Origin of the sequence: Paenibacillus plantarum (assembly GCF_013141695.1) — a bacterium.
GTDB classification, from domain to species: domain Bacteria; phylum Bacillota; class Bacilli; order Paenibacillales; family NBRC-103111; genus Paenibacillus_E; species Paenibacillus_E plantarum.
Map to the genome: position 1 here is coordinate 1 of NZ_WHNY01000072.1, position 57,671 is coordinate 57,671.

Annotated in this window: 43 protein-coding genes and 2 riboswitches (1 of these 45 running past the window's edge); of the genes, 16 read left to right on the forward strand and 27 right to left on the reverse strand. The window is 45.8% G+C overall.

Translation table 11 applies throughout. The annotated features are described in order from the left end of the window. Nucleotides 1-31: 31 nt before the first annotated feature. Together GC096_RS26625 and GC096_RS26630 are read right to left on the reverse strand one after the other, a co-directional pair. On the reverse strand, nt 32-1,537 hold the full coding sequence (locus tag GC096_RS26625; protein ID WP_171634434.1) for a malate:quinone oxidoreductase: 1,506 nt from the start codon (nt 1,535-1,537) through the stop codon (nt 32-34). Nucleotides 1,538-1,695: 158 nt separating this feature from the next. Then, entirely contained in the window at nt 1,696-1,923 is a 228-nt protein-coding gene (locus GC096_RS26630; protein ID WP_171634435.1) for a hypothetical protein, read from the reverse strand. A 141-nt stretch (nt 1,924-2,064) separates the two neighbouring features. Between GC096_RS26630 and GC096_RS26635 the strand changes: the two genes are divergently transcribed. From GC096_RS26635 to GC096_RS26645, 3 genes are read left to right on the forward strand one after another with little or no spacing between them, the layout of a single operon-like run. Next, the gene (locus GC096_RS26635; protein WP_171634437.1) at nt 2,065-3,405 is read left to right on the forward strand and encodes a spore germination protein; all 1,341 of its coding nucleotides are present in this window, start codon (nt 2,065-2,067) and stop codon (nt 3,403-3,405) included. A gap of 3 nt (nt 3,406-3,408) precedes the next feature. After that, the gene (locus tag GC096_RS26640) at nt 3,409-4,518 is read left to right on the forward strand and encodes a hypothetical protein (RefSeq protein ID WP_171634438.1); all 1,110 of its coding nucleotides are present in this window, start codon (nt 3,409-3,411) and stop codon (nt 4,516-4,518) included. Continuing rightward, nucleotides 4,515-5,600, forward strand: a complete 1,086-nt coding sequence (locus GC096_RS26645) for a Ger(x)C family spore germination protein (protein ID WP_171634440.1) — start codon at nt 4,515-4,517, stop codon at nt 5,598-5,600. The genes GC096_RS26640 and GC096_RS26645 overlap by 4 nt, the downstream gene beginning before the upstream one ends. A gap of 196 nt (nt 5,601-5,796) precedes the next feature. Here the strand turns inward: GC096_RS26645 and GC096_RS26650 are convergent, their stop codons facing one another. The 8 genes from GC096_RS26650 to GC096_RS26685 form a co-directional block, all read right to left on the reverse strand. After that, nucleotides 5,797-6,504, reverse strand: a complete 708-nt coding sequence (locus GC096_RS26650; protein ID WP_171634442.1) for a FadR/GntR family transcriptional regulator — start codon at nt 6,502-6,504, stop codon at nt 5,797-5,799. Nucleotides 6,505-6,517: 13 nt separating this feature from the next. Further along, nucleotides 6,518-7,258 carry a LutC/YkgG family protein gene (locus GC096_RS26655; RefSeq protein ID WP_171634443.1) on the reverse strand — a complete coding sequence of 247 codons (741 nt, stop codon included), beginning with the start codon at nt 7,256-7,258 and terminating at the stop codon, nt 6,518-6,520. After that, nucleotides 7,251-8,765, reverse strand: a complete 1,515-nt coding sequence (locus GC096_RS26660; protein ID WP_171634445.1) for a LutB/LldF family L-lactate oxidation iron-sulfur protein — start codon at nt 8,763-8,765, stop codon at nt 7,251-7,253. The genes GC096_RS26655 and GC096_RS26660 overlap by 8 nt, the downstream gene beginning before the upstream one ends. Then, a complete protein-coding gene (locus GC096_RS26665; RefSeq protein WP_171634447.1) occupies nt 8,762-9,490 on the reverse strand; it encodes a (Fe-S)-binding protein in 729 nt (242 codons plus the stop codon). Before GC096_RS26665 ends, GC096_RS26660 begins: the two co-directional genes overlap by 4 nt. A 107-nt stretch (nt 9,491-9,597) precedes the next feature. Next, nucleotides 9,598-9,780, reverse strand: a complete 183-nt coding sequence (locus GC096_RS26670; protein WP_171634448.1) for a DUF4177 domain-containing protein — start codon at nt 9,778-9,780, stop codon at nt 9,598-9,600. Between the two features lie 303 nt (nt 9,781-10,083). After that, nucleotides 10,084-10,716, reverse strand: a complete 633-nt coding sequence (locus GC096_RS26675; RefSeq protein ID WP_171634450.1) for a response regulator transcription factor — start codon at nt 10,714-10,716, stop codon at nt 10,084-10,086. 3 nt (nt 10,717-10,719) lie between these two features. After that, nucleotides 10,720-11,949, reverse strand: coding sequence for a sensor histidine kinase (locus GC096_RS26680; protein ID WP_216626273.1), 1,230 nt, complete (start codon nt 11,947-11,949; stop codon nt 10,720-10,722). A gap of 216 nt (nt 11,950-12,165) precedes the next feature. Further along, nucleotides 12,166-17,046: an immunoglobulin-like domain-containing protein gene (locus tag GC096_RS26685; protein ID WP_171634453.1), complete on the reverse strand. Its 4,881-nt coding sequence runs from the start codon at nt 17,044-17,046 to the stop codon at nt 12,166-12,168. 779 nt (nt 17,047-17,825) lie between these two features. On the opposite strand from GC096_RS26685, the gene GC096_RS26690 reads away from it, so the two are divergent. Beyond that, complete coding sequence (locus GC096_RS26690; protein ID WP_171634454.1) at nt 17,826-18,725, forward strand: AraC family transcriptional regulator; 900 nt, start codon at nt 17,826-17,828, stop codon at nt 18,723-18,725. On the opposite strand, the gene GC096_RS26695 is transcribed toward GC096_RS26690, so the two are convergent. From GC096_RS26695 to GC096_RS26725, 7 genes are all read right to left on the reverse strand, one after another. Continuing rightward, the gene (locus tag GC096_RS26695; protein WP_171634455.1) at nt 18,709-19,791 is read right to left on the reverse strand and encodes a Gfo/Idh/MocA family protein; all 1,083 of its coding nucleotides are present in this window, start codon (nt 19,789-19,791) and stop codon (nt 18,709-18,711) included. The two genes, GC096_RS26690 and GC096_RS26695, sit on opposite strands and share 17 nt — an antisense overlap. A 21-nt stretch (nt 19,792-19,812) precedes the next feature. Continuing rightward, complete coding sequence (locus GC096_RS26700; RefSeq protein WP_171634457.1) at nt 19,813-20,967, reverse strand: Gfo/Idh/MocA family protein; 1,155 nt, start codon at nt 20,965-20,967, stop codon at nt 19,813-19,815. Between the two features lie 509 nt (nt 20,968-21,476). After that, a complete protein-coding gene (locus GC096_RS38875; RefSeq protein WP_246302983.1) occupies nt 21,477-21,755 on the reverse strand; it encodes a LysR family transcriptional regulator in 279 nt (92 codons plus the stop codon). 39 nt (nt 21,756-21,794) lie between these two features. Next, entirely contained in the window at nt 21,795-22,325 is a 531-nt protein-coding gene (locus tag GC096_RS26710; RefSeq protein ID WP_171634458.1) for an NUDIX domain-containing protein, read from the reverse strand. Nucleotides 22,326-22,432: 107 nt separating this feature from the next. Next, nucleotides 22,433-23,680, reverse strand: a complete 1,248-nt coding sequence (gene glyA, locus GC096_RS26715; RefSeq protein WP_171634460.1) for a serine hydroxymethyltransferase — start codon at nt 23,678-23,680, stop codon at nt 22,433-22,435. Between the two features lie 59 nt (nt 23,681-23,739). After that, complete coding sequence (gene metE / locus GC096_RS26720) at nt 23,740-26,028, reverse strand: 5-methyltetrahydropteroyltriglutamate--homocysteine S-methyltransferase (RefSeq protein WP_171634462.1); 2,289 nt, start codon at nt 26,026-26,028, stop codon at nt 23,740-23,742. A gap of 104 nt (nt 26,029-26,132) precedes the next feature. After that, entirely contained in the window at nt 26,133-27,044 is a 912-nt protein-coding gene (locus GC096_RS26725; RefSeq protein WP_171634463.1) for a LysR family transcriptional regulator, read from the reverse strand. 169 nt (nt 27,045-27,213) lie between these two features. Beyond that, nucleotides 27,214-27,410, forward strand: a riboswitch (cobalamin riboswitch). A 167-nt stretch (nt 27,411-27,577) separates the two neighbouring features. Between GC096_RS26725 and GC096_RS26730 the strand changes: the two genes are divergently transcribed. From GC096_RS26730 to GC096_RS26745, 4 genes are read left to right on the forward strand one after another with little or no spacing between them, the layout of a single operon-like run. Beyond that, nucleotides 27,578-29,221 carry an S-layer homology domain-containing protein gene (locus tag GC096_RS26730; RefSeq protein WP_171634464.1) on the forward strand — a complete coding sequence of 548 codons (1,644 nt, stop codon included), beginning with the start codon at nt 27,578-27,580 and terminating at the stop codon, nt 29,219-29,221. Next, entirely contained in the window at nt 29,221-30,147 is a 927-nt protein-coding gene (locus tag GC096_RS26735) for a DUF4430 domain-containing protein (protein WP_171634465.1), read from the forward strand. Before GC096_RS26730 ends, GC096_RS26735 begins: the two co-directional genes overlap by 1 nt. Continuing rightward, on the forward strand, nt 30,144-31,034 hold the full coding sequence (locus GC096_RS26740; protein ID WP_171634467.1) for an energy-coupling factor transporter transmembrane component T: 891 nt from the start codon (nt 30,144-30,146) through the stop codon (nt 31,032-31,034). Before GC096_RS26735 ends, GC096_RS26740 begins: the two co-directional genes overlap by 4 nt. Next, nucleotides 31,007-33,487 (forward strand): ATP-binding cassette domain-containing protein, encoded by a 2,481-nt coding sequence (locus GC096_RS26745; protein ID WP_171634469.1) that lies wholly within the window; start codon nt 31,007-31,009, stop codon nt 33,485-33,487. The genes GC096_RS26740 and GC096_RS26745 overlap by 28 nt, the downstream gene beginning before the upstream one ends. 55 nt (nt 33,488-33,542) lie before the next feature. Here GC096_RS26745 and GC096_RS26750 read toward each other — a convergent pair whose 3' ends face one another. The 6 genes from GC096_RS26750 to GC096_RS26775 form a co-directional block, all read right to left on the reverse strand. Continuing rightward, nucleotides 33,543-39,683, reverse strand: coding sequence for a DUF4430 domain-containing protein (locus GC096_RS26750; RefSeq protein ID WP_171634471.1), 6,141 nt, complete (start codon nt 39,681-39,683; stop codon nt 33,543-33,545). A 173-nt stretch (nt 39,684-39,856) separates the two neighbouring features. Beyond that, a riboswitch (cobalamin riboswitch) is annotated at nt 39,857-40,055 on the reverse strand. Between the two features lie 125 nt (nt 40,056-40,180). Beyond that, nucleotides 40,181-40,471, reverse strand: a complete 291-nt coding sequence (locus GC096_RS26755) for a hypothetical protein (protein ID WP_056618426.1) — start codon at nt 40,469-40,471, stop codon at nt 40,181-40,183. Between the two features lie 570 nt (nt 40,472-41,041). Next, nucleotides 41,042-41,665 carry an MBL fold metallo-hydrolase gene (locus GC096_RS26760; protein ID WP_171634472.1) on the reverse strand — a complete coding sequence of 208 codons (624 nt, stop codon included), beginning with the start codon at nt 41,663-41,665 and terminating at the stop codon, nt 41,042-41,044. 20 nt (nt 41,666-41,685) lie between these two features. Next, the gene (locus GC096_RS26765; protein WP_171634474.1) at nt 41,686-42,252 is read right to left on the reverse strand and encodes a thioredoxin family protein; all 567 of its coding nucleotides are present in this window, start codon (nt 42,250-42,252) and stop codon (nt 41,686-41,688) included. A gap of 76 nt (nt 42,253-42,328) precedes the next feature. Continuing rightward, entirely contained in the window at nt 42,329-42,928 is a 600-nt protein-coding gene (gene uptA / locus GC096_RS26770; RefSeq protein ID WP_171634475.1) for an undecaprenyl phosphate transporter UptA, read from the reverse strand. Between the two features lie 315 nt (nt 42,929-43,243). Continuing rightward, the gene (locus tag GC096_RS26775) at nt 43,244-44,158 is read right to left on the reverse strand and encodes a LysR family transcriptional regulator (protein WP_171634477.1); all 915 of its coding nucleotides are present in this window, start codon (nt 44,156-44,158) and stop codon (nt 43,244-43,246) included. Between the two features lie 143 nt (nt 44,159-44,301). On the opposite strand from GC096_RS26775, the gene GC096_RS26780 reads away from it, so the two are divergent. From GC096_RS26780 to GC096_RS26805, 6 genes are all read left to right on the forward strand, one after another. Further along, a complete protein-coding gene (locus GC096_RS26780) occupies nt 44,302-44,784 on the forward strand; it encodes an HPP family protein (RefSeq protein WP_171634478.1) in 483 nt (160 codons plus the stop codon). Nucleotides 44,785-44,904: 120 nt separating this feature from the next. Then, nucleotides 44,905-45,351 (forward strand): cupredoxin domain-containing protein, encoded by a 447-nt coding sequence (locus GC096_RS26785; protein ID WP_171634480.1) that lies wholly within the window; start codon nt 44,905-44,907, stop codon nt 45,349-45,351. A 164-nt stretch (nt 45,352-45,515) separates the two neighbouring features. Further along, nucleotides 45,516-46,196, forward strand: a complete 681-nt coding sequence (locus GC096_RS26790; RefSeq protein WP_312886350.1) for a response regulator transcription factor — start codon at nt 45,516-45,518, stop codon at nt 46,194-46,196. Further along, entirely contained in the window at nt 46,193-47,572 is a 1,380-nt protein-coding gene (locus tag GC096_RS26795) for a sensor histidine kinase (protein ID WP_171634483.1), read from the forward strand. The genes GC096_RS26790 and GC096_RS26795 overlap by 4 nt, the downstream gene beginning before the upstream one ends. A 74-nt stretch (nt 47,573-47,646) precedes the next feature. Next, nucleotides 47,647-49,845, forward strand: coding sequence for an MMPL family transporter (locus GC096_RS26800; protein WP_171634485.1), 2,199 nt, complete (start codon nt 47,647-47,649; stop codon nt 49,843-49,845). 167 nt (nt 49,846-50,012) lie between these two features. Next, nucleotides 50,013-50,330 (forward strand): dehydrogenase, encoded by a 318-nt coding sequence (locus GC096_RS26805; protein ID WP_171634486.1) that lies wholly within the window; start codon nt 50,013-50,015, stop codon nt 50,328-50,330. Nucleotides 50,331-50,751: 421 nt separating this feature from the next. Here GC096_RS26805 and GC096_RS26810 read toward each other — a convergent pair whose 3' ends face one another. Next, nucleotides 50,752-52,050: an alpha-glucosidase/alpha-galactosidase gene (locus GC096_RS26810; RefSeq protein WP_171634488.1), complete on the reverse strand. Its 1,299-nt coding sequence runs from the start codon at nt 52,048-52,050 to the stop codon at nt 50,752-50,754. Between the two features lie 147 nt (nt 52,051-52,197). Between GC096_RS26810 and GC096_RS26815 the strand changes: the two genes are divergently transcribed. Continuing rightward, the gene (locus GC096_RS26815; RefSeq protein ID WP_171634489.1) at nt 52,198-53,061 is read left to right on the forward strand and encodes an AraC family transcriptional regulator; all 864 of its coding nucleotides are present in this window, start codon (nt 52,198-52,200) and stop codon (nt 53,059-53,061) included. A gap of 56 nt (nt 53,062-53,117) precedes the next feature. On the opposite strand, the gene GC096_RS26820 is transcribed toward GC096_RS26815, so the two are convergent. From GC096_RS26820 to GC096_RS26830, 3 genes are read right to left on the reverse strand one after another with little or no spacing between them, the layout of a single operon-like run. Then, nucleotides 53,118-54,452: an ABC transporter substrate-binding protein gene (locus GC096_RS26820; RefSeq protein ID WP_171634491.1), complete on the reverse strand. Its 1,335-nt coding sequence runs from the start codon at nt 54,450-54,452 to the stop codon at nt 53,118-53,120. Between the two features lie 25 nt (nt 54,453-54,477). Continuing rightward, nucleotides 54,478-55,308, reverse strand: coding sequence for a carbohydrate ABC transporter permease (locus GC096_RS26825; RefSeq protein WP_171634493.1), 831 nt, complete (start codon nt 55,306-55,308; stop codon nt 54,478-54,480). 15 nt (nt 55,309-55,323) lie between these two features. Then, nucleotides 55,324-56,268: a carbohydrate ABC transporter permease gene (locus GC096_RS26830; protein ID WP_171634495.1), complete on the reverse strand. Its 945-nt coding sequence runs from the start codon at nt 56,266-56,268 to the stop codon at nt 55,324-55,326. 189 nt (nt 56,269-56,457) lie between these two features. Between GC096_RS26830 and GC096_RS26835 the strand changes: the two genes are divergently transcribed. Further along, a protein-coding gene (locus GC096_RS26835; protein ID WP_171634496.1) for a sulfatase-like hydrolase/transferase crosses the window boundary here: on the forward strand, nt 56,458-57,671 show its 5' portion. Its footprint extends 148 nt past the window's final position; the window shows 1,214 of its 1,362 coding nt (coding positions 1-1,214); it begins with the start codon at nt 56,458-56,460; its stop codon lies off the right edge, out of view.

A 57,671-nucleotide genomic window follows, 5' to 3' on the forward strand; every position in this document is an offset into this window, starting at 1 on the left:
TCCGCCGCGAAGCCAAACTCCCCACTATTTATTAATGTGATACCTCTAACGATTTCTTCCCACTTAGACCGAGAATCCGCGAAGTTGACGAATGGATTTCATCAATAAGCTCTGGATGTTTCAGAAGCGACACACCGTAACTCGGAATCATTTCTTTAATTTTCGGTTCCCATTCCTTGATATGTTCTGGGAAACATTTCGATACGAGCTCAAGCATGACCGAAACCGCGGTAGAAGCTCCAGGAGAAGCACCGAGCAAAGCCGCTAATGAGCCGTCAGCTGAACTTATCACTTCCGTACCAAATTGCAGCGTTCCTTTGCCAGCAGCCGTGTCTTTAATAACTTGTACACGTTGACCCGCTACAACTAACTCCCAGTCCTCGATTTTGGCACTTGGGATAAACTCCCGCAGCTCTTCCATGCGCTTTTCTTTCGATAGCATCACTTGCTCGATCAGGTACTTCGTCAACGACATGTTCTTGGCTCCAGCCGACAACATCGTCACGAGATTATTCGGTTTAACGGAAGTTACCAAATCGAACATGGAACCGGTTTTCAGGAACTTTGGCGAGAACCCGGCAAATGGTCCAAATAACAACGATTTCTTGTTATCGATAAAACGTGTATCTAGATGCGGAACTGACATTGGCGGTGCACCAAGCTTCGCTTTACCATATACTTTGGCATGATGCTCCGCGACCACAGCTGGATTATTACATACCATGAATATGCCGCTTACCGGGAATCCTCCGATATTTCTACCTTCTGGAATACCGGATTTTTGCAGCAGATGCAGGCTTCCACCGCCACCGCCGATAAAGACGAATTTAGCTGTTTGGCGCTCAACACTGCCACTATTGATATTACGTATTTTCAATTCCCACGAGCCATCGCTAGTACGTCTCAAATTATCAACGCTGTGTTTGTATTTGATATCAACGTTCTTCTTCTTTAAGTGATCAAATAGTATACGCGTTAAAGCGCCAAAGTTAACGTCCGTACCGGAGTCAATTTTGGTTGCCGCGATCGGTTCATTCGATGGACGATCTTTGATAATCAACGGAATCCATTCCATTAGCTTTTTAGGGTCATCGGAAAATTCCATCCCCTGAAATAAGGAGTTCTTCGACATCGCTTCATACCGTTTCTTCAAAAACGATACATTTTGTTTCCCTAGAACCATACTCATATGAGGCAATGGCATGATAAAGTCCTGCGGATCACGGATTAGCTTACTGTTTACAAGATACGACCAGAACTGCATGGAATGCTGGAACTGTTCATTAATTTGGATAGCTTTACTGATATCTATAGATCCGTCTGGTTTTTCGGAAGTGTAGTTAAGTTCGCACAGTGCCGCATGACCTGTACCTGCATTATTCCATTCGTTAGAACTTTCCTCTCCAGCATTTTCGAGCTTCTCAAAGACTTTAATTTCCCATTCTGGCACTAATTCCTTCAGAAGTGTCCCTAAAGTCGCACTCATGATGCCAGCACCGATTAAGATGACGTCTGTTTTCGTTTGTCTGTTACTCATTTTTACCATCCTTATACCCTGAAATTTGCAGAAAGGATATAGGCGCGCCTGCTTAGCGTTACAGCAAGCCAAGTCACGGCCTAGACACACACCTTTTCTGGATCAATTAATAAGCCAATCGATAAAATATTATTACTATTATATGATAGTTATAAGCACTACGACAAGAAGTGTGTCGAAGAAGTCTTGTCGATTAAGCGAATAACTACTAAGAAAGACCTGCAGCATTCAGCTGTAGGTCCATAGATAAGAAATTTCAACACATATTTACTCCGTCGATGACGAAATCCGTTATTTTTTAAGCTCCGATGGGCCTCGAGCCAAACTTCGCGCAATTCATTATAATCGAAACCGTGCCCTACAGCAATACTTCTCCCCATAGTCATACAATGACTTCCTCCACAATTTCCATTATCTCTATATCCTGCTCCTCCTACCTAGAATCCATCCATCCATTTCTGATTATTCTCCCCCCTTTTAGGGCACGCTAAGCCGCATGGTAATGTAAGGGAATTGGGGGGATTGGCATGATCGAACGCATCCGTGCTGAATTGAATAATCCAGCTGACCTATTCTATGACACCCTAGACAATGGCTATATGCAAATGGAATTGATTTACTTTCCATCTCTCTGTGACCTCGCTCTAATCAAAAATGGACTAACCGTTCCTTACTCTTACTGCTTTAATCCAGAAGAGTTCGACCGCATGCTGAATTCGAATCCTGCCTTCGGCATAGCGGATCACCCTGAGCGCTGGACGTCTTTGCTGCTCAAAGGTACTGTCCTTTTTCAAATTGAAGAGCAGGTCTATCGATTCGACGTGCAACGGAAGTTTCAAGATAAACCTGATACCGTTCAGGTTGAGGTAGCCATTCAGGGGCCGCAGAGTGCGCTTACCGAAGATTTGGATTTAAATATTAGCCTCGTTCGGATGCGTTATAATGCGCCCTCTCTTTGCGTAGAAATGCATACGATTGGGCAAATTTCGAACACGCGGGTCTCCGTTCTTTATGACAAGGATCTTGTCAATGAAGATGTACTTGGACTTTTAAACGAACGGATTTCCACCATACAAATAAAGATGCTCCAAGCTGCCGGCCAGCTCATGCAGACGCTCTCTGGACGGAGACATCGTGTTTTTCCTATCATCCTCCAAACAGAGAGACCTGACCGTATCGCAGCCATGCTCGAACGCGGGAAAATTGCTCTCCTTCAGGATGGAAGCCGCTTCGGGCTCGTTCTTCCTGTGCGGCTCTTTGACTTCCTGCATGCCATGGATGATGACTATGAATCCTATTGGATGAGCAAGTGCCTCGTCCTGCTCCGCTATTTCGCTATGTTTTTAACCATTACACTACCTGCACTTTATATTGCGATTGTTTCCTATAATCCTGAAGTGCTTCGCGTCCAATTAACACTTTCGATCGCAGGAAGCCGTGTCGTCGTCCCCTACCCGTCCTTTATCGAAGTCTTCATCATGCTATTCATGATCGAAGCCTTGAACGAGGCTAGTCTTAGGCTACCGCGCTATGTAGGTTCGACCGCCACAACGGTTGGCGGCCTCATCTTGGGGCAAGCCATCCAACAAGCAGGCTTAGTTAGCAGTATTATGATTATTGTGACTTCTGTTGTCGCAATTTCCAATTTCGTGATACCGAATAACGGTTTCGGCTACTCGGTTCGGTTCGTTAAATACATCTTTGTGATAGCTGCCATTTTCTTCGGATTGCTTGGTGTCGTCGTTCTTGGCTTCATCTTAATTTCCTATTGGTGTAGTCTTAGAAGCTTTGGTCAACCTTATTTGGCCTTATACGTCCCCAAACTCGAAGCGAAAGCACACAACCATTTTAAAAAGGGGGCAAAGTAAGTCATGTCGCGGTATACCTACTATCATGTGCTCTATGTCGGCATGATTAATATCATGATGTTTGTCCCCTCTTTACTGATCCGAGACCGGTTCAATGGCGCCGTATCGGGTATGCTTGTCGCGATGGTCATCGGGTCCATCCTCTCACTTGGCACCATGGCATGCTTCGAGCGCTTTCCAGGACTCGGCTTTCCAGAGATATGTGATCGCTATACACCTCGCTGGTTTACCCAAGCCAACATCCTTTTCGCTGCGCTGTGCCTTTGGTTACCCGCTGGCATTATCGTGATCTATGCGTATTCAGAAACGGTTCGTATGTTCTTTTACCCCGACATTAACCCCTATCTGAATCTGTTTCTCATGGCAACCGCGGCCATATGGGCCTGCACTCGGTCTACACGTACGGTCCAATTCATTCATGAAATCATGGTCATTCTCAGCTCACCGTTGCTTATTTTGTTTATCATGAAAGCTATTTTCAATAAAAATATTAACTGGGATGCTATTCGATATGTGGCAGGCTATGTCAATAAACCGCCTTCTTTCGAGACGGTCGCCGCTGCTACCTTTTTATTCTCTGGCTATCTCAGTCTCCTTATTTTCAATCGGCTGTATCCGGTTGGATTTAAGTTTCGTTTTCGCTGGATTGTACCTTTGTTCGGCATTTTATTCTTATTGATTACTTTTTTTGTTCCTATCGGCTTTCATGGGACGGTTGGGGTTGAAAATTATGTTTATCTATGGAGTATGACGGCGGATTCCATGGTGACGGAATACGGGTTTATTAACCGTGTTTTGTTCGTTTTTCTACTCCTCTTCACTGGGTTATCGCTGTTATTCGTCATGAATACTTGGCACACGACGATTATGCTGCTCCGCTACGCCATCAATGGGGCGATCAAAGTTGAAGAAGACCCTGTGCCTTGGCTGAACGTATGGCTCGGTTTGGGCATCGGCTTTCTTGCCTTCCTTTTCATGAGATATGTCAATTTAGAGAAAAGTCAGGTTCTATCTGAAGCCTGGCTAGTACTTCGATTTTTCCTTGAAATCTATTTCCTTTTCCTGATGATTTATTTCGTTAGGAAGCAAAAAAAGGAACAGGTACAGCTATGAATATGCGACCATTTCTCATGTGTCTATCCCTTCTACTTATCTGTACATCTCTTGGCGGATGCGGTTTTAAGGATATCGACAAGCGCTTCTTTGTCGTCGCCATGGGTGTCGATTGGACGGGCAAGGAGGATAAACCTTATCTCGTCACACTGCGTCTAGCCATCCCCGCTTCGAAGGTCGGTGAGGGCCTGGCAGAAAGCCAGATCGAACATCAAGAGGCCAAAAGCATCGCAGAAGCCGTTAGAAATCTTAAAGCTCATGTCGATAAAGAGCTTGATTTTGGTCATTGCCGTATGTTCCTATTCGGGGAAAGCTTAGCGACGAGGTCCCTTGAAGAGCCATTGAATTGGCTTACGCGAAGACGCGACATTCAACTCATTTCATATACAGCCGTTGCTGAACCTACTGCGAGTAAGCTGCTAGAGTCGAACCCAACTACCGAGAGACTTGCTGGCAACTCCTTTTTTCTTACTTTTGGGAAAGAAGGAACGGTGTCTCCTTATACAGTAACAGAGCTTTTGTTTGACACTTTCCGACGTTTCAAAGAAAAAGGGTTAGATCCCTATTTTCCGATCATTAGCTTTGATGGTGATTCTTATGTCGTTGAGCATCTTGCTTTGCTGAATAAAACCAATCAGCGTATCGTCCTCAACCCACCTGAGACTCAGTTTTATAATATGAGTGCGAATGAGTTCAGCAAGTCAGGAATTTCCATCACATATAATGGACAGCCACTGAGCTTTTATGTAGCGCGTGTCAAGAAGCATATTTCGATTTCCAAGGAAGCTACGCCAGTCGTCAAACTGAAACTCAATCTTACAGGCATGATAGAGCAAGGCACTTTAGGTTTGGACATTCACAAGGTTCAGCCGCAGCTTGAACAGCAGGTCAACCAGTCCGTAGAGGCTCTCCTCTACAAAATCAGGGATGCGAAGGTTGATCCATATGGTTTTGGCCTTCATTATTTGGGGCAGTATTTTGGGAAAGAGAAGGATTGGGAGTATTGGCAGTCTATTTATCCAGAGGTTAAATTCGAAGTCGAAACGCATGTGAAAATCGAGAGTACGGGATTGGTGCATTAAAGAACGGTAGGCCACCTTCGAGCCTGCGTGCCCCCTTGCCTGAAGTTAGTCGGTTTCTTCGACTAATTCCACCTGCAGGGCCTCTACTTCTTCCGAATTAGTCGGTTACTTCGACTTACGCGACTGCGGGGGCTCACATACCAAAAAGAGGCCCTCCCCCTCACCTCATCGAGTTGTGGAAAGCCCCTCTGGCTATTCATATATATTTGATCAAAATGCTTTCAACATGCTCCAGATGAACACGCATCGCTTGAGATGCCAGCACCGGATCTCCGCTGACGATCGCTTCATAAATGACTTTATGCTCCTTCAGAAGCTGGACCGCTACTTCCTGATTCGCATACAATTCTGCGCGTCGGATATCGCGAATCATCATTTCCATCGCGTTGCGGATCGAGTCAAAGGTTTGCTCCATAATGCTATTATGCGTCGCTTGAACGAGCAACTGATGGAATCCGAGATCCGTTCTTTCCCCCTCCGCATCATTACCTACGGAACTCCCCATGTCTTGCATGATGCGCTGCAACTGCGCTAAGTCCTCGGGCGTTCGTTTCCGCGCGGCAATCGATGCGATCGAAATCTCCAGTGATTGCCGCACTTCCATCAGCTCTAGGAGCGTCGTTCTATTCATCCGCAGCGATGTCCACTCGGGCAAAGAAACCTCCGCCGGCGCCTGCCGGATGACCCGGCAAGCACCGCCTTGCCGAATCTCAATGAGGCCCATCGCCTTTAAGGCGCTGAGAGCCTCCCGCATAGTGGAACGGCCAACGCCGAAGCGCTCGGACAGCTCTTTGGTAGAAGGAAGCTTATCGCCCATCTTCAACTGACCCTGAATGATCATCTCTTTGATCTGCTGAGCGATCTCATCATAGTGATTCTGTTTCTGCAGCTTCGTAACTTCCATATGAATACCTCTTCTATCCGATAAGTAGCACGTGCACAATCCCCGGACCGTGAACACCAATCGTCAAGTCGTTCTCAATATCCGCTGAGCGGCTTGGACCTGAGATGAAGTGAACGCCAGCAGGCAGATCTTTCCTTGCTATCTGATCGAGTGGGGCGAGAATCTCGCCTAGTCTCGTTTTCAATCGTTCAATCGGCAGCAAGACGATCAGTGCCGTAGGGAGCAAGCTCACAGAGCGGCCCTTTTCTTTTGATGATAACACAGTTAGCGAGCCTGTGTAAGCCGCTGCATGATCAGCTAGGACAATCCCCAGATCGGCATTCGCTGCACTAGCCTTCCAGTTCGTATCGTCGTCAGTGTTCCAGACCGAAAGGTTCACGCCTGGAAGAGCTTCGTCTAGTTCCAGCGCATGTAATTCCGCTTGATCCTGGTGGATCACTCGTTTGACACTTAACATGCCCACGAGTTCTTGAATACTTGCCTTCGCCTCTTCCATCGAAGGTACTCGGACGACATGCCCGCCTGCTGCATGAAAGTTTGCCGTGAAATTCTCAATGCGTTCTTCTGGAGACCAGTTGAACGCTTTCCAGCTATCCGAAGCCCCTTGGAAAGGATGGGCCGGCTTCTCGGTCACACGTGCGCGCCCCAGCTTCTGGGCGATGCCCTGGATGAAACGTTCCTGCTCACTCAGCGATTGCTGATCAAGCTTCGTTAATTTCTCCTGCCACTCTGGCGTTATGTCGCGTTTAGCCATGATGATGTCCTCCCTTTTTGCCTCGTGCAGCCAATGCTTCTGCCAATTTCGCTTGAATAGCAGGATCAGCCTCTGTTAGACCATGGCGAATTTCTTGCTCGAGTGTTTTCCAGCCATCTCGGAAAGATGCCTTCGGCAGGCTTGGCGTCACGCGGTAGGAGTTCCACCCTTTGAGCGGTCCCACCTTCAGTCGGATGCCGCCGTCGCGAACGACGAGCTTTTGACCAATTCTGCCCAACTTGAGCACGGCGTTCATACGCTTCGAGTTCCCCATCAGCGCAGCAAAACCCTTCATTCCCGCGGCCTCGATTTTATCGCCATGGCCGCTTTCGACCTTCCGGCGTCGCAGCGACACAAGCATGTCATGCAGCGGGATCTTCACTGGGCATGCTTCATAGCAGGCACCGCAAAGACTTGAAGCATTGGCGATGTCGTCCCATTCCGCCACATTTTTCTTGAGCGCCGGCGTAAGCACCGCGCCGATCGGGCCGCTGTACGTGCCGCCGTAGGCATGGCCGCCAATATGGCGGTACACCGGGCAGGCGTTCAGACAAGCGCCGCAGCGGATGCAGTTGAGCAGCTCTTGGAATTCGGGATCGCCGAGTTGCTGCGAGCGCCCATTGTCGACAATGATGATGTGCATCTCTTCCGGACCATCCGCATCTGCGTCTCGTCTTGGACCTGTGATGCCGGACATGTAGACGGTCAGCTTTTGCCCTGTTGCTGAACGTGGGAGCAAGGTCGCCATGACCTCAAGATCCGCCCACGTTGGGATAATACGCTCCATTCCCATGAGCGTGATTTGCGTCTTGGGCACCGTTGTAACCATGCGGGCGTTGCCTTCATTTTCGAACAAGACCATCGATCCGCTCTCCGCAATGGCAAAATTACAGCCCGTCATCCCGATATCCGCTTCTAGGAATTTCTCTCTTAATTTCTTGCGAACGTAGCCTGCCAAAATCGTCGTGTCGGGAGCCAACGTCTCCCCAGCATCTTTGGAGAGCAGGTCGGCGATTTGATATCTATTTTTATGAATCGCTGGAATAATGATATGCGACGGTGTTTCGTCCGCCAGCTGAATGATGTACTCGCCTAAATCCGTCTCAATCGCTTCAACCCCAATGGAGGCCAGCGCCTTGTTCAAATGCAGCTCCTCGGTTACCATCGACTTGGATTTGACGACCGTTTTGGCTTGTTTGGCAGCTGCGATTTCTAAGGAAATTTGAACAGCCTCGACATCCGTATCGGCAAAATGCACATGAACCCCATTCGCTCTCGCATTATTCGCAAACGTCGTTAAGTAATAATCCAAATGCGCGATCGTATGCAATCGAATCTGTCTGCCTCGTTCGCGCCAATCGTCCCAATTGCCGTGATCTGCTGCTGCTTTCAGTTTGCCGCCGCGAAGCCGCTCTGTCGTGAACTTGACCGCTTTGCGCAGAAACTCGTCGTTCAGCGCGAGGTCTGCCCGCTCCTTAACTGTTGACTTACTCGTCGTGTGACTCATGCTCGCTTCACCCCTTCATATAACAGCTCAGCTAGATGCATCACCCTCACCGGCTCATTCCGATAGCGCAAATTGCCCGCAATATTCATCAAACATGCCAAATCCAGACCGACCAGCACCTCAGCCTCGGTTTCCTTCACATGATCGACCTTCTCCTGCACCATCGCACCAGAGATATCGGCCATCTTCACTGCAAAAGTTCCACCGAATCCACAGCAATCTTCTGCAAAAGGAAGCGGCACGAGCTCCAAATCTTTGACGCCTTGGAGTAGTGCAAGCGGCTCTGACTTCACACCGAGCAGCCTGCTTCCGTGACAGGACGGATGGTACGTTACTTTATGTGGAAACACAGCGCCCAAGTCTTCGATGTTTAGGACATTGACGAGGAACTGTGTAAATTCATACGTTTTGTTCTGAAGCTGCATCGCTTTCTCCAACCACTCCGGTTCATCCTTAAATAAATTCGGATAGTGATGAATCATATACGTGCATGAGCCCGATGGCGAAATCACAAAGTCACTATCATCAAATGCGGTAAGAATCGTCTTCGCTGTTGCTCGCGCCTCATCCCAGTAGCCGCTGTTATAGGCAGGCTGGCCGCAGCACGTTTGCACCGTCGGCAATTCTAACAGGACACCATAATGCCCGAGCAGACGTGCAATTGCCTCGCCAACCTTCGGATATAGTGCATCACTTAGACATGTAATAAATAAGGAAACCTTCATAAGGAGAAGCCCCACTTTCTTTCGTTAACTTATCAGGTTGTCAGACAAGTTGAGTGTAGCATAAAACCCCTTGTCTTGAGAAGGGGTTAATTGCGGATAAATGAGTATTATCCAAGTTTCCGCTCAAAAATAATCTCATAGGCCATGGGCTTCCCATGACCGTTATAATTGGTGGGCAGTACCTGCACCAATCTCCATCCCTCTTGGGCGTGCTCATCAATGGTTTCGCGATGCTTCGCCGAACTGAAAAATCCACCTAGTGACGTCTCGACATACTTGTATAAGTACATGGTAATCCCTCCCTCTAGTACTAAGTATACTAGCAGCGTTTGAGTAATTATACTTTGGTCCGGAGGGGGGAGCCTAGTGTACCTTAGCTGGAAATATCATTGGTATGAGGGAACCTGAGTGCGCTAATTTGTTTAAACTGAGGGGTTTGGAGCGCGAAGAGGAACGTCAGTGCACTATTCCCGCTCTACACGCGGTATTTCCTCCCAAAGTAGCAGAATAGCGGATCCTCGTTCCCTTTCGTAGCCAAAGGACTCTAAAATCTTGAAATAGCGCACCCTGGTTCCCCCTTAGCCCTACCACTGTCAACGAAGTATCATTAATTCCTTAGCACGCTGTATCGCCTGTATCCGATTATTGGCATTTAACTTTCTGCACAAATTCTTCATATGTGACTTGACCGTTTCAGCCCCGATGTTCATCTGAGTGCCTATTTCTTTATTTGTCAGTCCATCCGTCACTAATCGAAGAATTCTGGTCTCCTGGTCAGTTAGAACAACGAGTGGTGACCCCTGTACCCTTTTCGGTGCAGTGAGGCTTTCCGATGTTAGTGTGGTGTAAGCATCTGAAGTATTTTTCTGTATTTTTCTAATTTTATCCCATGTTTTGGACAACCGTTCCACCGTTACGGGCTTCATCAAATAATCTAATGCATCCTTCTCAAAGGCTTGAACTGCGTAATGATCATATCCTGTTACGAAGATCACATAGATTGATGCATGGAGGTCAACTACTAATTTAGAAAATCGCATACCATTGATGCCCGGCATATTAATATCGAGAAAAACGATATCTACTGGGTTCTCTTTTACAAATTCATAGGCTTCCAAAGGATTCATAAACGTATGGCAATCGTCAACTTCACCGCTATCCACTACTAACTTTCTCATTCGTTTCAACGATAATTCTTCATCATCCACGATAATAGCGCGCAGCATGATTTAACCTCCAATTAGCTCAAAAGGTTTTACAGGGATGTCGAAGAATACCTTGGTGCCTATACCTTCTGTGCTTTCAATATGAATACGTTGCCCGTAAAGAAGCTCCATGCGCTGACTTAAGTTCTGTAATCCAATCCCTATACCTTGTTTTGTTTCATCAACATGCCATATATGTTCCTGGGTGCTTGTAGACATACCGATCCCGTTGTCTTCTACGGCAAAACGAACGACGTCATCCGTTTCTTTTTTGATCGATATGATCACGGTTCCCCCTCCTAGGGTCGTCATTAAACCATGCCTAATCGCATTTTCCACCAGTGGTTGCAGAATCAGCGGCGGAATACACATAGCTAATTGTCTATCCACGTCATATTCCACAGCTAATCTAGTGCCAAAACGTGCCCTCTCAATATTCAAATAAATTTCGACCAACTCCAACTCATTTTCAATGGTTGTGAAGGTATCCATGTGTTTGAAGTTAAACCTACTTTGCATATATTGTGAAAGATCTAGTGTTAATGCTTCCGCCTTCTGGGGTTCGTCGATGCACAATGCGGCTATTGAATTCAGGGAGTTGTACAAGAAATGGGGGTTTATTTGGGATCGTAAAAAGGAGATTTCTGCGTCTTTCGCGGCTGATTGCAGCTGTTGATTCTTCAAGAGTATTTCCTTAATCGTTTCGTTTAAAGAAGTGAATAACCAGACAGCCAATGTGGCGATACAGACATGGATCAGATTGATAAGAAGAGTTTTGATGAATACGCCTCCAATTATAGATCCAAAAGCTATGCCTACAAGACAATAAAAAATGGAAAGAAGCAGGGCTAGTTTTATTCTTTTATTCTTCCCGCCATGCTGGAAGGACTTCTGAGAGGTGAGAATAACTGGCATGCTAACAACAAGAGTTACAATCGTCGTATATAGTCCTAAATCTGCTCCGAGTAATAATCGATACAAGATAATCGTGGCAGATAAGAAAATGCCTGTTCGCCAACCCCCATACAGGGCTCCTAACAATAACGGAACAATCCGGATATCTAATCGAACATTGGCCGTGATATAAGCAGGAAAAGACATGCATAGAACAATAGCTACTGCCAGTAGTACAGCTTGAATCACCCCAATGTGTTGCTTATTACGCATGGATTTCGTCGCAAAGAACGTTTGGAATGTGAATACTAACGTTGCAATAATAGCTAATTGCAGTAGAAAGTCTTTGACGATGTTCATACTCATTGGATCACCTACTACCTCTTAGGGGTACGCCCCCCTATATTCGACATTATTATATATATTTCGACATCCCCCTCGAAATGCCTTCTCATTTAGATTGGAGAATATATGACATCTCCTAATCGGCAAGAGGCTGCCCTTCTAGTAAATAGTTCTACTAGAAAGGCAACCCCCATTTTCATAATCTTTTGCAACAAGCTCGTGTTACTTGTGCTACGCTGGATTCACGATCTGAATATCTGCTGATGGTGCAGAAATGTTTCCTGCTGCATCCACTGCGTACAGCACATAGGTGCCTGCAGAGCCATTAGACATGTAAAGATAGCCAGTTCTATTCGCTGCAGATACAGCTCCTACTTTGCTTCCAGCGGCTGTCTTAATACTGTTCAGATCCGTTATGGTTTGTGATTTTAATACCATATACAATTCAGCAACCTCATCGCTTGATGCCATGACTTGAATAAAATTAGATAGAACGATGCTATTAGGTCCAACGATTGAAACAGTTGGAGCCGTTCTATCGATACCAAAATGCAGATACTGAACTACATGTAAACTAGGATTAGTAATCAATGTTGTGGTTATCTTCAACGTATAGCTGCCTTCTGCCATGATTGAAGTTCCCTTCGTATAGGCGATTTCACCTTGTCCATTCGTATTTAAGGTTGCTGTGCTGAATGTGTTCGGCGCATCTACCCAAGTAGGATTTATTGCCCCAGCATCTCTATAGGAGGCTCCCTCAATAACACCAGAAACCACTACTGCTAATGGTGTTGTTGGGTCATTGAATAGATTAAAGTTAGAAACCTTGCCTGGTGTATTACGACCGGAGACTTCCCCACTTCCGAGACGGCCATCCGAAGATGATCCCCATGTCCAAACATCACCATTGGACTGTAACGCAACACCTGTGCTTCCTTCTCCACCTGTTATCGCGATCACATTGTTTAAGCTAGTTGTCATTAAGGTAGGTGTATTTCGGTTACCACCATCCGCATTTACACCTAAAGCTGAATTTCCATTGTAACCCCAAGCATACATTCTTCCTTGGCCATCTATGGCAAAAGAGTAGTAATTCCCAGCCCCAATTTGCGTAATGTTAGATAAGCTTGTCACCTCATAAGGCACTAATTGGTTGTTTTGATCGGTTCCATTCCCAATTTGCCCCATCGTATTGAACCCCCACGTATAAACAGCGCCCGTTACACTTAACGCCACGGTATGTTGGTTCCCATTTTTGATATCAACGATAAAAGGTAGTCCTTCAACTTGAACTGGCACAGGTTTATCTACCCTAGTCCCATCACCAAGTTGTCCATTATCGTTAGTTCCCCAAGCCCAGACAGTTCCATCCGCTTTTAAGGCAATTCCTACGTCAGACCATTCACCTCGAACAGCAATTACATGATCTAAGCCCGGAACTTGAGCGGGAGTTCCATATGCAGGAAATTTCCACACAGTACCATCACTTTTCAAAGCAAAAATATTGGTTCCTTCTGCAGAAATAGAAACGACATGGTCAATGCCAGCAATTATTTTAGGACTAGTTAAATCATAGTAGCCCCATTTCCAAATATGGCCGTCAGCTGTTACGACCGCCGTGTACCCTTCACCCGCTTGTACGCCAATGATGTTAGCAGGCAGGTTTGGCACTGCAAATATTTGCGTTCGAGGTTTCGTCGTACCGTCTCCAATTTGCCCACCATAGTTACCGCCCCACGTATAGACTTGACCATTTGTCGCTAGCGTGGCGATATGTGCTTGGCTTTCCGAAATTCGATTTGTTGGCAAAATGGCAATGGCTTGGACGAGATAGCTCACTCCCGCCGAGTAGACGCTAGACAAGCCTGATTGATTTGCGGATTTTACTTTTATCGTGTGTGTACCCGCTGTTAATGGATCAATTGCAAGCGTAAGCGTCGCTTGTGCAGCCTGACCGGAGCCAATCACAGTCGTGCCATCTGTATCGTAGACAGTGATTTGATTACCCACCACTACATTTGCAATCGTGATCATCGGCATGTAATTAGATAGACTGCCATCTAGTGTTATCGTAGGAATAGGAACAATAATCGCACTTTGATAGGCACTGGTTGCTAAGGCTAGTGCTGAAATGGCGTTATCTACATCTTCCTGTGTTGCGTTGGTTGCTGCTTGTATGGCTGATGCTGCTGTGATAGCAAGATTATAGGCATTGTGAGCTTCTTGCGAAACTTCCCCTACTTGACTGCCAATTGAATGATTACTAAGCAATGTAGTTGCCCCAGCAATAGCTGCAATTAAATCTGTTTTATCAGTTGGCGGCACTTCATTCTCATAATTTACATCTTCAATCATAGACTCAATCTTCTCGGCTGTATCTAGTTCACCTGTCGCCGCTGCGAGAATAGCATTACGATAAAAAGCTGAATTGGCATTAATAGCAGTATCTCTACCGGTTGCCGTATTTAAAACCTCAACCAAATTAATATCTTCCCCATGATAAGCTTCAATCGTTGCAATAGCCGCCGCTTGTGCCACTACATCAGCAGCTAGCCTATTAACTTGAACAGAGTAAATATCATAATAAGATCTATCTGCATAATGCACGTAGACTTGTACTTCATTGGATCCTACTAGTAACTGCTTCGTGTCATTGTCATAGTTCAAATGGATAGACGCACCAGGGTTCATTGGTGTGGCTGTAATTGTTGTGCTTGTTACGTTAAACGGTACAGTTGCCTTATACTGTGTAATATCTGGCGAAAAGGCTTCGATAAAGGTTACATCGCTTAAATGTAACGCAAGTAATCGTCCATCTTTCTCTGTCGTATCCTTTAGTACAGTTAGTGCAAACTCTTTGGTCTGCGGAGTACCGCCGGACTTGGTGATGGTCGCGGTCAAATGAATCACACTGTTACCATCTGTAAAAACAGGGCGCGTTACAACGCCAGTATTGGAAAGGACTCCCGTGTTATCTGAGCTCCAGGCAATCGTAGTACCATTTGCTCCCGATGTAGCTAAGGTTAAGTCTGTTATTACCATAGTTAACGATGTGTTGGAATGACGAATTGTATCTGCTGTAAGCAGCGTCAGAGCTGATGAAATAGCTTCATCTGCTGACTGCTCTTGCTTCGTTACTGTGATTTCAAATACTTTCGTTTGAGCGGTTCCACCGGATTTGCTGATCGTCGCCGTCAAATGAACCACAGCATCTACATCTGAAAATGCAGGACGCGTAACAGCGCCTGTATTGGTAAGCACCGCCGTGTTATCGGAACTCCAGGCAATCGTTGTACCATTTGCTCCTGATGTATCTAAGGTTAAGTCTGCTATTACCATAGTTAACGTTGTGTTTATGTTCCGAATTGTATCTGCTGTAAGCTGTGCCTTGGCTGATGCAATAGCGTCATCTGCCGCCTGTTCTTGCTTCAATACCGTGATTTCAAACAGTTTCGTTTGCGCGGTTCCGCCGGATTTGGTCAATGTTGCCGTTAAATGAACAATGGCATCTGCATCTGTAAAAGCAGGGCGCGTAACAGCGCCTGTATTGGTAAGCACCGCCGTGTTATCGGAACTCCAGGCAATCGTTGTACCGTTTGCTCCTGATGTATCTAAGGTTAAGTCTGCTATTACCGCAGTTAGGTCTATGTTTGTATTGCGGATTGTATCTGCTGTAAGCAACGCCTTGGCAGATGTGATGGCTTCATCAGCATCAGGCCCTGGAGTTGGTGTTGGCCCTGGTGTTGACGTTGGGGCTGGTGTGGATGCTGGTTCTGGTGTTGATGTTGGGGCTGGTGTAGATGTTGGGGCTGGTGTGGATGTATCCGTTTTGGTCGGAGGTGTCTCAAAAGTAGAACCACCTATATTCAATGTTGCCAAAACAATCGTACCTTTACCTAACATTTTAATAATTGCATCTAGGACAAGATCATTGATTTTAGCACCCTCACTAAGGTTAAGTTGCATACCCGTTGATGTTGATTTTGCATTCATTTTCTGAATAGAACCTTCGGGCATATCAATTTGCAATTGCTGTGAGCTCACATTTACCGTATTAAAGGAACCAGATAAAGTGACCTTTGAGCCAGCTGGAAGTGATGAGTTAATGTTGACATTGCCAAATCCGCTACCTGTTGCATTCGTTTCTTTCAGAATTGCTGGTGAATTGACACTTACTAAAGCAATTGTTGTTGTTCCTTCAGAGACGATACGAACTGTACCCGTCCCAGACTTCTTATCAATAATAATGTCTACAAGTACCGAGTTATCAAAATGAATACTGTTCTCGCCACCGCCTTGAACGGTTACTTTGCCAGTAACTTTAACATTATCTAGGAATGCATCGCCATTGCCAATGCCTTCTGCCAATAATAAGTCACCATGAATGACCATATTCCGAAGCGTGACACCAGCTACATTCACGACTACATTTTTATTGATCGTTTCTACGCCCGTCTCCGGACCGTAAGTTCCAGCTGCTTGATAAGACACCGTTTGTGCAGCTTTTGCTCGATCTAAGGTAACAACCGCCTCTGCGCGAGTAATAGGAGCGTCTGGTTTAAAAGTATGATCAGCTTCATATCCATTCATGATCTGCGAAGCGACGACTTCATCCACTGCGTTTTTACTCCAGCTAGCGATTTGTCCAGCATCTAGAAAGGCAGCTGCAGGAGCTGTCGCGTCTAACTTCAGTAATCGGCTTACGATTACTGCTACCTCTTGGCGACTAATTGGCTTATTGATACCAACCGTTCCGTCTGCATAGCCACTGATATAGCCGGCTTTAGTCGCTTTGGCTACTTCGGCATGTGCCCAATGATCTGCCGGTACATCGCGGAATGCGATATCCGTCGTTTCTGTATATCCAAATGAACGATTGATCAATGCTATGAATTCAGCTCTTGTAATTTGGTTATCCGGCTTAAAATTGCCGTCATCATACCCTTTAATGAAACCTTTATCGATCCATGCAGAAATGTTATTTGCTGCCCAATGACCCTGAATATCCGAAGTTCCGACTGCAGTCGCTCCGAATGCGACGCCAGTCGCTGAGAATATTAGGCATGCTGTGACTATTATGGATAGCAACTTTTGAACTAATGTATTCTTCATCAAATTTCCCCCTTTAATTTTAAAATAGCTTCTTACTGAGATGTACATGATTTCCTCAACAAAATTCGCACCAAAATAACTATATTCCTAAAATTTCGACAAAAAAATCCCCCATTTGGGGGATAAACATGTCTAAATTACGTCTGAAATGAACATACAGCTTCACGAATGAGCAACACTCTTAAACTGGATAGTGGGAACCTGAGTGTGCTAATTTGTCTATACAAAGGGTTTGGAGCACGAAGAGGAACGTCAGTTCACTATTCCCGCTCTACACGCGGTATTTCCTCCCAAAGTAGCAGAATAGCGCACCATCGTTCCCTTTCGTAGCCAAAGGGCTCTCAAATCCCGAAATAGCGGATCCTCATTCCCTCTCTGGTTATTTAACACCATTAACGACTCGCTCCAGCAGCTCACTCTCCACTGAACGCCAACGAGCATCAAACCTCCAACACAATAGATGTGTCGTTCTTCACTCAATATCTCTGTGAAACTAGTGTATTAACTGGGAATTCAACCGGATACAGAGAACCTGAGTGCGCTAATTTGTTTATTATGAGGGGGTTGGAGCGCGAGGTGCTCAGTCCCCCATACTCCCGCCTGAAACGCGGCATTTCCATACCACGACAAAGAAACGGAACGTCGTTCCGTTTCTTTCTCTGGGCCACACTCCAGCGAGTATCTTAGTCCCAAGAACCTTGCCGATTACGGCGTCATTCCTGTATACTTTGGCTGTATCAAGCGCCTACAATTCTACCCGTTGGAGAGGTGTGACCCTGATGTCCTATGATCAAAATATCCGATTGCATAAAATCCAGCTTTATTTTGCCTATCAGAGAAGTACCATAGGAACCGAACAGTATCAGGGTACGTTTCACGCCCACCAAGGTATTGAAGTCTTGATCATTCACGAGGGTCGTGGCACACTCATTGTTGATCAGAAGAGTTATGAAATCATACCTAATATGGTATGTGTGTTTCAACCTTATCAGCTGCACCATATTCAAATGGATCCGGAGACGCCATTCGTGCGGTCTATTGTTCATTTTGAACCTTCCCTATACGAGCCCTACTTCGAGCCTTGGCCGCGATTGTTGGCTTTTTTCAAACATATGCATACCAGCACGCTGCATGTTCCTTGCCTTTACGACTTAGGTGAGGAGAAGCAGTTTCATCTGCTATTTCAAAGCCTTGCGGAGAAACTGCCGAAACTGAGCAAGCAAGATGAGCTAGAGGAGTACTCCCTCTTTCTCGTCGCTTTTTTCCGCAGCTTCATGCCGCTGTGGGAGCAGCGCGATGGCCAGATTCATTCCGGCCCTACACGCAAATCCCATCAAGCCGAGCGCATCCTCAGTTGGCTGGAGGAACATTACACTGAGCCGCTTCGATTGGAGATGATGTCAGCTGATCTACACCTGTCCCCCTTCCACTTGTCTCATCTGTTTACTGAGTGCACGGGTACCAGCATTTCCGACTACGTGACCGCTCGGCGGTTGCAGCAAGCTGTGAAGCTGCTTACGTCAACAGATCAGGCGGTCGCTCGCATTGGCGAGGCGATTGGTGTGACGAATTGCTCTTATTTTTGCAAAATGTTCAAAAGCCACATCGGCATTACGCCTCACCAATATCGCAAGCAACTACAGAAGCATCACGAGGCAACTTTTACTCGGCAGTCGTAATGATCATCGCATCGCGCTGTGCGATAAGGCACAGCTCTGCTGCTTTAAAGGTATGCTCCTGCGTCATCGCGACTTCCGTACGGTTCAAGCAATCCAAGATCAGTTGACCAAAGTAAGGGTAACCGACTTGGCCACTGACGGCAAAATGCTGCTCCCCATCCTTGTTCACGAGGTACACATGATTACTCGACTGTTCTCTCGCGATATCCACATATTTGCGAAGCTCAATGTACCCATCGCTGCCCAGAATTGTCATGCGGCCATCGCCCCATGTACTTAAACCGTCCGGCGTCATCCAATCTACTCGGAAATACCCCGTTGCCCCATTGTCCCCAACCAACGTAGCATCCCCGAAATCCTCAAAATTCGGATACTGCGGATAGTTATAGTTCGCTACTTTACTGTGAACAACCTTCGCATCTTTTGCCCCTGTAAAATACAGAAACTGCTCAATCTGATGGCTCCCGATATCGCACAGAATCCCGCCGAATTTCTCCTTCTCAAAAAACCAATCCGGTCTGCTCGACAAACTAATGCGATGCGGCCCTAATCCAATGACTTGATGAACGCGACCAATCGCGCCTTGTTCGATTAATTGGCCAGCATAAATTGCGCTTTCTACGTGTAGACGTTCGCTGTAATAGACGGCATATTTCTGTCCTGTTTCCTCCACCTTGGCACGAGCTGCTTCGAGCTGCTCAAGCGTCGTAAACGGTGCTTTATCCGTGAAATAATCTTTCCCACTATCCATCACGCGCAGTCCGAGCGGACCACGATCGCAAGGAATCGCCGCAGCTGCCACAAGCTTTACCTCGGCATCGCCTAGAATCTCCTCCAACGAGCTTGCCGCACGCACACCTGGGTAGGTGCTCAGGAATTTATCTACTTTGGCCGGATCCGGGTCGTATACCCATTTCAATTCCCCGCCTGCTTCCCGCAAACCATTGCACATCCCGTAAATATGCCCATGATCTAGCGCCGCTGCTGCAAAAATAAACTCCCCTGGCTGACAAACCGTGTTAAAACTTCCTTGTGGTGCGTAATTCATGCCGTCGCTTTTTTGCATTATCGTCAGTCTCCTCTGAGGTTATTTAAACGTACTTCCCGTTGTAATCGTCTGTTGCGCGAAATTTTCGATCGACGTGTTCTTCTCGTAAAAATGAGTCGCCTTCGCCATCACACCGCTTCTCGTATAGAACACGTCTTGCGCATCAAGCGGGAATTTCACTAGCTCGCCTGTACTCGCTGATTTGTAAATCCCCGTAATAAGCTCCAACGTTTGACGACCGCTAATTCCATCAATCAGCACGGGTGCACCCGTTTCAATCGCGGTTAATACATTGTCAATTTGGCCGACATGCCCTTCATAGACCACTTCTGGCAGCGCATCGTAAAAAGCTTGCAGCTCCTCCTCCAGCTCCGTGTTCGGCTCTGGAAAGCCATTCGACGTCGAGTTCGACGCTTTCACTTTCCATGGCGCAGACACACGTGCTTTCGCACCTTGGAAAATCAACTGCTGCTCCTCACCGTGATGAACGACCGAGCTCGTGATTTGACCTAAAGATCCGTTCGCGAAGCGAAGCATGCCAATCGAGAGATCCTCAACCTCGGCGTTATCGTGCGACACGTTGCTCATGAATGCTTGTACTTCCGTCGGACTGCCCATCATCCAAAGCAAGGCATCGATATGATGCACCGCGTGGTTCAGCGTCGGGCCTCCGCCTTCCTTCTCCCACGTGCCACGCCACCAGAGATCATAATAGCAATGACCGCGCCACCAGAAGGAATCCACTTGGACGTGGACGACTTTGCCCATAAGGCCGCTTTCCAGGACGGATTTCATTTTCATCATTGGCGTCTTGAAGCGGTTCTGTGCCACAACGGATAGAAGCTTACCCGTGCGCTTGGCAGCCGCATTCATCAAGTCGCATTCCTCGAGCGAGGAAGCCATTGGCTTTTCCACCATCACATGTGAGCCTGCTTCTAGAAACTCAACCGTAAGCGAAGCATGCGTATAAGGGGGGGTACAGATGGACACAAGATCAATGTCCTCCAGCAACAGCTCTTTGTAGTCTTTTACCGCTCTCGCTTCATCCAGCCCAAATTGATCAATGCGCTCCTGCGCTTTATCCTCATAAATATCGCTAATCGCGACAATTGTACACCGCTCTGGAAACTGTAAATAAGCTTCAATATGCGCCTTCGCTATCGCGCCAGCACCGATAATTGCTACCTTCAGCATCTATTTCATCTCCCTGACATTTGTTGCTCCTAGCATATCAAGAATGCGGTTACAATTGTGACGCTATCTTGTGCAAAAATACCGTTACTTTGCGGTTGGTGGTGCTGGATCATGTGGACTAAAGCCCTAATTTCGAGTGATTTGGGAGGTTTGGAGGGGTACGTACACCACAAATTTGATTAACTGGAAAATATACAGCTATTTCCGAGGAATTTCCTCGAATGCTCAATTTAACTGGAGGTTCTCCATCTATTCTGCATTTGATCGGAAAATTCAAAGATTTAACAACAGAAAATCCATCTATTCAACTGACGCATAGGAAAATTACGACATTCACATCCGAACATCTCAATTTTCTGAGGCGGAATTGCTCTTCGAATAATACCGTGATATCACAAACCTGACGTATATACTCATCTTCGTGATAGATCGGCATTAACGCAAAATTCGCTTTCCCCTCCAACAAGCTGCCAAACTAATTACTTACATATACAGACAAAACGGAATTGTTAATCCGCGCTTTTCACTTTTATCGCTGCTTCTTGTACTAGATTCGTCATTTGCTTCGCGTATTCGAGCAATACTTCGCCTTGCTTCGTCAATTGCACTTTCTTACCTGTACGAAGAAAAAGAATCGACTGAAACTGTTCCTCAAGCTGTTGAATATGCGTTGTAATTGTCGGTTGAGAGCAGTATAAACGTTTAGCCGTCTCCGTAAAAGAACGACATTCTGCCAATGTAATAAAGGTTTCTATTTTATCCAATAGTTTCAGACAGATCACTCCCATTATAATAAACCTTTCATGTACTGATAAAGATTATCATTATCAATACATTGTGTCAATCCGTGTTTTATATAAGCGATGATCCTTTATCCATTCGGAAACAATTAAATAAACATTGTCTTTCATCAAAGAACTGAATGTTGGGTCATTCATGATCTCAAACTGCTCCGGAATTGTATCTAACAGCATGACACCGTTCGTTTCAAATCCAACCGGCAACTCCCTCAGAATACTTGCTTTTGAAATATATATATTTTTCACATATACGAGATGATCCTTTTCAAAAATCAAATATTGACCAATCGGTTCAATTGAAGCGATTTCTCCCCCAGTTTCTTCATACATCTCCCTTAACGCAGTTTGTATAATAGACTCGCCTTTCTCCCTAGTTCCTCCAGGTAATTCCCAGCCGCGAGAATGATGTCTAACAAGAACTAACTTCCCTTGATAGAAAGCGAAAATCAGGACACAGTTAGCTTCTTCAATTAAGCAGTCCTTTGATAATATTATTTTTTGATTTGGCAAAGCACCCGGAAACTCATGATTCACAATAATCACCAATCCCTTACTCATGTGATCGTCTTCTCAATCCGCTCATTCCGATAAGTCAACATTATGAGGGAAATAAAAAAAGTATTTGATCCAAAGATCAAATACTTTTCCCAACGAAAGCATTGAATTTAGTAGCTCAAGCCCGGATAAAGCGGGAATTGCGCAGTTAAATCTTTTACCATACCACGTACTTGTTCGTGTACAGCAGCGTCCGTTGGATTTTTCAAAGTCAAAGCAACGATTTTAGCAATAGTTTTCATCGCTGCTTGATCCATGCCACGGGCAGTAACAGAAGGAGTACCGATACGAACCCCACTTGTAATCATCGGTTTAGCAGGATCAAAAGGAATCGCGTTTTTGTTAACCGTTACACCTACTTCATCCAACAAGTGTTCGGCTTCCTTACCGCTAATATTCAGGCTGCGAAGGTCGATAAGCATCAAATGATTATCCGTACCTCCGGAAACAAGATCAACACCTTCTGCCAGAAGCTCTTCGGACAACGTTTTGGCATTTGTAACCACATTTTGAGCATACGTTTTAAAAGCTGGCTCGAGTGCTTCGCCGAATGCAACGGCTTTCGCAGCAATGATATGCATCAATGGACCGCCTTGCGTACCAGGGAACACCGCTTTATCAATCGCTGCCGCCCAAGGCTTGCGGCACAGGATCATGCCGCCGCGGGGACCGCGAAGTGTTTTGTGCGTAGTCGTCGTAACAAAATGCGCGTGTGGAACTGGGCTCGGATGTAAGCCTGCCGCAACAAGTCCGGCGATATGTGCCATGTCCACGAAGAACAACGCGCCCACATCATTCGCGATAGATGCCAAAGCTTCAAAATCGATCGTGCGCGGATATGCGCTGGCACCAGCCACGAGCATGCGTGGCTTATGCTTGAATGCCAGTTTACGAACCTCGTTGTAATCAATATGCGAATCGCTTTCGCTAACGCCGTAAGGAATAAAGTTATATAAGATACCGGATGCATTAACAGGGCTGCCGTGCGTCAAGTGACCGCCATGCGCAAGGTTCATCCCAAGAACCGTGTCCCCAGGCTGAAGCGCAGCCAAGTAAACCGCCATATTCGCTTGTGCGCCGGAATGCGGCTGTACGTTAACGTGCTCAGCACCAAATAACTCTTTGGCACGATCACGCGCAATGTCCTCAACGATATCGACATGCTCGCAACCACCGTAGTAACGTTTACCTGGGTAGCCTTCCGCATATTTATTCGTCAAAACCGTTCCCATCGCTTGCAACACAGCTTCACTTACGAAGTTTTCAGAAGCGATCAGCTCGATTTTGTCGCGTTGACGGCTAAGCTCCAGATTCATCGCTTCAACAATTTTTGGGTCTTGATTACGTAATTGCTCCACTTTTGCTAACTCCTTAGAATCGATTTGTTGGTCTTTCGTTCCAAAACGTTTCAAACGATCTAGATGAGCGCAGCATGCTTATCACGAGCAATTTTCGTCGCATCTACCATGTTGCGTAAGGAAGCAACCGTCTCTTCGAGTCCGCGCGTTTTCAGACCGCAATCCGGATTAATCCAGAATAGCTTAGGATCCAATACACGCAGGGCACGTTCGATCATAGCTGTCATTTCCTCTACACTTGGAACACGTGGACTGTGAATATCGTATACGCCTAATCCAATACCTAGCTTGTAGGTATTCAATTCGAAGCTATGAATTAATTCACCATGGCTACGTGATGTTTCGATTGAAATGACATCGGCATCCATCGCCTCAATCGAATCAATCATGTCATGAAATTCGCAATAGCACATATGCGTATGAATTTGTGTTGTGTCTTGTACGGTGCATGTCGCGATGCGGAACGCTTTCACTGCCCATGCCAGGTAACCGGCTTGTTCCTCTTCCTTCAGCGGCAAACCTTCACGAACAGCAGGCTCGTCAACTTGAATCATGCCAATACCAGCACTCTCAAGTGCCTCTACTTCTTGTCTAAGCGCATAAGCAAGTTGGTAGGCGATATGTTCACGAGGAATATCATCACGGACAAACGACCAGTTCATAATCGTGATCGGTCCAGTCAGCATGCCTTTAACAGGACGGCTTGTGCGTGACTGTGCATACTTCGTTTCTTCGACAGTCATTTCACCAGTGAACGCTACATCCCCGAAAATAACCGGAGGTTTCACACAACGGGAACCGTATGATTGCACCCACCCGTTTTGCGTAAATGCAAAACCTGCAAGTTTTTCACCGAAGAACTCGACCATATCGGTACGTTCAAATTCACCATGCACCAGAACGTCCAATTCGATTTCCTCTTGAAGCTTGATCCAGATATCGATTTGCTGGCGGATAAATGCAGCATATTGCTCATTATTCCACTCGCCTTTACGCCATAATTGACGCGCTTTACGAACTTCTGCAGACTGCGGGAAGCTACCGATAGTCGTTGTAGGGAAAATAGGCAATTGCCATTTCGCTTGTTGTGCAACATGACGCTCAGCAAAAGGACGGGAACGTTCAGGTTGCTGAACACTTAGAGCAGCTACGGACTGCTGAATATCGCTGCGGTTACGCTCATCCGATTGTTGAAGTGCTTGGATAGCGCGATCACTTTGTTCGATTTCTTCAAGTACGCCAGCTTTGCCCGAAGCGATTGCTTTCGTGATAAGAACAACCTCATCCAGCTTTTCTTCTGCATAGGCTAGCGCATTCTTCAGCTCAGAAGAAAGCTTCGTCTCTCTTTCAGTCGTTACTGGAACATGGAGTAAGCTGCTTGACGATTGAATAACAAGATTCTCCGTTGCAACGTGCTTAGTGAGCTCTTCCACCAGTTCGAGCTTCTCCCGAATCGATGCTTTCCAGATACCGCGGCCGTCAATTACGCCAGCGCCCAATACTTTGTCCGCAGGAAAACCAAACGTTTTAATCGATTGCAAATTACCGTTTAGCCCATGAACGAAATCCAGACCAAATCCTTTGACCGGCAACGAGATGATGTCAGCATAGCGATCTACGGATTCAAAATAAGTTTGCAACAAAATGTTTAGGTTTGGTACAGCTGCTGCGAAAGTTTCATATATGTTTTTAAGTCTCTCAACATCTGCATCGCTTAACTTCGTTACGAGAATCGGCTCATCGATTTGTACCCATTGAACGCCTTCTGCTGCAAGCTCCTGAAGGATCTGTACATAAAGCGGGATCAATCGGCTCAACCAAGCGTCAGTTTCTGATTGACTGTAACCTTTGGATAGCTTCAAGAAAGTTAAAGGACCAACGATGACTGGCTTTCCTTCGATTCCGAGCTTTTCCTTCGCTTCCCGGTAAGCTGTTAAAGGCTTGTTCTCCGTAATGACAGGAGAAGCTCCGTTCAGTTCAGGCACAATATAGTGATAGTTGGTGTTGAACCACTTCGTCATTTCACTTGCTGTAGCATCCTTCGTTCCCCGTGCAACTCCGTAATAAACGGACAAGGGCACTGCGCCACCCTCGAAAGCAAAACGTTCCGGAATAATGCCAAACATAGCTGCTGTATCAAGGATATGATCATAGTAGCTGAAATCGTTAACTGGAATAAGATCGATGCCTTTTTCCTTCTGCTTGCGCAAGTGATTTAAACGAATCTCCTGCAGTTGTAATTCAAACTCTGATTCTTCCAGCTTGCCTGCCCAGAAAGCTTCAAGTGCTTTCTTCCATTCTCTGTCAGCACCAATACGCGGATATCCCAATACGCTGCTTCTTACCATTTGACAAAACTCCTCTGCAATCATTTGTTACACCAAAGATATCACAGAGAAACAGTTATAACGTAACTGGAATTATCTATATCTAGATATAGCCAAAAGCTATATTAGAATGCCATGGGGACAATTGCCTGTTGGAGTGCTTCTACGTAAGCTGCACCGAGCTTAGATAGCGGAATATGACTATGGGAAATCCAACCGACATTGATCATTTCGTCACAATCCAAAGGTACGGGAATAATCTCATTTCCATTCAAATCTGAGCTCAACACCCCGGTCGATATGGTATATCCGTTTAAACCAATCAACAAATTAAAGAGTGTGGCCCGGTCATTCACTCGGATGCTTTTCTGATGTGACATCGTACTGAGAATTTCTTCGGCAAAATGAAACGAATTGTACTCTCCTTGATCAAATGACAAATACGGATAGTTTTGCAGCTGGTCAATGGTCACGATGGATTGCTTCGCGAGGGGATTTTTAATACTAATGAAAATATGCGGTTTGGCGATAAATAAACTGTTGAATTGCAGATTCCCGCTTTTAAGCAGCTTGTTTATAACCTTTCCATTAAATTCGTTCAAGTATAAGATGCCAATCTCGCTCCGCAAGTTCTTTACATCTTCAATAATTTCATACGTTTTGGTTTCACGTAGTGCTAGCTCATATTCATCCTGACCATATTCCGAAACCAGACTTACGAAGGCATTTACCGCAAAAGCATAATGCTGAGTCGAAACAGAAAAATGCTGCGATGAAGGTTTCGCATTCAGGTATCGGCTTTCCAATAACTCTGCCTGCTCGACGACCTGCCGCGCATAACTTAGAAATTCAACACCTTCCTTGGAAAGTGATATCCCTTTATTTGATCTTTCGAAGATCGCGATCTGAATTTCTTCTTCCAACTCCCGGATCGCATTTGAAAGGCTTGGTTGGGAAATAAACAGCCTTTTGGCAGCTTCATTAATAGATCCGCGGTTCGCGACCTCGATTACGTATTTTAATTGTTGTAAAGTCATGGACATTCCACCTTCGACTATAATCCGAACCAGCAGCTTACTTAATTTTGAATATTGTAACACATATTGTCTGAATCATCGTATCTTGAATACATCTATGAAGAGCCGCATCACTAAGAACTAAACTTCCATAGACAAACAATAGAACTGACTATATGATTAGACTAATTAAATAATTGATAGTTAAGGTGCATGCTTATTAGGGATAAGTAATGCTTAATTGGGAAGTCTGGTGCAACTCCAGCACGGTCCCGCCACTGTAAATGAAGAGCGACTCTATGAATTGCCACTGGTATTCCTGTACCGGGAAGGTTAGAGAAGCGTTGACGCATGAGTCAGGAGACCAGCCTTAATGTGTATTCACAAACTCTACGGACGATGGAGGGGGTACTTTTTTTGTTGTCTACTACTAATACTGACATCACAGCCCTTGATTCTTTCAAATCAAGGGCTTTTTTTAATGCTCATCAGACCATTTCAAGGAGCAGTCCAATGGACTGCTCCCTATCATTTTATTAACTGAGGAGGACAACATGAAACTGTATAGTAGAATCTTCACATTACTCATTACTTTGTTCCTTTTTGCAAGCAGCGTAAGCATCGTTCACGTATCTGCGATGTCGAATATGGCTGTGGACGATGCTGTAAAGGATACAGCACAGTTTTTACTTGAAACGGTAAAGAAACCAGAAGTCGGCTCTGTCGGCGGTGAATGGGCCATTATTGGACTTGCTCGTTCCAACTATAACGTACCTCAAAGCTACTACGACGATTATTACAAAGGCGTTGAAACCTACGTCAAAGAATTAAAAGGCAATCTTCACGATAAAAAGTACACCGAATACTCGCGTTTGATTTTGGCCTTAACCGCAATTGGCGCAGATCCCACTCATGTTGCAGGCTATAATCTACTTACGCCGCTCGGGGACTTCGATAAAACGATCTGGCAAGGAATCAACGGTCCTATATTTGCATTAATTTCCCTCGACAGTGGCAATTACAAAATCCCGGTAAATCCAACCGCCAAAACGCAGGCTACCCGAGACATGTATGTAGATGCAATCTTATCGAATCAGCTACAGGATGGTGGATTTGCACTTTCGGGCGTGTCGGCAGATCCTGATATTACAGGTATGGCCTTACAGGCTCTAGCCAAATATCAAAATAATACGAAAGTAAAAACAGCCACGGAAAAGGCCATTGACCGTCTTTCCAAATTACAGGACAACGATGGCGGCTACGCAAGTTGGGGTGCGAAAACTTCGGAGAGCACCGTGCAGGTGCTGATGGCGCTATGTGAGCTTGGTATTACGATTGAAGATAGTCGTTTTATTAAGAATGGTCATACCATTGTTGATGATTTACTATCCTTTTATTCAAAAGGACAAGGATTTAAGCACACTTCTGACGGCAGCGGTGTAACGGGGATGTCGACAGAGCAGGCATTTTATGGGCTAGTGAATGTGCAAAGAATCCTCTCGAATAAGAGCAGCTTATATCGAATGAACGATGTCAAACAAGCTACCTCAGCAACGCCTGACAACACTAACGGCTTAATCAACAAACACAAGGATATACAAGTTATGCCTGTTACAGATGCGAATAAGACTTTCTCTGATATCGCTAACCATACCAACAAAGCAGCCATTGAATCCCTTGCATCTAGAGGAATTATTAACGGTATGACTGACACTGCGTTCGCACCTAATCAAACAATGACGCGTGCCGAATTTGCGACCATTGTCACCAAAAGTCTAGGCCTACCTATGCAAAAGCAATCTAACTTCCATGATGTCCCTGCTACAGCCTGGTATGCGGACTATGTAGGCACAGCTTATGCTTATGGCATCGTAAGCGGAACGTCAGAGACCACTTTTACACCGAACAATACGATTACAAGGCAGGAAGCTGCTGTCATGATCGCCAATGCAGCTAAGCTCACTGGCATGGATACAAATTTGAACACAGTGGAAACGAGAGATATGTTAGCTCAATTTGGAGATTACACACAAACGGCTGAGTGGTCGAGGGATGCGCTAGCTTTCAGCTATCGAGAAGGTATTCTATCGCAAGATATGCTGAATATTGAGCCCACAGCAGCTGTAACTCGAGCTGAAATAGCCGAGATGCTCTACCGCTTACTCTCTGCCGCTAAACTTATTAAAGAGGCGAACTAATGCGATTAACGAAAAATAAAATAATTGCTGCGACGATCATATTGATCGTCTTGGTGGCAGCTTTCTTCAGTAGCGGAATGCCGCGGCAGCAGACAACGACATCCTTACCTTCATTATCTGAAGCTATCGAGCTAACGCCACCTACTGTAGAACTGAAAGATACTAATTCTTCTGATATAGCCGTGACGACGTCAAGCACTCCTGCCCTATCTCAACCGTCTTCAACTCCAACTGTGGAAAATACCCCCAAGTCGGAGAAAGACCAAGAATCTCCACCTGTTTCGGCAGTGACGGAAAAACCCATGCCTATTGCGACTCAGGGTGCTACACCGTTGAACAAGGAAACGCCAAAGCCAACTGCACCTGATGGAACCAAACCTACGCCAACCAAAGCGATGGAGCTTGACCCCAAGACAGGTAAAGACCAGTACCTTACCGATCCTGTTCCTGAGGGGAAACCACTCCCTATCGAACCACAGAACACCAAAATTTCTGACAAACAAATGACAGTCACGCTTTCGGTTAGCTGCCTAACGATTCTCAACAATATGAAATTGCTTGATCCTGAAAAGGTTGAGCTTGTGCCGAAAGATGGCATTATTTTCAAATCACAACAGGTTACTTTCTATGAGGGAGAATCCGTATTTAACGTCCTACAAAGAGAGATGAAGAAGAATAAAATTCATATGGAATTTGTGAATACCCCTATTTACAATTCAGCCTATATTGAAGGTATCCATAATCTATATGAATTTGATTGTGGAGAGCTATCCGGTTGGATGTATAAAGTAAACGGGTGGTTCCCTAATTATGGAGCTAGTCGGTATCAACTGAAACAGGGCGATGTCATTGAGTGGGTATACACGTGCGATTTAGGACGTGACGTTGGGGATACATATAATTCAACTGGCGGTGGCAAGCAATGAGGGATTCCTTTTCAAGCTACCACCCCCTGATTAACTTTTTTTATTTCACATTCGTCATCTTGTTCTCCATGATTTTCATGCATCCAGTAAGCCTAGTTATTTCCCTTAGCTTGGCCTTTGCCTATTCCATCTATCTGAACGGAAAGAAAGCAATCAAGTTCAACTTCGTCTATATGCTTCCTTTTCTTATCCTAACTGCGCTTATTAATCCTGCCTTTAATCACGAAGGGGTTACGATATTAACGTACTTGCATAACGGTAATCCGCTAACCCTGGAATCTATTACCTATGGCCTTGCAGCAGCAACCATGTTCATTTCCGTTATCTGTTGGTTTTCTTGCTATAACGCTGTTATGACCTCGGATAAATTTATTTATTTGTTTGGGAGAATAATTCCAGCATTGTCGCTCATTTTTTCGATGGTACTGCGTTTTGTACCCCGCTTTAAGGCTCAACTTACCATCGTTTCCAATGCACAAAAATGTATTGGGCGGGATGTATCCACGGGTAGTCTCATTCGTAGAATCAAGCAAGGTATTCGGATTCTATCTATCATGGTGACCTGGATGCTTGAGAATGCCATTGAAACAGCTGATTCGATGAAAAGCCGAGGGTACGGATTACAGGGAAGAACCGCATTTTCAATATTTACATGGGATAGCCGCGACAAAACTGCACTAATCGCTCTAGTTGTAAGCGGAGGTTATCTCCTGATAGGAGCTGTTACGAAGGCTATGTATTTCCGATACTTCCCTTCCATGCGAGGTGTAGGGCTTTCGATTTACAGTATCAGTGTCTTTACGACTTATGCATTCCTATGCGCAATACCGCTTATTATTAATATTTCGGAGGATATCAAATGGAAGTCTTTACAATCCGACAACTAACATTCTCCTATCCTGGATCCCCTGGGAATGCGTTGCATGACGTCACTTTGACTATAAAACAAGGTGAATTTATTACCATCTGTGGTAAATCAGGTTGCGGCAAATCAACCCTCTTAAGACATTTGAAAACAGATCTTACACCGCACGGAGCACGAAGTGGCGAGATTTTATTTGAAGGGATGCCCCTTGAACATCTAGACAGACGTATACAAGTCGCTCAAATCGGCTATGTGCTACAATCTCCTGACAATCAAATTGTGACAGACAAGGTCTGGCATGAGCTTGCTTTTGGACTTGAAAGTCTTGGATACAGTACACTAGAAATTCGTCGACGAGTTGCGGAAATGGCAAGCTTTTTCGGCATACAGGAATGGTTTCATAAATCGGTTACCGAACTATCAGGCGGTCAGAAACAGCTGCTGAATCTTGCTTCCATTATGACCATGCAGCCGAAAATATTGATATTGGATGAACCTACCAGTCAGCTCGATCCTATTGCTGCAGCAGAATTTCTAGCTGCCATTGGGAAAATCAATCGAGAACTTGGGGTCACGATTCTCATATCCGAGCATCGACTCGAAGAAGTCCTGCCGCTGTCAGATCGCGCAATTGTGATGGATCATGGTGAAATCCTCATATCTGGAACACCGAAGGAAGTCGGCGAACAACTTCGGGATATGCAGCATGACATGTTTTATGCGATGCCATCTCCCATGCGTGTGTATGCAAGAATTGAGAACCAGCTCCCTTGCCCCCTTACAGTCCGTGAGGGAAGAGAATTCTTGCATGTACTTGCTCAGAATCAACCATTCACGAAAGATATACGAACTGCTGACATTCCAGTGCGAAGGGCAGAACCGGCGATTGAGCTAAACGAAGTATGGTTTAAATATGAAAAAAATTCCCCTGATGTGGTCAAAGGCCTGAGCTTACGTGCATGTCCAGGTGAAATTTATGCGATTGTTGGTGGTAATGGAACGGGTAAAACAACCACCCTTTCTCTCATATCCGGACTTCGCAAACATTATCGTGGAACTGTCCTGATGAATGGGAAGCCCATTGACAAGTATTCGGACAGTGAGAAATTCAATGGACTCCTTGGCGTTCTCCCTCAAAATCCACAGGCGCTTTTTGTACAAAAAACAGTTAAAGCTGATCTTCTGGAAATGCTATCCGGCAGCAAGCTGGACATGGCGTATAGGCAACAATGTGTTGATGAAGTTTCGGAATTGTGCATGTTACAAGAACTTCTCGACCGTCATCCTTATGATTTGTCTGGAGGGGAGCAACAACGTGCCGCTCTTGCTAAGATCTTACTTCTTCAGCCTTCCATTCTTCTGTTGGACGAGCCGACGAAAGGTCTAGACGCACATTATAAATTGATATTTGCCGAAATTTTAACCAATTTAAAACAACAAGGAACGACCATTGTTATGGTCAGTCATGATATCGAGTTTTGCGCTAGCTTTGCTGACAGGTGTGCGATGTTCTTTGACGGGGCGATCGTATCCGAGGGCAATCCACAGGAATTCTTTGCTGGAAATAGCTTTTATACGACTTCTGCAAGCCGAATGGCCAGAGATTTGATTCCAAAAGCCATTACAACCAATGACATCATTAAGGCCTTTAATGGCAAGGAAGAAATGCAGAATGTTGACACGAAACCAAAGGTGAACATACCTCCATCATTCCGTAAACATAGCAATAGTTCAACCGTATCAGCCCCCAATGAGCAAACACCAGTCGAACACAGAAGTCTCTCCAAACGCACATTGACTGCCATGCTCATGATTCTTTTATTAATACCGTTAACCATTTGGTTTGGTATTTATTATCTGGACGATAGAAAATACTACTTTATTAGCATGCTTATCATTTTGGAAACCCTGCTGCCGTTCATGATGATTTTCGAGGGGCGAAAACCGCAGGCAAGAGAGCTTGTGGTCATATCCGTGCTATGTGCGATTGGCGTAACTGGCAGAATGGCATTCTTCATGGTTCCTCAATTTAAACCCGTTGTTGCGATTGTTATTCTTTCCGGCATCGCATTAGGGGCTGAAACCGGCTTTCTAGTCGGTGCAGTCACTGGTTTTGTATCGAATTACTTTTTTGGTCAAGGGCCTTGGACACCCTGGCAGATGTTCGCTTTCGGGATCATTGGATTTCTTGCTGGAGCACTGTTCAAAAAAGGCATTTTACGAAGAAACAGAATTGCTCTTTGTCTATTTGGAGGATCGGCAACATTTCTCATTTATGGAATCATCATGAATTTCTCTTCCGTCGTGATGACAGGGTCCAAACCCACAATTGGCGCGCTTATACTTGCATGTATCCGAGGAGTTCCCTTCGATTTGATTCATGCCATAGCAACTGTCATATTCCTGTATTTCCTAGCAAGGCCTATGCTTGAAAAATTAGATCGTATAAAAGAAAAGTATGGGTTAGTTTCGTGAAATAAAAACAGCACCTCCTTGGTTTTATAACCATGGGGGTGCTGTTTTTCACTTCCTACTTCGGATCATTTATAGAATGGTAAGCTCTCATCGCAACAACCGTTGCCATTTCACGAGTTACCTCATCTATCGGGTGGAATCGGTTATCCCATCCTGAGATTAGCCCCTGTGCAATCACGCTCTGCACACTCGCTTTAGCCCAATCGGATACTTGTTCCAAATCGTCGATTGCTAACGCATTTCCCGCAGTTGGAAGCTTAAGTGCATTAACCATAATAACCGCCATTTGCTCACGCGTCAGCTTCTCGTTTGGACTAAACTGATCCGCGCTGGTTCCTGTGATAAGACCTGCTTTATACGCAGCGTTCACGTACGTATAGAACCAGTCATCCTGTGCAACATCCTTAAAGTTAATAACCTTAACTGTCTGCACATCCAGCCCAAGGACACCTACTAGCATTTTCGTGAACTCTGCTCTGGTTACCGTAGCTTGAGGACTAAATTGGCCATTGCTGCCCTCAACCAAAGCTTTCTGAGTCGCTTCACGAATCGCGTCGAGAGCCCAGTTGGAGATTGATTTAACATCGTTGTACAGCTTGTTTAAATCAAACGCCACAGCCGTTCCTTCGCTACTCGTATACGAAACAAAGCTCGTAAAATGGTTCGTTTTAATGATCAAATTGTTATCTTGTACAAAAGCGTAAGTGATCTTTTCTTTACCCTTTGTTGCTTCGATTCCTTCAGCCTCTGTTCCATAAATCTCAATTGGCGTAAACGCATTGCCTTCGATGAATCCGACTTGTTGGCCTTTAGCTCCTTTCAACACAAGGGTTACAGGTCGATCGAACAGAACGGATTTACTGGTATTTCCCATGGCAAAAGCTTGATGTAGCTTCACCAATTTCTTGTTCGCGCTGCTCAAACCTTTGTTCACAAGCTCTTGTAGATCCTTATCCACCGCATTCAAAGCTGTCAAAATTCCGACGTTACTATCGCCCGAATTCAACACAGTTCCTTTATCAATCGTAAGGCTGATATCGTCCTTAATTGCGGTGATCGCAGGAATGCCGTCTTTCACATCATCCAAATTAAGAATAATTTTCGGAGTGACGTTAGGAATGTTAATGGTGATTAATTCTTTGTCCTGCAGTTCCTTGGTGATGTTTAAAATATAATCTTGTTCAATTGTAGCTGGAACGTCGATAACTGGTTTTTTATCCCCTGAATTAATCACAGGTGTTACAATCGTAGGTTTTTTAATCACTTCATTCTCTAAATCTTTACCCAAATTTGTCGTATAACGCCATTGAACGCTGTCGCCATCCTTAAGGACGGTGTTACTTGCCCCAATACCTGGGTAAGTTCCGTTGACATTATACATCCATCCACTTTTGCTGCCATGGTCGAACTCGCCATCGCCATCGATGGATTGAACGTATACACTTCCATACTCTTCGGTCCATTTAAATTTATATACCGTTCCGCGTGTATCGAGCACCCGCTTTAAGACGCTCCAGGCCGTATCACCCGTCTGTAATTCAACACTTACTTCAGGAATAACATACCCTTTACTTATTGTAAGCTTATCAACGGAGAGCTTTACGTGCTTCGTAACAGGAGGCGTGTAGCCACCACCAGGATTCGGAGTTACTGCAATCGCACTTGAAGTATAAGCAACAAAATCCGTGAAATGTTTGGTTTTTACAATTAAATCATTGCCACTGTCATAAGCATATTCATTTTTGCCGCTGGCAGCTCCTGCTGTATCACTAGCAAACTTCTGAATGACACTCGGAACGCCATTTTGAATATAAGCTGCTTCCTTGCCTTTCATTCCAGCGAAAGACACAGTAACAAATTGGTCAAATGTTATGCCGATACTGCCGCCGCCAATCGTAATGACCTGATCAACTGAATCCAGCTTTTTCCCGCTTGTAACCAGAGAACTTACATTATGATTTACACCAGCATCATTAGCATTCTTTGAAGTAACCAGCTCCACGGCTTGGGTATCACCGCTTGTCACCTGAGCTCCTTGAGGAATAACCATGGTGACATTGCCTTTGACAGCCTTAATTTGTGGCAAGCTGCTGCCCGTAGGTAGACTGACATAAACTTTAGATTGGCTATCATCTGGAATTTGAATAGTCACTTCTTTAGCAGCATCCGTGTCCGTAACTGGAATAATGTAGTCTTGATTACCCGCTGGAATCTCAATAGTAGGTTGATTATCCCCTGTCGGTAATGGAACGTTAGTTGGAGCAAGTCCTACTTGTACCTGTAAAGGTATCGTAGTATGAACAACGTTGGGCGCGCTATTCGCTACATAATCAGAAATAGAAACCGTATAGTTCCCTGCTGGCAAATGTCCGAAGACTGTTGCCCCCAGAGCATCTGTCTTTTGAGAACTTACGAGATCGCCTGTAGATGTGTAGATAGCAACATTAACGCCGGCTGCAGCAACAGGAGTTAATCCAAAATTACTATAGTCCATTTCCGTTTTATTCACGCGAACAGTAAAGTTAACATCCTCATAGACCGTACTTCCTTTAGCTGGTTCGATTGATATGGAATCAATCGGCATTGTTGCATAATTATTATAAAAGAATATAACTTCATCGGAAGCTTTTAAAATAATCTGATCGCTTGTGCCTTGGTAAGAAGTAAGCCATTTATTCCCTCTATGGATAGCAAAATCCCATGAACCGTAATCTTCATCCCCATAGAAGCTGGAATGTATCCCTGCAATATTTAAATCAAGCGTGCCCCATTTTACTTCTTTCTTTACTTCAATACCTTTAGCAGTAGCTAAAGAATCAAGTGCTTGCAAAGGAGTAGCTGCGGTGACAGTCCCTTGAGCAATCCGTCCTTCTGGTCCCTCAACTCTAATACTCACAGGTGATGAAGAGACCTGATCCAACCCAGGCAATGCTTTAGTGAAATCGTATAATCTGTCACCTTTGCCTTCTTTATATAACTTGTACGCTGCTAATGCTTGGAGAGCCTGTTCTGTCGCCATACCATTGGATCGCATCTCCGTGGAATGCGAGAAGCTTCCATCCGCCAAACGGAATTGAAATAGTTTATCAAGTAGATTTACACCATTTTTCGTATACTTCGCATTCGTTGGATCGATTTGATTGGACGTAAGAGCAATAATAGCTTGTGATACGCTCTCACTGCTATCCACCCCCCAGGAAAGGTAACCGCCGTTAGACTCTTGATGTTGGGACAGCCAATTTATTGTTTTGGTAATCGTATTCGCACTCAACAATGCTTGATTGTCTACGTAAGGTGCAAGTGCTGTTAATACCATCGCCGTAATATCTGGGTCACTCGCTCCACTACTTAAAGCAAAGCCTCCATCTGCATGCTGTCTGGAGATGATTTCATTTATGAGTACTTCTCTAGTCCATATAGCGTCTTGTGGTACCGAATAATTCTTGGAGTCAAGTGCTAATAATGCGAACACTACGCCGTTAATGCCTTGGTCGGTCATTTTGTTGCTGTTGTACAATTTAGCAATTAAATTGATACCTGAGACATTCGTAGCATCGCCACCCGAAACAGTAATTCCTAGAATTGTACGCTCTAAATCGGTAACTAACGAGAAATCACCTTGGCTATACGTTACGTTGTTTTGTAATTTATGATAGTACGTTTCTGGAAGCTTGTGTCCTGTTCTTGCTAAACCAATCGCAGTCCATTCTGAACTTATGCCACTTGCTTTCGATGTAAAATAATTGGAGGCAGCATCAATGGCAGTCTGAATTTCAACAGCCGATGGATTGCCACCAGAAGGACCGTCTGTACCACCACCAGGTGTTGTTGGATTCTCTAGTTCGAAATTATCCGTATACCGCAGAACAATATCAGCATTTTTGGTCAAAATATAACTAGCTATACCTACATTTGGATCAACACCATCAACGGAGTACAACCATCCGCTTTTCGGTCCACCATCGAACTCACCTAAATCTTTGACTTTCGAAATATAGCTCCCGCCATTACCTTCGTAATGAATCCCGGCCTCAGTTAAAACTTTGAATATGACATAAGCAGCGGTTTTCCCTGACTCCACTTGAATAGTCGTTTTCGGTAAGGAAACATCTTTCCCTACAGCTACCGCACTATGTCCATTTAATGTAAATGAGACTGAAATGGTTTGTTGCTCAGGTGGAGAGGTTGTTGTAACCAAACTCTGAAATGCTGAAGTCAGTTTGGATAGGGCACTAGTAGCGTGATATTGAATTGCATAACTATTCGCTGCTACTTCTTTGGCAAGCGTCAAACTTTTTTGAAACACTGACCAACTTGCCTCTGTGTAATTTCCCTGTGTAACTTCTTTTAATTCATTAATCTTTGAATTTAATGCCGTTTTATCGGCTAGTTTAGTAATATCTTCTTCGTAATCATCTGTGTAGACTAACGTAATGATATCCGAGCTCTTTAACACGTAGTCAGCAATACCTACATCAGCAAATTGGCCATTGACTAGGTACATCCAACTGCTTTTCGGCCCACCATCTCCAATTGCCAAACCACCGATACTCGTAATGAAATTGCCACTTGTATTTATAACGTTTAAATGACTCGTTAATTTATTGATCGCATAGGCAGCGGTTTTCCCCTCTTCAACTTGCGTATCCGTCTTGGCTAGGGTAACTGATTTGCCCGCTACGGCGCTATACCCGCTGATGCTAACGGAAACTGTTAGTTGTTGCGGTGTTTCTGGTGGAGCATTGATTTGTAAACCTTGAACTGCTGCTAATAAGTCAGATAAGGCGACATCTACTTGATCTTGTAAGACAGTTGAACTAGCAGAGATCAATTTGGCGGCTGCCAAACTATTTTGCAACGCTTGCCAGCTTGCGTCCGTATAGTTTCCTTTTTGCATGTTATCAACATTCGTGATGGCCGCATTTAGAAATGATTTATTAACTTCTTCGAGTCCTTTTCGGATGCTCAAATAGTATATTTTCGGCGTATTAAGCCCATCTTGCGCAATAACTCTAACGATTTTGGGCGTTGTCTCACTCAATGGGATTTCTTTATCAATTAGCGTACCTGTCGTACCACTTTTATTATTAATAAATATATTTGAAGCTGTTCCATTAGCCGTTAATTTAATCTTATCTGCGTTAATGAGAATATCGTTATACTCATACACACCTGCTGTTACGGTAATTTGCTTCGTTACTGAAGAATCTACGTTTGTCCCTGATAAAACGATGCTTGAAAGATCTGCTGTTTCGCTAACTGATTGATTAGCTGTGACTCTTTGCAAGGATGTAATTTCAGCACCGATTTCTCCTAATGCACCACCATCCATTTGGACAGCGTTAAACACTCTAACGTAACTTATGCTGTTCAAGCTGACAGGCTTACCTAAGCTGTCAACTGCCCAACTAATATCTATGGGATCACCTTTGGTTGGTGACGTTAAATAAGGATTTACAGGTACATCATAGGGTGCATTGCCGTTGGCATGCGTATCCGGATATCCGAACGCGTTTTTCTTTACACTAATTTTCACACCTGTATAAGTTTGAGACAGATTGTTAAAACCTATCGGTGCACTGGGATAATTAGCTGGTATCGGATAATAGGAATGCTTATGATAAGTGTTAGTATAAACATTCCCACTAACAGATTTATTATCAGTCCAAGGTATTTTTACACCATTTGCAGTGGTAAACTCCGGTTCAGGATTCGTATACGTAACTTGGTAATCCCAAATGGTACTATCCTCATAGTGTTCTGACCCTGCAATATAATACCAAGGGCCTGGATTGCCTGTCCCATCATCCTGTGCAACAGCGACACCTGCTGGTTCTTCATTGCCAGCAAAAGCATTGCCGAATACTGTAAAATCAACCCCATATGGGTTCAGCGAACTATTTTGGATAGGATCATCAAATTTAAACACGATGCTTCCACCAAATGCGCCCAAAGAAACACCAGCAGACCCAGGCGTATTCGTCCATTTGACGTTTATATCGCCAGTGCCCCCCCAACCCGCTTCATTCGTGAATTGGCCTGGTGCTGGGAGCCATTCTCGGATTGAACTTGGCCCAGTACTTGAAGCAGCAACGGCTTGATTACTCGGTCCTATTAAAACACCAAGCGAAGAAAATAAAAGCATAACAGACATAATAAGTGCAATAACTCGTTTTGGTACATAACGATAACTCATTTTCCCATTCCTCTTTCCCTTATTAAATTGCATAAAGGGGTACAAAAAAAGCCACCCTCAACTACTAGGGTGACTTCAACTTTAATCAGGAAATACATACTTCACACAAAACAAATAAGCTTTATGTGAGCAGCATACTCTTAGTACCTAATCCCCACCCCCAAGGAAGTAGATACATCCAATAAATAAAGGCAGGTCTCCTGGCTTATGCGTCATCGCTTCTCTTCGCCTTCCCAATCTCGTAAACAAGACAGTGGCATATGAAAGAGTTACTCTGCAAGTACAGTGGTGGGACCGCGTCGGCTTCTACCGAACTTCCCTTTTAAGCAAGCATCTGTATAGTATGCTTACACCCTTATTTAGAACATATGAAATTATTAAAGCATGCTTATGTTAACTCCTTTTGATAGTTTTGTCTACATAAAACAAAAGGCAACCCCACCAAGCCCTATAGGCCCGGTGGGATTACCTCTCTTTTTACCCGAGCAATCCGTCAATTAATATCTACAAATGCTACGCGTAATAATTACTAACAAAATGAAAAGTACTAGGATACTTGCGGCCGAATTGTTTTTCGGAGGACAAGCAACTGCTTGCGTGTGAACCGGTTTCGGGAACACAAATTCAGTTTGTTGGTAGGACGCGTGCAAGTGGATATTATTGTGCATCGGTTGTTGCATAATTGGCGCTGGCGCTGGAAGCGGTGTAGGCATAGGCATTGGCATCGGGGTTGGCATTGGCATTGGCATTGGTTGCATTGGGTAATTCGGAACTTTAACATATTCCATGGAAGAGCACCTCCTTCATATTTTCCCAAAAGGGACTTACACAGGCTTACTGTTTAACTCAAAGGTTATTGTTGAAGTTGGGTGAATAGCTTACAACATCAGTCTATGGGGAAGCACCTACGTTGCACACGGTAAATACCCAGTTTATAAATAAATTGGGTGGGTGTCATGGGCGAACGAGCATATGAGCGGAAAAACATACTAATCAAGCATTTATCCACTGCTGCCAATTACTTATTCATGCGTCCCTTAACTTTAACGATGTTTTTCATCACTACAACACGATTAATCACCTTTCTCCCCCATTTCCGTAACTTTAACGATGTTTTTCATCACTACAGCACGATTAATCACCTTTCTCCCCCATTTCCGTAACTTTAACGATGTTTTTCATCACTACAGCGCGATTAATCGCTTTTCTCCCACATTTCCGCAACTTTAACGATGTTTTTCATCACTACAATACGATTAACACTTATGCCCTTCCGATTTCATGCCTCTGGTGGTGCTCGTTCCGACTCCATACAAAAAAGGACCGCCCCCTCATCAGAGGGAGCAGTCCTAATCGCCTTACACGTATGGATTATTCTCACGTTCGAAGCCAATCGTCGTCTTGGCGCCATGCCCCGAATAGACGATGACGTCGTCATCCAGCAGGAACAACTTATCCTGGATGGAATCCAGCAGGGTATTGTTGTCTCCACCAAGCAGGTCGGTACGACCGACCGATAGTTTAAACAACACATCACCACTGAACAGGTGTTTCTCATACAAGAAGCTCACGCTTCCCGGCGAGTGGCCTGGGGTGTGGAACACCTTGAGCTTAATGCCCAGGAACTCCAGCACTTGCCCCTCATCCAGCGCGAACTCTGCCGGGTCCGTCTCAACTAAAGTCCCAAGTTCAGGCCAGCGCGCGGAGCCGTTCTTCTTCGGATTCGTCAGCCAATCGGCTTCCAGGTCGTGAATATACACCGGACAGCCTTTGAGCTTACGAATCTCGTCGACGCCGCCGATGTGATCGAAATGCGCATGCGTCAGTAGAATCGCCACGATATCCATGTCGGCAATTTTCTTAATCAGCGACTTCGGATTCATACCGGGATCGATAATAATACCTTGATTCGTCTCTGGATTCGAGAGTAAGTACGCGTTCGTCTGAACCGGACCCAGGACGAAGGATTGAATGTTGATCATCGTGATGCCACCCTCACCTTTTAGAACGACTCGATCAATGAACGAAGTTCCTTCACAATAACAGCATGATATCCGTTACCTTCGCCATATTGACGGCCCATTTCGGCTCTGGCTACTTGAATTTTTTCGTTATAATCTGCCGCATCGCGATCTGGATTTTCTTTCTTGAATTGCGTCATAACCGCTTGCACGTTCTTCGGACGAGGTCCCCAGTGCCCAAGCGAGAAGCCGCCTGTATCCGTAAATACGACGATTGGAATCCCACGTCCGCCGCCTGTTAAGAACTGATCAATCACATCATAATTTTGCTCAATAATGAGAACCTCAGTTGGAACGCCGCTATCTTCCAAAGCCTTGAAAACAACAGGCACGTTGCGAACAACGTCACCACACCAGTCAGCAGCAATAATCAAGCAGCGAAGATCATCGCGATTGTTAAGGGATTCGAAATATTCCTTATCCTCTTCATTGTCCCAAGCAAAGCCATCATAATACGCTAAAAATTGCTCTTTATTTTTTTCCATACTTTCGATAAATTGTTTCGGCTTCAAGCCTGTACCTAGTTTACTAGCAAGATTTGCACCCATCGTTGTCATCCTCCCAGGATCATCCTATTTCTCTTTCATTGTATCAAAAGCAGGCGAAACCGCCAAATCAACCTTACTAGATTTTCTTTTTTCTTTTGAGATAAAATTGATAGCCCGCATACAAGAGCGTTAGCACGATCGCAGCGATAATCAATGGTTTAATATAAGGCCCTGCGTACTCGCCAATCGTCTCCCAGTTGTCCTTCAATTTCATACCCAAATAAATATACAGAAACGAGTAAGGAACTAAAGCTAACGCCGTGTAAAGGGAGAATTTCCCCAAAGGCATCTTCGCCATACCGCCTGGCAATGAGATCGCATGACGCACAATCGGAATAAATCTCGCTGTAAAAATCATCCCCGTACCATACCGATTAAACCAGCTCTCCGCTACATCGATATGATGCTTGCTGATCAGCAGGTATTTGCCATATCTCTCCAGAAAAGGCCTGCCACCATAACGCCCGATCCAATATAGCACGATTTGAGCCAAAGTTCCCCCGACGACTGCGCAAAGCATGGCACCTACGAAGTTAATTTGACCTTTGGATACGAGATATCCTGCGTAGGCTAAAAGCAATTCGTTTGGAATGACCTCAAGCATAAGTCCAAGGAAAATCCCCCAGTACCCCAAGCCTTCCAAATATACCAAAACACTTTGAATCAAATCATGCATGCGTAACCCTCTCTTCGTTTCACTTTCCCTTACATTCGCTACTTACTTAGCTGGAAAAAGTACATCTAATTGGGCCCATAGGATCAAAAGAAAGAGAATAGCTGGATTTTATCCATCTAAATTCGCCTATTCCACTCGAAATTACCTATAATCCACAAAATAGCTGGATATTTTCCATGTATTCTAATTCTGCCGTTGAAATCCTCATATTTAGCTGTAGTTTTTCCTGTTAAATGCCTAATACTTCCCCTATGAGGTCTAACTTGTACGTGTTGCCTTTTCTAATCCCATCCACATTCTATCATAGACAGGCCGCTATCCTCTACTTGTATGCAACTCATCGTTAAAATACGCCAATATGTGCGATTTACAAGCTTCCACAGGTGCGCTGAGCTCTTTGCCGGCACGGTGAATCAGCCCATGTTCCAACGGAATCGCTGTCTCCGACTCAACGCGAAGCAACTGACCCGCTTCAAGCTCTTTCTGAACGGAAGTGACAGGCAGCAAGGAGAGGCCCATGCCGCACATCATCGTCTGTTTGAGCATTTCCGTACTATCGAAGGCCATTTCGGTAAAAGTAGCAAGCCCTTTGTCCGTCATCAGTACCTGAGAGGCCAATGATTGATAAATGCAGCGGCTGCCAAAGCCGATGACCTGTGTCTGTGCCAACGCTTCCCAGCCCTCCAGCTCGATGCGCTTCACTAGCGCAGGAGCCCCCACCCACACCAATTCATCCACGAGCAGCGGGATAAAAGTGAGATTTCGCAGCTTGGGATCACGCGGCACGATGCCTAAGTCCACACGGTACGCCGATACCTCCTGAACAATGTCGCGTTGAAAGCCCGTTTCCAGCTGCAGCTGTATGAGTGGAAAGCGCTCGAACAACGTCGGCAGCATCATTGGTAGATGCGGCACGCAGAACGATTCCAAGGCGCGCAGGCGCACCACGCCTTTGGGCTCCTGCAAGCCCGTTAGTTTCTCCTGCAAGGATTCTCCCAACTGCAAGAATCGATAGGCAAAAGGCGCCACCTCTCGGCCCGCCACTGTCAACTCAACCCCGCGCGGCAACCGTGTAAAAAGCGCCTGTCCTAAGGTCTGCTCCAACTGAAGAATGTGCATCGTCACCGTGGATTGAACGTAACCGAGCTTCTGAGCGGCTTTACTGAAGCTCTTCTCCTCCATGACCGTAACGAAGGTTTTCATACTTCGTCCATCCAGTTGTTCCAGCATAACCAACACACCACCCATCGGATTATCAAATATCAGATATCATAATCATTCGTTATTCAAATACATAAACTCATGATACCATATGAAAATGAGAAATCCATGAAAGAAATGGGAAAACAACAATGAAAAGAGGCACACCCCACATGTTCACTCGTCTTCGACTACAACTCTCTCCCCTATTCATCAAACTCATCCCCGGCATCGGCGGCTTCCTCGCCATCCTGCTGTGCAGCTTGCTCGGCGACCTCTCCCGCACCTCGCTGCTGATGGCGCCCTTCGGCGCCTCCTGCGTCATCGCCTTCGCGCTCCCGCAGAGCCCGCTCGCGCAGCCGCGCAGCCTCATCGGCGGCCACGTGCTGAGCACGCTCGTCGGGCTCGTCGCCCTCACCGCGTTCGGCGTGCACGCGTGGAGCCTCGCCCTCGCGGTCGGCGCCGCCATCACGCTCATGCAGCTGACGCGCACGCTGCATCCGCCCGCAGGCGCCGACCCGCTGCTCGTGATGCTCACCGGCGCCAGCTGGAGCTTCCTGCTCACGCCGGTGCTGCTCGGCGCAGCGCTGATCGTGCTCGTTGCCCTCGGGTATCACCGGGCAACACGCACCTCCTATCCTACCACCTGGTGGTAGGAGCACTGCACTTGCACTTGCACTTGCACTTGCACTTGCACTTGCACTTGCAATTCCAATTCATGCGCTGACAAGCCCCCGCATAAGATGTACAAGACCCTTGTACAGGAGGCGGACCCTATGTCCCGAGTATGGATTGTCAAACGCAAGCATTTCTATCAGCTAGCAGCCGCACTTCTAATCCTTCTCATTGGATGGCTGTATGTGAATCGAGCAAGCATCCTGCCAACCTTCGCCGAACCCACGGCAGAACGCACCATACACATGGTTGTGGGGGAGTTCAAATCCACCACAGCTGATGGCAAAACCATCGAGGCTTACCGCTGGGACCCTGGCACCATTGCTGTTAAGAAAGGCGAGCATATCAAACTTAGCATCCTTGGCATCAATGGCGAGAGCCACCCCTTTTTCATCGAAGGACTCAATATCTCCGGTGAGATCAAAAAAGGCAAAGAAACCATCGTTCATTTTACCGCCAACCAAGCGGGGACGTATCGCCTCATCTGCATGACGCATACGGATATGGCGCATAATGGTCCAATGATCGGCTATATCGAGGTCTATTAAATGGCCTCACGGGTTCTGATATTATTCGAGCTTTACCTTAAGCTTCTTCTGCTTCTCGAAACGTCATCCACAGACGCCTCGATATCAGAAGTGGCATTAAGGTTTTTTTTCGTTTACACTGATGCCAAGCTCAAATGATTCCTTATGAAGAAGGTGCTTCCCCAGTGAAAACACATATACTCGTCGCCGATGACGATGCCCATATTCGCGAACTCATGCGCTTCCTTTTTTCCAAAGAAGGGTATGCGGTCTTTGAAGCAAGTGACGGTGAGCAAGCTTCGAGGCTGCTGGAAACCGAACAAATTCATCTCGCCGTTGTCGATGTCATGATGCCGCTGCGTGACGGCTTGGAGCTATGCGCGGAAATCCGCGAGCATTACGATATTCCGATTCTTCTTGTGACAGCCAAAGGTGAGATTGAAGATAAAGAACGAGGCTTTGCTTCAGGCACCGATGATTACGTGGTCAAGCCGTTCGAGCCCAAGGAGCTCCTCTTCCGTACGCGTGCGTTATTGCGCCGATATCAGCTGGTTTCCTCGGAGATGATTACACTTGGTCAAACGGTCATCAACCGCAAAAGCTATGAAGTCACGATCGCAGGTGAAACGCTGCTGCTGCCGCTCAAAGAATTCCAGCTGCTCGCCCAATTGGCGAGTCATCCAGGACGCATTTTCACGCGTGAGCAACTGATTCAAATGCTATGGGGCACGGATTATGAGGGTGACAGCCGAACCATCGATGTTCATATCAAGCGACTGCGGGAGCGTTTTTATGAGAAAACAAGTGACTTTATGATTACGACGGTGAGAGGACTTGGTTACAAGCTTGAGGTGACGGAAGGATGAAAACATTATATTTTCGCATCGTTGTTACGTTTATTCTCATCGCGATGGTCAGTTCTGTGCTCGCTCTCTTTCTTTCGAATTGGTATTATCTAGCCAAGTTAAGGGATCAGAACGAGGAACAAATTTGGAAAATAACGACGGAGATTCGCACACTTTATGAAGAAGTGCCTCAGGTCGAGCCTGCGACATTCTTCACACATATTGCCAATATGGGATTCCAGCTTTATGTCGTGAATGAGCAGATGGCGGGGACCTTCTATGGAACGCCGTATAAGCATACGCAGTTGGATCCAGAGCAAATTCAGCGTGTTTTAGCGGGAGAAACGTACCGTGGGATGCTGCAGGAGCGTCATCTTCTGATGGTTATCGGCTATTTTGAAAATAGCCTGCGCAACAGTATCGGTGTTCCCGTTCAGGTACAAGGGAAAACGTATGCCTTGTTTGTACGGCCTAATCTGGAACAGCAGATCGGCGGCGTGCGCGTCCTGATGGCTTTCCTGCTCGGACTTACCTTCCTATTCAGCATCGTTCTTATCATTATTTTCTCCCAATTCATCGTGAGGCCTGTCAAAAAATTACGAGAAGCTACGAAACGGATTGTTGGCGGCAGCTACGAAATGAAGATGGATGTTTCCCGTCAGGATGAAATCGGGGAGCTTGCGCGAGATTTTACCTTCATGGCGCAATCGCTAAAACAGGTAGAAGCTATGCGGCAGGAATTCGTGGGCAATGTCTCCCATGAAATCCAGTCTCCGTTAACTTCGATTCAGGGCTTCGCCCAATCCATACTGGATCAGACGACCTCCGAGGAGGAGAAGGAGCGCTATCTTCATATCATTTTAGACGAAAGCAAACGATTGTCCTCCCTCAGTAAACAACTGCTAACGCTAGCCTCATTAGATAAAGAGAGTCATGTAGTTAAGCGCACGATGTACCGACTGGATGAACAAATCCGCCAAATTCTCATTCATACGGAGTGGCAATGGTCGGAAAAGGAGCTCGACATCGAACTGGATCTACCGGAAACCGACGTCTCGGCTGATCACCAATTGCTGCATCAGGTTTGGCTGAACCTTATTACGAATGGCATCAAATACGCTCGTCCTCATGACATGTTACATATTGCGATTCAGTCATCAGAGACGGAGGTCACTGTCGTGGTGCGCGACACAGGGATTGGCATGTCAGAGTCAGAGCTGCCTCATATTTTCACCCGATTCTACAAAGCGGATCGCGCACGGAACCGCGCCAGCGCTGGCACGGGCCTTGGTTTATCTATTGTTCAGAAAATCATCGAGCTGCATGGTGGCAGCATTCATGTGCAGAGTGAGCTCGGTAAAGGGACTACGTTCACTGCCCACCTGCCCCGAATGTAATCTTGCATTCATCATCCGTTCATATTCCTCTCCTACTATTTGAAGTAGATTTAGGAGAGGGGAATGAACCTGCCATGAAACATGCATTAACACGTCTTGCCCAGTTCGTTAGCAGTGCTAAAGGCGTCAAAATCGTACTCATTAGCTGGCTAGCTGCCATCCTTTTATTAAGTGCATTTGCGCCATCTTCCAAAGAAGTCGCCCAAAGCGGCGGTGAAGGCAGCTTAGCTGGCCATACATTATCTGAAGAAGCTAAACAGTTATTACAAGAGGCCTATCCTTCCCCGGACGGCTTAACTGCCATCCTCGTGTTCCACTCCGAGCAAGCGATCACGACTGCTGAGCGAGGGGCTATAACTGGCATCAGTTCGTGGCTGGCTTCTGATCAGAAACCGGCATACGTCACACGTTCTCTTCCTTTTCATCAAATGCCCGCGGCGCAACAAGAGCTGTTATTTTCTGCAGATCGTACAACGCTCTTGTTAACGGTCTCCCTCCAAAAGGATCTGGCATCTGGTCCTGTTTACGATACACTTGAACAGATTCGTCATATGTCCGAGCAGCAAGGTCTGGGGGCTATGAAGCTTGACATCACAGGTCCTGCTGGCATTTCATCCGATACCATTATGCTCTTCAAAAAGGCCGATTTTGTGCTAATGCTCGCCACACTGGGGATCATTCTTATCATTTTAATCATCATATACCGATCACCGCTGTTGGCTTTGTTACCCTTGGTTATCGCAGGCATGGTGTATGCAGTTGTCGATAGAGTCATAGGCTTAGCAGGCAAAATGGGCTGGATTTTCGTCGAGAAGCAATCCCTCTCCATCATGATGATCTTGCTTTTCGCTGTGCTGACCGATTACTGCTTGTTTATTATTGCGCGCTATCGTTCCGCCCTGCGGACAACGGATTCTAAGTACGATGCGATGTCGAAAGCTTTCTCCAACGTGGCTGAACCGATTTTCTTCAGCGGCGGCACCGTGCTCATTGCCATGCTCACGTTATTCGCTGCTGTATTCAAGCCCTATCATAACTTTGCGCCTGTCTTCTCCATCGCGATGGTGGTTATTTTGCTCGGTGGACTGACGCTGATTCCTGCAATGTTTGCCTTGATTGGGCGAAAAGCTTTCTGGCCGTTTATTCCACGTACGGATGACGCGGTTCTTGTGAATGAAGAGCCTCGCGGCTTCTGGGCTTGGGTCAGTACTCGCGTTACCTCAAAGCCGCGGATAACCGCTCTTGTTCTCATTATCGTTTTGGTGGCACCTGCGTTATCTACACTAGGTATGCGCTACTCGTTTAATCTTATGAAATCCTTCCCTAGCGATATTTCTTCTAGACAAGGATTTGACACGTTGGAGGCGCAGTTCCCTCCTGGGCAATTAGCGCCAGTTACTGTTCTTTTGGATTCGAAGAAAGAAATCGTTTGGGATGAGGCTTTTATTAGCAAAATGGATAAGCTAACTGGACTGATCCGTGGCTATGAGGGGATTAGTTCTCTAACACCTGGGGTCAATCAAGCTGAGTTAACTCCTGGGAATGCCAATTTACCTAAGCATACGATGAAGTTCCAGCTGATTCTGACAATGAATCCCTACGATCAAGCTGCGCTAGAAGTGATCTCTAGCTTACGCAAGGATAGCGATACCTTGCTTGGACAGAGTGGCTTCGAGGCTAGCCAGTTCACCCTGCATTACGCAGGCCAAACGGCGGAGCAACTTGATGTCCGTACCATGAATAAGCGGGATACGCTGGTTATTTTCTCACTCATTACCTTGTTGATTACCGTTATGCTGATCTGGCAGGCCCGCTCCCTGCGATTGGCGCTTACCATGATGGCTACCATGCTGCTGTCCTACGCGGCTACGATGGGAGTGGTCTGGAGTGTGTTTCATTTCGGATTTGGACACGATGCCTTCAGCTACCGTCTGCCCGTGTACACATTTATCTTTCTCATCTCGTTAGGCGTAGACTATAACATTATTTTGGTGTCTAGGGTGCATGAGGAAGCGCAGCGCCATCCTTGGCGAGAGGCTGTGCAACGCGGCGCGGCGTTAACGGGCGGCGTCATTTCTTCGGCCGGCATCGTGCTGGCGGCGACCTTCTGTGTCTTAATGACGCAGCCGTTGCAGGAGCTGCTGCTGTTTGGTTTCGCCATGGCGGCAGGTATTCTCATCGACACCTTCCTCGTTCGAGGCATGCTGCTTCCGGCGCTGATGACCCATATGGGGCCGCGTGAGGTGAGGCATTCTGTGGTGTTGGAGAAGTAGTCCTGCATGTAAACTGACACCATGCTGCATAACTGCCTGCGCTTATATCACTCCAAGCGAGCAACTCCTCTTCTGCCACGAACTTGGGCGCTGTAGGTGCTTGTCTCGAGTCGCTCTCCGCCCTCTCTGTGCATACACATAACAGAGAGAGGAGCGTCGATCCCTGTATGGTGTATCAGAAACAAAGTGAACGACATAAACAGCAACTTCCCAACGCTCGTGCCATTCGGAGAGCATGCAACAAGGAGCTATATCGAACAGTGAAGCGGCTCAAGATTTGGCTCACCCCAGAGCAACTCAAGTCCGCTGAAACGATCTACGTGAAAAAAGTGATGCTGAATCTCCCCTTCATCGTCGAGAATGGCAGCAATCGTCGATTGCTCGCTGATTGGTTCGGCGAACACGTTGGCCCCGAGATCGCTCCTATATGGAACGTCGAGTTGGAAACCTTAAAAGAAGCATTTCGCGATGCGTTTGGTGGGTAGCGCGATCCAGCGAAGCCAGTCGAACCAGTTCAACCATGCATGATAAGAGCGGTAACCCGCTCTTATTTGTGCTGTTGAAGCTTGGTTACCGCTCTGTGACGAGGGCCGAGCACTACCCGATCAGCTAATAAATGGAAAAAGTACAGTTAATTCGGTAATTCCCCTCCATTATTTTGAAATAACTGGAAAATATGTAGTTAATTCCACCCTTTTTCAGCTAAACTGGCGGATACGTCAAAAATAACTACCGTTTTTCCATCTAATCGTAATTTTCACCCGCGAAGCGTGAAATTAGCTGTAGATTTTCCAGTTAGACGTAGCGTCCAGCCCGGTGAGTTCAATATGCTCTTCTGAGAGGCAGGTTCTTATACGATCAAAATAAAAAAGGCCGCGGGGACCATCATCCCCACGACCAAATTTCTTACTTATACGCTGGCAACCACTTGCCATGAGCCTCAATCAACTCATCGCACATCGCGACGATATCGTCCATCGACAACTCAGCTGATGTATGTGGATCCAGCATTGCTGCGTGATAAATATGTTCACGCTTGCCTGTAATTGCCGCTTCAATCGTCAACAACTGCGTGTTGATATTCGTGCGGTTCAGCGCCGCCAGCTGTGGTGGCAGATCCCCTACATAAGTAGGTGTTACACCGTTACGGTCAACCAAACACGGCACTTCCACAACTGCTTCACGTGGTAAGTTCGTGATCAAGCCAGTATTCATGACGTTCCCGCCGATTTTAAACGGAACATCCGTCTCAATCGCTTCGAAGATATACGAAGCATACTCATGTGAACGTACATGCGTCAAATTCGCATCGTTCACGAGGTCCTCACGCATTTGCTTCCAGCGGCTGATTTGATCAATACAACGACGCGGATACTCATCCAATGGAATATTGAAGCGATCCACGAGCTCTGGGTAATTCCGCTTGATGAAATACGGATGGTACTCCGCATTATGCTCAGAGGATTCCGTAATATAATGGCCGAATTTCAGCATCATTTCGTAGCGAACCATGTCTTTGTGTTTCTCTTTTTGCTTCTCAGCTGCACGTTTCTTAATCTCCGGATAGAGATCAACACCATCCTTGGTCACTTCAAGCAGCCATGCCATATGATTGATCCCAGCGATTTTCGCTTTCACACCAGTTTGATCAATTTCCAAGTGTTTGAACAATTCCGGTACACACGTTTGCACGCTATGACACAAACCAACTGTGTTCACACCGCCATACGTGTTCATGACATTTGTCAAAACAGCCATCGGATTTGTGTAGTTAAGGAACAGCGCATCTGGGCACACTTCACGTATATCCGCAGCGAAATCCAGCATAACTGGAATCGTTCTCAAGTTTCTGAAAATACCGCCAATGCCAACCGTATCAGCAATCGTTTGACGCAAACCGTACTTTTTCGGAATTTCAAAATCCGTAATCGTACATGGATCATAGCCACCTACTTGGATCGCATTTACTACGAATTTGGCACCGCTCAACGCTTCTTTACGGTCTGTATACGCTTTAATAATGGACGTACTTCCACTCGTTTTCTTGATGTTATTCAGCATATTAGCAGAATCTTGCAGCCGCTGATGATCAATATCAAAGAGAGCGATTTCATAGCCTTGTAATGCGGGAGTAAGCAAACAATCACCGAGTACATTTTTTGCAAAAACCGTGCTACCTGCGCCTAAAAAAGTAATTTTGGACATGTGAGAATCTCCTCCAATAGACAAACTATTATTATATCCTTACTATAGCGCAAGCTCGCTTTGAAAAATATGGATTGAAACAACTCCAATATGGACATTTGTAGTTTTTTAGATTACGCTCAGAGTAAAAGAAAAAGCGAGGCTCCTATGAATCAAGATCATACTTACTTCGACATAAGCATCAATCCTTTACATAGCAATCCTGAACTATCTGTCCTTTTCAGTGGCGAAGGCAAGCCTCACCCCCAGCACAAAATGGGACCAGCCGTTCACGATTATTACTTGATCCACACCGTTCTTTCGGGGAAAGGCACCTTCGAAATGGGGCAGCGTACCTACGCTTGCTCCACCGGGGACACGTTTATCATTTATCCTGGTGAGTTATTCTCATATACGGCAGATGCTGATACGCCCTGGCACTATGTCTGGGTTGCTTCCACAGGTCGCTCCGTCGATTCGCTGCTTTCACAAATCGGGGTCTCCCCGCAGCAAGCCGTGGTATCGGGCAATGACCCGCGCACCATTCGTCACTTTTACCGACATCTGCGCGCCTGCTTCAGCCATACCTCTTTCCCTCAGTTAGAGGAGCTGGAAGCTGAAGGCTGGCTGCGCCTGCTTCTTCGTGAGCTTGGACGCGTGAACACGCACCATATTTCTGTCAAGCCAGTGGCTGAAACCGATATCCAACGCCAGATCGGACAAGCCGTCCGCTATTTAGAGCTGCAGTATACACAAGCGGTCTCCATTGAGCATCTCGCTCGCAGCTTGGGGTATCACCGTACCTATTTGTGCAAAATGTTCAAACAATCCACCGGATTATCTCCGATGCAGTATTTATTCAACATCCGCATGGAACGGGCCAAGCAGCTACTGATGACAACCGCCATGACCATCGATCAGGTCGCCTCCTCCGTCGGCTTCAATGATGCATTATACTTCTCGAAGCAGTTCCACAAGTGGAGCGGTTCCGCACCTTCTGTGTATCGGAAAGAGCTTAGACAACTTTCCTAATATGCACCAACGCGAAAGAGCCTCCGCTACACCAGCGAAGGCTCTTCCCACTTTCTCTACTTCTTCGAATCCACCAGCTTCTGAATCTTATCTTGCGCTGTTTTGATCGTCGTATCGATATCCTGATTTTTCAGCATCATTTTATCGAATTCCTCTTGCATCACTTTATCGACTTCAGCTTGATACGTCAGCGGAGTAGCTGCTTTGGCAGCCACCGTGTTTTTCAACACATAGAGCAAAGACTCTTTGTCTACCATGGCAGGTGTTTTCGTTTTGGAGACAATCTGATCAACGACTTGCTCAAGATTGGCCTTTTTCCAAGAAGGAATGAAACGTCCCTGTAGCACTAAACCTTCGGTTGTGAACCAACGAATGAAGGTGTACGCTTCTTGTTTATGCTTCGAGTTATTGTAGAGGGCAAAGTTGTCCCCACCGACAGGAGTTACGCTTGGCTCCCCTTTGTTCATCGTCGGCCAAGGTGCAAAGACGGTCTTAAAGTTCGCTGGCACGGCGTCCGAACCGCCTGTTTCCGCAATAATGAAAGAACCTACAGCCATCATACTCGTATTCTGGTTGAAGTATTGCGGGCGATAGTTCAGCTTCTGGCTTAGTACCTCGGCATATGGCGTGGCCGTCTTATCTTTCTCCGCTTGAAGGCGCAGTTCTAAGGATTTGCGCATAAATGGCGTGTTGATATTCGCGTTTTTCCCGTCATCGGTGACAAGTCCCGAATTTTGCAACTGACCGAATTGAACTAAGTACGTGAAATTAATAAAGGTATGGAAGTACGTGCCGTAGCGTGTTTTACCACCATCGGTTTTCGTCATTTTCTTCGCGTAATCGAGATAGTCATCCCATGTCCAGCTTTTGGGAACGGTCAATCCCGCTTCCTTCATATGACTTTCATTAATCGTAACAAACTGCGTAACGGATTTACCAGGAATACCATAGGTTTTGCCATTCAACTGCGTTGCACCCATGTACTCGTCGTCGATCTTGATACCATCTTTACTCAAATACGAGTCCAGTGGCTCAAACATACCTAGCGCAGCACGCTGTGTCACATAGCTCGACGCAGGCAGCATAATAACATCCATGTCTTCGGCAGATGCAGCCGCAAGATCAATCTTCTTAAGTGCTTCCAATGAATTATTATCGCCAGCGGACACGAACTCCACCTTAATATTCGGATATTTCTTCTGGAAAGCGTCAATGACGACATCGAAACCATCGTTCTTCAAATTGTTCCACGTATGCAGCTTGATCGTAACAGGTTTCCCCTCCGCCGCTGGTCTCGAACTCCCTTCTGCTCCCTTGGATGCACATCCTGTAAGAAGAACAGCTGCTGCGGTCATACCAATTGCTGTTTGTTTCCATTTCGTCATCATCATATAAATCCCCCTAAGTATGAATGTGCTAACCCTTGACGCTGCCTGAAGCGACACCTTCAATGACATGCTTTTGACCTATGATGAAAATAATCAATAAAGGAAGAATGGCTGAAACGGCTGCTGCCATGATGAGAGATAAGTACTCGCCGTTCACGTCAGCGAACTTCCGCATGCCCAGTTGAATGGTGAACAAATTTTCAGAGCGTAAGAAAATAAGTGGATTCTGATAATCATTCCATGTCCAGATGAATCGTAAGATCATATACGTAGCCATGGCTGGTCGCACTAATGGAAGCGTGATCCGGTAGAAGGTCACCCAATGGTTTGCACCATCCATCCGGGCCGATTCGATAATTTCGTTATGAATGCCCATAAAGAACTGACGAAGCAAGAACGTACCGAGCACGCCCGAAGCGCCGATTAGCACAAGCCCCAGATGGCTGTCGAATAAGCCTAACCAGCGGAACATGATGAATTGCGGCACTAGAATCGCTTGATGCGGAATCATGAACGTTGCAAGTACGAGTACGAAGATAAGATCGCGTCCCTTGAACGCCACTTTCGAGAAGCCGTAAGCCGCCATACAGGAGATGAGCAGGGAAAAAAGTGTCGTCATGATCGTGACTTTCAAGCTATTCCAATAATATAGCGTAAATGGCAGGGCACCTGCCCATACTTCGCTATAATTGTTTGAAGCATTCCATTTCTGTGGAATCCATTGAATGGGATACGTCAGGACATCTAGCTCCGGCTTGAAGGAAGCGGAAAGCATCCAAACAAAAGGCAAGACGAAGATAATGCCTCCTAGTGCCATGCCAAGCGTGATTAACGAGCGATATAGTCGAATTCTTTGCATAGGATCACCTCCCGATTAATAATTTACCCATTTCTTCTGACCAATCCATTGGATCAGTGTTATTAACAGAATGAAGAATAATAGAATCATCCCAATGGCTGATGCATAACCGGATTTCAAATTAATGAACGCGGTTTCATATAAGTAGAAGACGATCACCGACGTTGAGCCTGCAGGTCCACCATTTGTCAGAATCATAATGAGATCGAAAGCTTTAAAAGACGATACAATCCCCGTAATCAGCAAGAAAAATGTCGTTGGTGAAAGCATCGGCAACGTGACGGAGAAAAATTGTTTAATCGGCGATGCCCCATCAATTCCGGCTGCTTCATACAGATCCTTAGGAATGTTTTGCAAGCCGGCTAGAAAGATAATCATGTTAAACCCGAGCGACGCCCACACCATAATAATCATCACGGAGAGGAGTGCATAACTGGGATCAGCCAGCCACATCGGTGGATGTGCAATGCCAATCGATTTCAAGAAGCCATTGATCGGTCCGCTGTTCGGATGAAATAAGACTCGCCAAAGTACGGCTACCGCAACAAAGCTGGAGATGAAAGGCATGAAGTAGATGACTTTGAAAAAGGTTTTGAAGTAGGTTGCTGAATTAATCAGCACAGCCAAGACCAATGAGAGGAACATGGCGACGGGCACGACACCCATTAAGTAGATGTTGTTTTTGATCGCGCGCAAGAAATTTTCATCATGCACCAGTCCTTGATAATTCTTTACACCAGTGAACTTGATGTGTCCTATGCCTGTGATGAAATTCCAATCTGTGAAGCTGATGATGGCAGAGAGCAGAATGGGGATAATCGTGAGCATTGTCGTTGTAATCAGCATTGGTGATATAAATAAATAGCCTGCAATGTTATTGTAGAAAGATTGCTTGCGTGCGTAACGTGGAGCTGTTCTCCCCTTAGCCTCTGTTACACTTTTGATTAACACTTGTTCCATGTAATCACCTCATTCATCGTTGTATACGCTCATTATAGGAGCATCGAAAAGGAAATACATGAAACGAATTTTTCTATTTGCAAAAAAAAATGCGCGAATTTTTTTGGCTTTTGCAAAATTCGTTGAATGTGCTCGGCGCCATAAATCACTATTATAGGAAGTATCTTAACGCCGAAGGAGAGATGATTCATGGACAAGAAACCGAATATGCTATTTCTAATGAGTGATGAGCATCGCCCTGATGTTGCCGGTTGGGCGGGCAATACCGTTATACGAACACCGATTATGGACATGCTTGCTAAGGATGGCGTTGTGTTCACGAATGCGTACACGCCTTCCCCCATCTGTATCCCCGCCCGCCAATGCATCATGTCGGGTCAGCTCCCTCGTACAAGCAAATGCGAGAAGTTCGGGCAGGACTTGCCCCCAGGCTCGATGACCTTCGCAAGGCAGTTCGCCTTGGAGGGCTATGAAACCGTCGTTAGCGGCAAACTCCATCATCTCGGAACGGATCAAATGCAAGGCTGGACGTCACGGATCAGCGGAGATATCCAAGTAAATCCATATTATATCGGTGGTAAAGCGATGGCTCATCGCAAAAATTTTGCAGAAGTGAAATGGTCGGATGCCAAAGAAATCACACGCGCCGGCGTCGGCAAAGGGCTCTGCGTATCCCATGATGAGTATGCTGTGCAGGGAGCTAAGCAGTTTATCAAGGATTTTTTCTGCAATCCATACTATGATAGAGATCAAACCCAACCGTTGCTCCTGAAGGTGAGCTTGCTTCAACCTCACTATCCGTACTTCACGAGTGAAGAGAAATTCAATTATTATTTAAATCGTGTGGATCCTTACCTGGACGAAGAAGTATTCGATCATCCGTTTCTGTCCCAACACCAAGTAAAAGCTGGTTCCGATGTCACTGAACGCGATCTGCGACGAGCGACAGCAGCCTACTACGGGATGGTTGAAACCATCGATAGCATGTATGGGGAAGTGCTCGATGCGCTCACCCACGCCGGCCAAAACCTCGATGACTGGATCATCGTATATACGAGCGATCATGGCGAAATGTTGGGGCAGCATGGGATTTGGGAGAAGCAGAAGTTTTTCGATGCGAGTGCACGAGTTCCTTTAATTATCCGTTACCCACGGAAGTTCCAAAATGGCGGCGTTGTCGAAGCAAACGTCAATCTATGTGATCTGTTCGCAACATTATGTGATTTATCAGAGACCCCTGTTCCAGATGGGCTTGATAGTCGAAGTCTTGTCCCACTCATGGCTAATAACGGGGAAGGGTGGAACAATGAAACCATCTCCCAGTTTATGGGCACCAACCTTATGATTAAACGTGATCATCTGAAGTATCAATATTATGGCGAAACAATGCCAGAAGTGCTATT

Excerpts from the sequence above, each read along its gene's own strand:
- GC096_RS26750 (WP_171634471.1), bottom strand. The coding sequence starts at position 39,683 with ATGAGTTATCGTTATGTACCAAAACGAGTTATTGCACTTATTATGTCT.
- GC096_RS26635 (WP_171634437.1), top strand. The coding sequence starts at position 2,065 with ATGATCGAACGCATCCGTGCTGAATTGAATAATCCAGCTGACCTATTC.
- GC096_RS26710 (WP_171634458.1), bottom strand. The coding sequence starts at position 22,325 with ATGAGTAAGGGATTGGTGATTATTGTGAATCATGAGTTTCCGGGTGCT.
- GC096_RS26775 (WP_171634477.1), bottom strand. The coding sequence starts at position 44,158 with ATGCTGGAACAACTGGATGGACGAAGTATGAAAACCTTCGTTACGGTC.
- GC096_RS26675 (WP_171634450.1), bottom strand. The coding sequence starts at position 10,716 with ATGCTGCGCGCTATTATCGTGGATGATGAAGAATTATCGTTGAAACGA.
- GC096_RS26740 (WP_171634467.1), top strand. The coding sequence starts at position 30,144 with ATGAGGGATTCCTTTTCAAGCTACCACCCCCTGATTAACTTTTTTTAT.
- GC096_RS26805 (WP_171634486.1), top strand. The coding sequence starts at position 50,013 with ATGGTGTATCAGAAACAAAGTGAACGACATAAACAGCAACTTCCCAAC.
- GC096_RS38875 (WP_246302983.1), bottom strand. The coding sequence starts at position 21,755 with ATGGGAGTGATCTGTCTGAAACTATTGGATAAAATAGAAACCTTTATT.
- GC096_RS26765 (WP_171634474.1), bottom strand. The coding sequence starts at position 42,252 with ATGGGTGCAAATCTTGCTAGTAAACTAGGTACAGGCTTGAAGCCGAAA.
- GC096_RS26725 (WP_171634463.1), bottom strand. The coding sequence starts at position 27,044 with ATGACTTTACAACAATTAAAATACGTAATCGAGGTCGCGAACCGCGGA.
- GC096_RS26695 (WP_171634455.1), bottom strand. The coding sequence starts at position 19,791 with ATGCAAAAAAGCGACGGCATGAATTACGCACCACAAGGAAGTTTTAAC.
- GC096_RS26795 (WP_171634483.1), top strand. The coding sequence starts at position 46,193 with ATGAAAACATTATATTTTCGCATCGTTGTTACGTTTATTCTCATCGCG.
- GC096_RS26815 (WP_171634489.1), top strand. The coding sequence starts at position 52,198 with ATGAATCAAGATCATACTTACTTCGACATAAGCATCAATCCTTTACAT.
- GC096_RS26760 (WP_171634472.1), bottom strand. The coding sequence starts at position 41,665 with ATGATCAACATTCAATCCTTCGTCCTGGGTCCGGTTCAGACGAACGCG.
- GC096_RS26625 (WP_171634434.1), bottom strand. The coding sequence starts at position 1,537 with ATGAGTAACAGACAAACGAAAACAGACGTCATCTTAATCGGTGCTGGC.
- GC096_RS26800 (WP_171634485.1), top strand. The coding sequence starts at position 47,647 with ATGAAACATGCATTAACACGTCTTGCCCAGTTCGTTAGCAGTGCTAAA.
- GC096_RS26825 (WP_171634493.1), bottom strand. The coding sequence starts at position 55,308 with ATGCAAAGAATTCGACTATATCGCTCGTTAATCACGCTTGGCATGGCA.
- GC096_RS26650 (WP_171634442.1), bottom strand. The coding sequence starts at position 6,504 with ATGGAAGTTACGAAGCTGCAGAAACAGAATCACTATGATGAGATCGCT.
- GC096_RS26670 (WP_171634448.1), bottom strand. The coding sequence starts at position 9,780 with ATGTACTTATACAAGTATGTCGAGACGTCACTAGGTGGATTTTTCAGT.
- GC096_RS26830 (WP_171634495.1), bottom strand. The coding sequence starts at position 56,268 with ATGGAACAAGTGTTAATCAAAAGTGTAACAGAGGCTAAGGGGAGAACA.
- GC096_RS26690 (WP_171634454.1), top strand. The coding sequence starts at position 17,826 with ATGTCCTATGATCAAAATATCCGATTGCATAAAATCCAGCTTTATTTT.
- GC096_RS26820 (WP_171634491.1), bottom strand. The coding sequence starts at position 54,452 with ATGATGATGACGAAATGGAAACAAACAGCAATTGGTATGACCGCAGCA.
- GC096_RS26645 (WP_171634440.1), top strand. The coding sequence starts at position 4,515 with ATGAATATGCGACCATTTCTCATGTGTCTATCCCTTCTACTTATCTGT.
- GC096_RS26665 (WP_171634447.1), bottom strand. The coding sequence starts at position 9,490 with ATGAAGGTTTCCTTATTTATTACATGTCTAAGTGATGCACTATATCCG.
- GC096_RS26685 (WP_171634453.1), bottom strand. The coding sequence starts at position 17,046 with ATGAAGAATACATTAGTTCAAAAGTTGCTATCCATAATAGTCACAGCA.
- GC096_RS26680 (WP_216626273.1), bottom strand. The coding sequence starts at position 11,949 with ATGAACATCGTCAAAGACTTTCTACTGCAATTAGCTATTATTGCAACG.
- GC096_RS26700 (WP_171634457.1), bottom strand. The coding sequence starts at position 20,967 with ATGCTGAAGGTAGCAATTATCGGTGCTGGCGCGATAGCGAAGGCGCAT.
- GC096_RS26785 (WP_171634480.1), top strand. The coding sequence starts at position 44,905 with ATGTCCCGAGTATGGATTGTCAAACGCAAGCATTTCTATCAGCTAGCA.
- uptA (WP_171634475.1), bottom strand. The coding sequence starts at position 42,928 with ATGCATGATTTGATTCAAAGTGTTTTGGTATATTTGGAAGGCTTGGGG.
- GC096_RS26780 (WP_171634478.1), top strand. The coding sequence starts at position 44,302 with ATGTTCACTCGTCTTCGACTACAACTCTCTCCCCTATTCATCAAACTC.
- GC096_RS26755 (WP_056618426.1), bottom strand. The coding sequence starts at position 40,471 with ATGGAATATGTTAAAGTTCCGAATTACCCAATGCAACCAATGCCAATG.
- metE (WP_171634462.1), bottom strand. The coding sequence starts at position 26,028 with ATGGTAAGAAGCAGCGTATTGGGATATCCGCGTATTGGTGCTGACAGA.
- GC096_RS26745 (WP_171634469.1), top strand. The coding sequence starts at position 31,007 with ATGGAAGTCTTTACAATCCGACAACTAACATTCTCCTATCCTGGATCC.
- GC096_RS26735 (WP_171634465.1), top strand. The coding sequence starts at position 29,221 with ATGCGATTAACGAAAAATAAAATAATTGCTGCGACGATCATATTGATC.
- GC096_RS26730 (WP_171634464.1), top strand. The coding sequence starts at position 27,578 with ATGAAACTGTATAGTAGAATCTTCACATTACTCATTACTTTGTTCCTT.
- GC096_RS26810 (WP_171634488.1), bottom strand. The coding sequence starts at position 52,050 with ATGTCCAAAATTACTTTTTTAGGCGCAGGTAGCACGGTTTTTGCAAAA.
- GC096_RS26630 (WP_171634435.1), bottom strand. The coding sequence starts at position 1,923 with ATGACTATGGGGAGAAGTATTGCTGTAGGGCACGGTTTCGATTATAAT.
- GC096_RS26640 (WP_171634438.1), top strand. The coding sequence starts at position 3,409 with ATGTCGCGGTATACCTACTATCATGTGCTCTATGTCGGCATGATTAAT.
- GC096_RS26660 (WP_171634445.1), bottom strand. The coding sequence starts at position 8,765 with ATGAGTCACACGACGAGTAAGTCAACAGTTAAGGAGCGGGCAGACCTC.
- GC096_RS26655 (WP_171634443.1), bottom strand. The coding sequence starts at position 7,258 with ATGGCTAAACGCGACATAACGCCAGAGTGGCAGGAGAAATTAACGAAG.